This is a genomic window from Kibdelosporangium persicum (assembly GCF_013280595.1).
In the GTDB taxonomy this organism is placed as follows: domain Bacteria; phylum Actinomycetota; class Actinomycetes; order Mycobacteriales; family Pseudonocardiaceae; genus Kibdelosporangium; species Kibdelosporangium persicum.
Map to the genome: position 1 here is coordinate 114,697 of NZ_JAAATY010000005.1, position 56,115 is coordinate 170,811.

The window sequence follows — 56,115 nt, forward strand, 5'->3', positions numbered from 1 at the left end:
GGCTGGCGCCGGACCACTGTGCAGGCCCTCAACGAGCCACAGGATTCTGGTCACGGTCACGTCGATCACCGTGCCCAGCACCGGGTCCCGCGCTGTTCCGAACACCCTGTCGTGCCGCCACAAGCCGAGCACGCCCGCGAGTACGGCGCCTAACGCCGCCACGTCGCTCCCGCCCCGCACTCGCCGAGCCAACGTGGTGGTCACCTCGTCGGACATCGTCGAGATCCCGCACAGCGCCGCGTCGAACAGGATCGCCGCCAGCGCCGGCATCGACGCGTCGGGAATCCGGCGCTGCAACGCCCCGCCCGCCGCCTCGCCCAGCGTCGCGCCGAACGCCGCCGCCTCGATCAACGCACCGACCCGTTCATCGCACGGCGTCAGCTGCCAACGCTCGTCCAGCACGGGATCCGCACCTGACGAGGGACCGGACTGCCGCACGAATCCCGGAATGTGCAGCACCCGCAAGCGGTGCAACACACGGCTGCGCGTCATCTCGGCCGGATCGGTGAGGTCGAGGTGGACCAGGCCCTCGCGGTCGAGCCGCAGCTCCTGAAGCTCTTGCAGCACGGCCGAAACCAGCGGCGGCGCGGGAGTGGCCGGGTGCAGCCTGCCAACCCGGTCACCACTCAGCGCCGCCACCATTTCCACGAGCGCGGGATGTGCGCCCGGCAGCAGCGGGCCACGGCGCGTCCACGGCGGCGGTTGCGTGAGGTCCTCGGACACCAGCGCACTGACCAGACCGTCAAGCACGTCCGTCCGCGCCGGGTGCACGTGACCACGCAGCCGGGCGAGCCCGGCCGACAACGTCCGCGCCGCGATCAGGTCCGCTGTCGACACCGGCTGCTTACGGCGACGCAGCCGGTCCACGACGGACTCGACAAGCCCGTCAGCCGCCTTGGCGAGTCCGTCGGTCCAGACCTGGTGGTAGTACTCGGGCGACGGCATGCCGGACTGGTAGCCGGTGAACGCGTCCAGCCGCTGATGCGAGTACGGCACCAGATAGCTCGCGCCGGACGACCGGGGAATCTCGGGCCAGTCCGTGTCACCGGTCACCGTCATGGCCTTCAGGGCAGGCATGTGGAAGCCACCCGTCACGACGACTGCAGGACGGTCGCCCGCGTGGTGCACCGCGGCGCGGACCCAGCGCGCCATGTACTCCTCGCGGGCTGTGTCGCCCTCGTCGGCCGCCTCCGAGCCGCGCAGCAGGTCGAAGTACTGCGCGAGCCGGTCGGCTATGTCGTCCGGATCTGCTTCGAAAAGGTGGTCCCACAACGTGTCCACGTTGTCCGCCGCGAACTCCCGGCACAGTCGCTCGGTGACCTCGGCGTAGCGCAGCTCGGCGTCGGCGTACCGGTTGCTACGCCCCGCGAACGCGGGATGCCACGCGGGCAGGTCGATGAACCGGACGTCGGCGCCGGTCGCGCGGCCGGTCGTCAGCGCCACCCATTCTGGCGAGTAGTCGCAGAACGGTGTCCACGAGGCGGTGCCGAAATGATCGGCACCGCCGTCGTAGCTGAAGATCGCGATCGGCAGCTCGTGGCCGAGCAGGAGCTCGTCCAGCCGGTCGTTGACGTCCGCGGGTCCCTCGATGAGCACGTACGCGGGTTTCAGCCGCTCGATGGTCTCGGCTACCAGCCGTGCGCACGCCGGGCTGTGGTGGCGGACGCCGATGAACGTCGCCGTCATCAGCCGGGCAGCAGGTGCCGGGCCTGGTGCAGCGCCTGCCATTGCTCCCCCTTGCGGCGGCTCGCGTGTTGTTCCAGGTAGCGCCGCAGCCGGGCGAGATCGTCGGCGTTGTCCTTGGCCGCCGTGCCTGCCAGGCACTCGACCACATCCGCCGGCGTGCCCTCCTCGCCGCGCAGAAACCAGCCACGTAACCCGACCGCGTGCGCGACCGACACCGCCTCGGCTGTGCTCATGACCGTGGACAACCGGTCGCTGCCGTTGCCGTCACGCAGGTCGCGGAACGTGCGGACCAGCACCTCCAGCACATCGCGGCGCGGCGGCAGCCCGACGCCGGACTGCGCGAGCAGCTTGCCCGCCTCCTGCTCGACCAGGCTCAGCTCGGTCTGGAAGTCCGGGATCGGGAACACCGTCTCGAAGTTGAAGCGCCGCTTGAGCGCCGCGCTCATCTCGTTGACACCCCGGTCACGGGTGTTGGCGGTGGCGATGACGTTGAACCCGGCCTTGGCGAACACCATGCCGTCCGGCCCGGTCAGTTCCGGAATCGCCACGACCCGTTCGGACAGCAACGACAGCAGCGAGTCCTGGACCTCCAAGGGACAGCGGGTGATCTCCTCGAACCGCACGATCCTGCCCTCGGCCATGCCGCGCAGCATCGGCGCGGGCACCAGTGATCGGGTGGACGGTCCTTCCGCGACGAGCAGCGCGTAGTTCCACGAGTACTTGATCTGGTCCTCGGTGGTCGCCGCGCCGCCCTGGATGGTCAGCGTCGACTCGCCGCTGACCGCCGCGGCGATCAGCTCGGACAACAGGGACTTCGCCGTGCCCGGCTCCCCGACGAGCATCAGGCCGCGGCTTGTCGCCAGCGTCACCAGCGCTCTGTCCACCAGGGACGGATCGCCGACGAACTTGCGGCTGATGTCGCGAGCCGGATCACCCACGATGAACCGGCGGGCCGCCTGCAGGCTCATCGCCCAGCCCGGCGGTCGCGGGCCGCTGTCGTCCGCGCGCAACCGCTTGAGTTCGTCGGCGAACCGGATCTCCGCGGGCGGCCGCTGGAGGGAGGTGTTGTCACTCACTGGATCACTTCCGGTTTCACAAGGTCAGTCGGTGAGGGAGGCGAACTCGGACAGCAGTTCCGACGCCGTGACGGCGTCGACATCCGGGACTGCGGCGGCGTTCCTCGGCGAGGACCAGTAATCGTGGCCGTCTCCGCCGGGCGAGAACGACAGACCGGCCACCTTCTGCTCGGGAAACTCGTTGACCAGTCCGACCGCGATGCCCGGCTCGAGCCCCACGACGACCGCGCCGCCGGACGGTAACGGCCGGGTGATCCAGCACTCGATGCCCGCGTCCTGTGGTTCCCCACGGACCCAGCCGCGCTTGGTCAGGCCGAGCAGCTTGCCCACCGGGACCACCAGTCCCTCGAACTGCTCGAGCAGTTCGGCGAACGGCCGCTCCGGATCGACCTCGTGCACGGGCCTGCCCAACTGCGGGAATGGTTGCAGGATCTCGTAGTCCGCGAACACCTCGCCCCACGCCGCCAACGTGTCCGCGTCGAGAGTCACCGGGTGGGCGATGCGCACCACCGCGTCGTCCGGCAGCACGAACGTGTCGTCGTCGGCGTTGGCGAACGTGCGGTCTTCGGCCAGGCGGAAGGTCTCGCCCGCGTCGGTGGTCCAGACGAGCCTGCGGACGATGTGCCACAGCAACGGATGCCCGGCCAGCAGGTCACGGAACTCGGTCGCGGTCCAGGTCCGCTGGGTGACCAACGCGGCTTCGAGCCGGTGGATCTGGTCCGACGCGATCGTGCGCACGTCTTTCTTCAACGCGGTGAACCGCTTGTACTCGGCCGCCGCGACCTCCTGGTCGTCACGCGCGCCGGGTTTCGGCAAGTCCTTGCGACGCTTGCCATCCGAGTCGACGACGTACGGCTTGAGCTGCTCGTCGAAACCGACGGTGAACTTGCGCGTGCCGTAGTCGATCGTCAGCGACGCGGTGTCGTCCAGGCCGAGCCGCGGCACCAGCCGGTCGGCCAGCTGCTCACGGCTCAGCCCCAGCTGGGCGGCGATGGCGGCGACCTTCTCCCGCGCGCGTGCCTTGAGCGCCTTGAACTTCACCTTCTCCGCGATGCCGTTGAGGTGCGCGAGCGCCACCTCGGTGCCGATCTCGGCGAGCACGTCCAGGCCCGCGACGGCGCGCTGATGCTGGCTCTCCCCCGGCCATTGGCGGATCAGCGGCGACAGCCTCCGGACCGTCTCGTCGTCACCGAACCAGCCCAGTGCGGTGAACGCCCAACTGTCCTTCGAAGGCGCCCCGGCCTGCTGCCACAGCTCGAACAGCGCCCACCCGAACGACGCCAGCGAAGCCGGATCGCAGACATCTCGTGCGATCGGCAGGCCCGCGTAGACCTCGGCGGGCTTCGACAGGGCGGCGGTCATCAGCAGGTGGTTGATCGCGCTCGACGGCAACGCGTACTGCCCGTCGCGCAGCCGGACCTGGGGCAGCAGGTTGGAATCGACCCACGCGCTCAGCGCAGGCAGCTTCGCGGGCAGGAGTTCGGTCTCGTCGACGTCGACCAATGCGCGTATGCCGTTCTGTGCCTCCTCGCCGTACTCGCCCGCGATGGCGACGAGGTCGTGCCCCCGCGCACCCAGGAAACGCAAAGCGGCCTCAGCGTTCGCCCGCGGGGCGCCTGGCTTGCCCAACGCGGCCGGAACCAGCAAGCGGACCGCGGTTTCACCATGGCGGACAAGCCAGTCCACGGCGTACTTGCGGGCGGACTTCAGGCGCGACAACCAGTCCGCCATCAGCGCGGCGACCTCCGCCGAGGCGTACGGCATCAGCAACACGGCGCCGTTCGGCGCGTTGCCGGCCACCAGACGCACTATGGCGGGCAACGCGTCCAGACCGTACTTCGCGACGACCACCTTGCCCCACTCCTCGGCGTAGTAGACGTACGAAGTCGTCCAGTCGGCGAGCAGCGGGCGGATCATCTCCTCGGGCGCCCGCGCGAAGAACGTCGCCTCGTGGTACCTGTCGGTATTGGTCCGCTGTTTGCTGTGGTACGTCTCCAGGTGCTTCGCCCAGTTGCCGTCGGACCAGTGGTCCCAGTAGCCGCGCACGGCGGCCCACTGCTCCCGCTCGCCGGGCTCCCACAAGATCGACGGCTCAGGCGCCTCGAGTCCCGTGACCACGATCGGCTTCACCTGCTTACGGCTGCGCGTCCACGGCGGGTCAACGAGCAACGGCGGCAGCAGGTCCGCCGGAGCATCAGGCAGCACGTCCGCACTCGTGGTCACCTCGTCCGCGACCGCCCGCACCTGCTCGGGCAACTCCAGATCGGGATGGGACTTCAGGTGCGCGTCGAACAGTGTGCGGGCTTGCTTGTCCTCAAGGGCGCGTTCGGCCAGCAACCGCGCGGCGCGCCGCGGATACGCCTTCATCGCGGCGAGCAGCGCCGGCTGAACCTTGTTCTGCGCCACCCGGTCGAGCAACGCGAGGAAGGCCTCGTCCGTCGGCATCGCCGCCAGCACACTGACGGTCCGCTTGCGGAAATCGGTGTGGTGATGGGTGTCCAGTTCGGCCGCCAGCCTCGGCACGACCGCCGGGCCGACCGCCTCGATGAGGGTGTACAGCACGCCCTTGTCGAACGCGATCCCGTGTGTCCTGCTGAGCGCGGCGAGTTCGTCCGCCGTGCCGACACTGCGCGCGACAAGCAACCACAGCTGGTATTCCACGTGCTCGGCCAGCGCCTCGGCGACCCAGTCGGATCGTGTCGGCATCAGGTACGCCCGCAGCACGTTCGGCATTCCTGGCGCGCCAAGCGGTTCGAGCGCCGCTTCAGCCGCGGCGTAGTCGGCGTCGCTCGCCGCGGCCAAAGCCGTCCTGATCACCTCGGTGCCGACGGTGATGAAGTGGGAGTAGACCGGCAGGTCGTCGGACTGCGGCAGCACCCAGCTCGGCGCGCGCTCGCCGTTGCGCCAGAAATGCCCGGCCGAGTTGTCGACCGCCACGGTCACCTTGGCGCAGTTCAGCACCGCCTCGGCGGCGAAGACGACCCCGTGCTCGGCGACCCAGTAGTGGACGAGCGTGCTCATGTCGTCCCGGTCCTGGTTGTCGAAGGTCGCGGCCATCCGCACCACCGCCGCACCGAACGGGGTCACGTCACCCGCGAGATACGCGCGGCCGGCCTCGGCGAGCGGCTCGGCGGACCGCGGGTCGCCGAAGATCCGTTCCAGGCTGGTGCGCAGCTTGCCGACCAACGCGGCCCCCGCCGCGATCGCCTGCTGGTCCGGCTGGAACTCGGGTTCGCCGCGATCACGGCGTGAGTGCGCGAACCGTCTCCATGCCGACGGCATGACGAACGTGTCCTCGTCCAGTCGCGGCTTGCCCACCTGTGTCCTACCCCCTGCGGTCGATCCGATGTTGCGGTGAACCGTACGGCAGGGGTCCGACAATTCCGGATAACCTCGGCTCAGCCGACCGACGACTGGGGAACGAATGATCACGATCGACGCTCTGGCACAGGCCGACCGCGCCGCGTGGCAACGGCTGTTCGAGGGGTACAACGCCTTCTACGAACACCCGATGCCCGCGGAGTTCTACGACCAGGCCTGGGCACAGTTCCAAGCAGGGGAACGGATGCACGCGCTGGGCGCGAAGCTCGACGGGAAGCTCGTCGGCATCGTGCACTTCCTTGTCCACGCCAACACGACCGCGGCGGACGTCTGCTACCTGCAGGACCTGTTCACCGATCCGGACGCGCGCGGGCAAGGCGTCGCCCGCGCGCTGATCGAGGCGGTCAAGCAGTGGGCCGCGGGCCAGGGGTGTTCCCGGGTCTACTGGCACACCAAGGAGGACAACCACACCGCGCGCCGGTTGTACGACGAGGTGGCGGAGAACCGGGGATTCATCCAGTACGTCATTCCGCTGTAGCGGTGATCAACACGACGTCCGAGCGCCACCGCACGCCGTCGTCCGTCTCGAATGGACGCAACGCTTCGGTCATCGCCGCGTGGATCTCCCCGGTGTCGTCGACTTCCGCCTGCTCCAGGGCGTAACGCACCGGGCCCCACGTGAGGATGAAGTCCGTCGCGTCGACGGCATCCGCTCCGACAATGGACACGGTTTCGTGTGTCTGCACGGTGATCGCGTGGAAACCGGCGGCGGTGAAGATCTCGCGGATGCGGTCCGGATCGGACAGCGCGGCCGGACTCGGGCTGTTGTCGCCGGGTTCGCGGGCCGGGCGCGGGATGAACCGGCTGAGCGTGGTGAACGCCGCCATGCTGTCACTGTCCGGTTTCTGCGCACCGCCCGCGATGAACGCGACACGTCCGGCCGGCCGCAGTGCACGGCGGATGTTGCTGAACGCGGCGACCGGGTCCTCGAAGTACATGATGCCGCCGCGGCTGATGGCGATGTCGAACTCGTGCCGCGGGAACGGATACACCTGCGCGTCGCCTTGGATGAAGGTCACGTTGGCCAGATCGGCCGACGCCGCCCTGGCCTGTTCGAGCATCGGGCCGGACAGGTCGATTCCGGTGGCGTGGCGGGACGACGAGGCGGCGATGCGGGTGGTCTCACCCGCGCCGCAGCCGACGTCGAGGACACGTTCGCCGGCGGTGATCGCGGCGGCGGGGAACAGTTTGGCGTTGAGGTCGGCGAGCATCGCGTCGTAGCGCGTGCGTCGCGCCGCCCAGTGCTCGCCTTCGTAGCCGTTCCACGCCTTGGTCTGATGTTCGTTCGCCATCCGGCACCCTCCGGTCGTATCGCAACTGCCAGTTGCGATAGCCTGGCAGACAACCCGGACGTAACGCAACTGGGAGTTGCTTTGGAGCGAATCGGCCGAGGTGAGAAGGTCAGGGCCGCGGTCATCGCGGCCACGTTGACCGAGCTCACCGAGAAGGGCTACGCGGCGCTGACGATCGACGAGATCGCGCGCCGCACCGGCGTGCACAAGACGACGATCTACCGTCGCTGGCGGGACGTTCCGACGCTGGTGCTCGACGCGGTGACCGTGCACGCCGAAGTGGACATCCCCATCCCGGACAGCGGGGACATCGAGCGGGACCTGACGCGACTGGCCACCTCGTTCATCGGCTGGGCGACCAGCACGACCGGCCGCGCGATCCTGACCGTCCTGCTGTCCGACGCGGCCCGGATCCCGGAGATCGCGGCGATTCGCAGGCAGCTCTTCGAAGACGGCCCGCGCCGGGCGGACACCATGATCACAGCCGCACTCGCCCGGGGTGACCTGCCCGCGGACGTGGACCCGGCCGAACTGCTGAAGGCACTGATCGCGCCGATCTTCTTCGAGATCGTCATCATCGGCGCCACTGTGGACCAGAAAACCGCTGCGCACGCCGTGTCCGTCGCTCTCGCGGCGGCCCGGGCCGGTGTGCTGGGAAGGCAGTGACCTCTGCGCCGCCGATCACCCCTCGTGAGTGTTTATCAGGGTTAGAACACGGACAAACACTCACGAGGGGGAGTGTGCGACCCGCATGCCGGAGGGGGTCGTGCCGCGTACTCGTTTGAAGGCGGCGCTCAGCGCGAACGCGTTGGCGTAACCGACTCGGCGCGCGATGGACGCGACGGTCGCGTCGGTGTCACGCAGCAGGTCCGCGGCCAGCGCGATACGCCAGCTGGTGAGATATGCGATCGGCGGTTGCCCGACCTGGGCGGTGAACCGGCGGGCCAGCGCGGCCCGTGACGTGCCGATCTTGGCGGCGAGGCTCGCGACCGTCCACGGATGCGCCGGGTCGTCGTGCATGATCCGCAACGCGTCACCGACCAGCGGGTCCGATGTCCGGTACCAGACCGGGGCCTCGTTCTGGTCGAACCACGTTCGCAGCGTCTCGACGAGCAACAGGTCCAGCATCCGGTCGAGCACGACCCGCTGTCCCGGCCTGGACCGTGTCATCTCGCCGGCGATCATGTCCAGCATCGCGGTTCCGGACCGCACCACGGCCACCCGCGGCAGCGCGTCGAGCAGCCGTTCACTGATCGAGCCCTGGTAGGCGCCGCTGAACAACAGCGACGGGCCTTCCGGCAGGACGCACTCGTCGATGCAGTAGTCGGTGTCCTTGACGAGGTACTGCGGCGGCGTACGCGGATCGTCGGCGATCGTGTACGCGCCCTTGACGATCGCGATGTCGCCTTCCCGGATGGCGGCTGGCCGATCGTCGCCGATCACCCACGCGTCGCCACGGATCATGGTGGCCAGCGTCAGCTCGACGCCGAGTTCGAAGCGCAGTGACCACGGCGGACGCAGGGCCGTCTGGTTGAACAACGCGCCACGCGCCCGTACGCCGTCCAGCAGGTCCGCGAGCATGTCCACGGACCAAGGTTAGACGCTCACGTATCGCACCGAGCTTTCCGGCCATGGCCCGTCTCACCGTCCGGCGATTGACTGGCGCCATGGATCCGATACTGGTGATCGGCGGGACCGGCAAGTCCGGCAGCCGGGTCGTGGCGCAGCTCAAGCAGCAGGGCAGGGAGGTCCGGATCGGGGCACGGTCCACCGGGTTCGACTGGCTCGACGAGTCCACTTGGGACTCGACGGTGACCGGAGCGGCCGCCGTGTTCGTCGTTCCCCTTGACGGCACGACATTGACGGGCGCCTTCGTCCGCCGGGCGGTCGAACTGGGCGTCCGGCGCGTGGTGTTGTTGTCCGGCAGAGGAGTCGACACTCCCGGGTACGGCAGTGCGGACAACGCCCTGGGTAACACCCATGTCCTCGGCGAGCAGGCCGTGCGGGCACTGGACGTCGACTGGACGATTCTGCGGCCCGGCTGGTTCGCCCAGAACTTCAGCGAGGGGTTCTTCGCCCCGGCCGTGCAGGCGGGTGAGATCCGCGTGCCCGCGGGCGACGGCGCCGCCACCTTCGTCGACGCGGAGGACATCGCCGCCGTGGCGGTCGCGGCGCTCACCGAAGACAAGCACGGAGGCGAAATTTACGAACTGTCCGGGCCGCGCGCGTTGACGATGGCCGAAGCGGCGGCCGAGATCTCGGCGGCGAGCGGCAGGCAGGTGCGCTACGTGCCGCTCACGCCGGAACAGTACGTCGCCGAGGCCGTCGAGCAAGGCATGTCGCCCGAGGAAGCTGCGGCGTTCGGCGAGGTCTACGACGCGCTTCGCCGCGGACTGGACGCGCACGTGTCCGACGGCGTCGAACGCGCGCTCGGCCGCCGGCCCCGCGACTTCAGCGACTTCGCGAAGAGCACGTGGCTTGCCGTCCCGCTCCCTCTACGGGACGACAAGCCTTCCACGTGACCGGGAAACATCCGGCTCGCCGTCCCGCCCCCGACGCGGGACGGCGAACCCGTCAGACCGTCGCGCTGACGTACTGCTTCCCGGTGGTGGTCTCCACGATCACCCCGGCCACATCGGCGGCCGGGATCAGCGCCGAACCGTCCAAAGTGGTGCCGTCGGCCTTCTCCTTGTCCGGCACGACCCAGCTGCCCGCGGACTCGTGCCTGCCGTCCTTGCTGACGATGATCAACCGGCATTGCTCGCCCGCCGGAATCCCGCTGACCGCGGCGTTGACCCGGACCCAGCCCGAGGCCGGGGTGATCCGGGCGACGATCCGGGCGCCGGTCGTGCCGTCGGTCGCGCTGGCGAACCGCACGCCAGGCGGCTGGGTCGCGGCCGTCGTCGGCGTCGCGGACGGTTCCGTGTCCGAAGTGGACTGACCAACCAACACGCCGCCACCGGCCAGCACCGCACCGGCGACTACCGCGGCGGCAACGGTGAGAAACCGGCTCCGGCGGCGCACGGCGGTCGATTCCGCACGCATCCGGCGCAGGGTCCGTTGCAGGACCAGGTCCGCGTCCTCCGGATACCCCTCCAGCAACGCCTCCGGCGGAACCTCGCCGAGGAACTCCCGCATCTCCCGCAACGTGTCCGCCTCCCGCCGGCAGTCCTCGCATCCGGCGATGTGCTGTTCCACCTCAGCGGCCTGGCCCGGCGCCAGCTGACCGGCGACGTAGGCGTCGATGTCCACGTGCTGCTGCTCGGACGTGCTCATCAGGCCACTCCTTCCATGTCGGCGCCGCGCGCGGAGAACAGGTCACGTAGGGCTCGTAGGGCGTAGTAGGACCGCGATTTCACCGTTCCCGGCGGGATGCCGAGTGTTTCCGCGGTCTCGCTGACGCTCTGCCCACGGACGTAGATCTCGACGAGCACCGACCGGTGCACGTCCGGCAGCTGCTCCAAGGCGTCGAGCACCACCAGGGAGTTGACCACCTTGTCGGCGTGGTCGCGTTCCACCGGACCGGTGGTCGGCGACTCGGCGACCTCCTTGGGCCGGGCGTTCTTGGCCCGCACCCCGTCCAGGACGAGGTTGCGCACCACGGTCAGCAACCAGCCACGCACCGACCCTTTGCCGTTGACCAGCGCCTCCGGGTGTTTCCACGCCCGGATCAGCGCTTCCTGCACGACATCCTCGGCCGTGGCCCGGTCGTTGGCCAGCCGCGTCGCGTACGCGAGCATGGCCCGGCCGTGTTCCTCGAACAACCTCCGGACCAACGCCTCGTCGGCGACTTGGCGGTGACGAGCACTCACCCCGCCCATCCGTTCACACCTCCACGGCCTCAAGTTCCCGACCAACACGGCCGCGGACCCGAAACGGCTCACTCGAATTTATGTGATGCGCATCACATCACGCCGTATGCGAATATCAGGCGTGCCGTTACGGACCGCTTTTATGACCGCGCTGTGCACTGCCGCCGCTCTCACGTCCGCCTGCCACAGCGAATCAGGCGATTCGGACTACATCGAGATCGGCCAGGTGCCCGAAGTGCCCGCGCGGCCGAACGTCGGCACCTGGCAGACCACTTGTGGCAACAACGAGAACGGGCACCGCAACGCCGACAACGTGGTGGCCCAGCCGCAACTGCCCAACGGCGCTCATCACGTGCACGAGTACGTCGGAAATCTTTCGACCGACGCGTTCTCGACCAATGACACACTGGCGAACGCGGCGACAACTTGCCAATTCGGTGACAAGTCCACGTATTACTGGCCGGTACTCAGGCTGATCGAAGAACGCGGCCACGACGAGCACGCGCCCGGCGGCGGAATACACGGCAACCACGGCAGAATCCTCGGCCCCGAGTCGGTGCTGATCCAGTTCCGCGGCAACCCGAGGAGCAACGTCGTCGCCATGCCGCGGTTCCTGCGCGCGATCACCGGCAACCCGGTCGCGGTCTCCCAGCAGGGCGAACACGCCGAACGGGTCCAGTGGACGTGTTCCGGCGCCCGCGACCGCGTCACGAACCGGTATCCGCGTTGCCCGGAAGGCCAGCGGGTGGTCCGGGTGTTCGACTTCCCGAGTTGCTGGGACGGCAGGAACACCGACAGCCAGACGCATCGGACGCACCTGGAGTTCCCCGTCGACGACGCCTGCAAGGTCGGCACGTTTCCGGTTCCGCAACTGCACATCGAGGTCGCGTACGCGGTCCCGCCCGGCGCGCGGTACGCCATCGACTCGTTCCCGGAAGAGGGCCGCGAGCCGATCACCGACCACGCCATGTTCATCGGCGTGCTGCCCGAGCAGCTCATGGCGCAGGCCGTCACCTGCGTCAACAGTGGCAGGCAGTGCTGAGGAGAACTCGTTCAAGATTTTTGTGAACCTGACGGCGCCCAGTTCCGTGTCTGCCGCGAACGGGTCGGCCGCAGGCAGCCGTCCCCCGCCCTTCTGGAGGGGATTCCCGTGGCGCGCAGTCAATCCGCTGTCCTCGCCGCCGTAATGGCGGTCGGGCTCACGGCGTGTACTTCGGAACCGGAGCAGCAATCCACGGCTCTGGCTGTCGAGGACAAGGGCGCCGCCGCGTCGTCCGCCTCCGCACCGCTGTTGTTGTACGGCACCGCGCGGCAGTACAACGTGTCGCCGGACAGCACGGACTGGTTGCAGTTGCGGGCATCGCGGGCGGGCAGGCTGAACTCCGTGGTCGTCGACAGCGCCGGGATGACCTTGTACCGCTTCGACAAGGACGCTTCGCAGCCGTCGGCGTCGACCTGCGACGGCGACTGCGCGGCGGCGTGGCCACCGTTGACCGTCGCCCCGAGGGGCCGGATCTTCCTCGACAGGCTGGCGAAGAGCGATATCGGTGTGATCACCCGGAATGACGGCACGCTCCAGGTCACGATCGGCGGCTGGCCGGTCTACCGAAACGCCAAGGACAAGCAGCCCGGCGACACGTTCGGCCAGGCTGTGAGCGGTACGTGGTTCGGCGTCACGCCCAACGGCGAGAAGGCAGGCGCCGCCGGACCGGCGTCTCCGTTGTCGGCGGAGAAGGTGACGCTGTACGACAGCCCGAATCTCGTCGAGCCCGCGCAGGACGTCACCGGTGACGGGTGCCAGAACCTGGACCGGCCGGGCGTGGCTTCCTCGGTCTCGGCGCCCGGCTGGATCACGCTGTGGTCGGAGCGCGACTGCAAGGGCAAGGCGTTGCAGATCAAGGGGAACATCCCGGATCTGGCCAGTGCCCGGTTCGACGACAGGGCGGCTTCGGTGTCTTTCGGCTGAGGCCCGGCTTTCGCCGCTTCGCGTTCGTCACTCAGTTCAGCGTGACCAGGGCGTGGATCGGGAAGTGGTCCGAGGGGATCTGGCCGCCCGCGGCGAACGTGTTGATCGCGGCGAAGGTCGTGCTGGCGCCCCTGGTGAGGATCCAGTCGATCCGGCTGCCGCCCGGCCGGATGCCGCGATAGCCGTGGTAGGTCGAATACAACGGGGACAGGCGTTGGCGGGCCGCGAGCCAGGAGTCCGCGAAACCGCCTTCGGTGACCAGCACGTGGTAGCTGCGCGACCGGGTCGCCGGGTCGTTGAAGTCTCCGATCAGCAGGACCGGCAGTCCGGGCGCGAATTCGGTGACCCGTTCGCGGACCAGGTAGGCACTGCGGACGCTCGCTTCCTCGGAGTGGTTGTCGAAGTGGGTGTTGACCGTGACGAACTCGCGGCCGGTGCGCAGGTCCCGGAACCGGCCCCAGGTCACCATCCGCGGCACGGTGTTGCCCCACGACTTCGAGCCGATCACCTCGGGCGTGTCGGAAAGCCAGAAGTGGTGTGACTCCAGCGCCTTCACTCGCCGGGAGTCGTAGAAGACCGCGGCGAACTCGTCGCGGTCGCCGCCTTCCCGGCCGACGCCGATCCACTCGTAGTACGACGGCAGGTCACGGTCGATGTCCCGCAGTTGCCGGTACAGGCCTTCCTGGGTTCCCAGGATCGTCGGCAGTTCCCGGTTGAGCAGCTCGGCCATCACCGGGCGGCGCTGTGCCCACGAGTTCGGCTTCTGGTCCGAGGCGAACCGGAGGTTGTAGGACATGACGTGCAGCGCGTCGCCTTGCGCCGGACCGATCACCGGTGACGGGTCGGCGTCCGCCGTGCCCATCAACACGGCGAAGCTGATCCCCAAGGTCGCGATCAGCCCGGCGATCCTCCTGGACACTCCCCCACCGCCCCATTCGCCTCAGCCCTGCCGTTTGCATTCCGAGTACAGCCGCTCCGCCACGGCGACGAGCTGCTTGCCGACCGGGCCGATCAGGTCCGGGTCCATCAGATCGACGACACGCTTGCGGACACTGGCCAGATGGGTGGGATAGGCCGACCGCAGCCGTTGCAGACCCGGTGGTGTCAGGACGGCGTTGTACCCCCGGCCGTCCGAGTCGGTGCGGCGCTTCTCCACCAGGCCCCTGGACCGCAGGTTGTCCACCACCCTGGGGATCCGGCTCGCGGACAACGCGGTGGCGGTCGCCAGGTCGGCCATCCGCAGCTGCTGGTTCTCCGCCTCGGACAGGTGCATCAGCACCGAGTAGTCGGTCAGCGACAGCCCGGTGTCGCGTAGCAGGTCGTCGTCGAGGGCACGGGGAAGCGAGACCATCAACCGCGCGAGCGCCCGCCACAGGGCCTCTTCCCGCGCGGTCAACGGCAGATCGGTCATGACGGGAAGTATAGCGGTTATAGCTAAGCGAACGCTTATATTAGCGGCCGGACCTCCTGGCCCACGAACCGAACGAACCCCTCCGGGTCGGGTTCGTCCGAGGTCGGTTGCAGCACAACGGTGTCCGCACCGGCCTCAGCGAGCTGCCGTACGGCAGCCGCGATGTCCTCCGCCGTGCCCGCGACGCCTTCGTTGTCCGCTGCCACTCGTTCCGCCGCGCCCTCGCCGGTCGCCGCCGCGAGATAGACGATCACCTGGTGATCATCGGTTCGCCCGGCCGCCGCGCGGCCTTGGTCAATGAGCTGACGAGCCTGGCGGAGCATGTCGACCGTCGTCGCCGCGGTGAGAAGCGTTCCGTCCGCGACCTCACCGCACAGCTTGAGCGAACGCGGCCCCGTCGCTCCGGCGATCAACGGCGGCACTGTCGCCGGTGGCCAGTCCAGCGCGACGTCGCGAAGCTTCACGTAGCGTCCGTCGGTGGTCACCCGCTTGCCCGCGAGCAACGCCCGCATCGCGGTCACGTACTCGCGCAACAGGGTCACCGGCGAGTCGACGCGTGCGCCGACCTGTCCCATCCAGTCCTGCACGCCATGTCCCAGCGCGAGCAGAGCCCGATCGGGAAACAGCCGGTACAGCGTCGCGGCCTCCATTGTGGTCAGTGCGACGTTCCTGAGCGGGACCGGAAGCAGCCCGACGCCCACCTTCAGCCGCTCGGTCCACGCCAGCGCCGCGGCCGCGGTGGCGATGCCGCTTTCGAAGAAGCAGTCCTCCCACACCCACAACTGGTCGAGTCCGGACTCCTCAGCCGCACGAACCACACCGCGCAGCCGTTCCGGCGGCGCCTGAGGACGGAAAACCGCACCAAGAGTCGTCACACCTTGTTTCATACACCACCGGACGGCCCCCAGGTGACAGGCAGCGAGTGCACACCGAAGATCACCATGTCGTCCCGCACGGGCACCTCCCGCGGGTCGACGGCCAGCCGCAGGTCCGGGAAACGCCGGAACAACCAGGTCGACGTCCGTCAAGGCCGATCGGGCGGTCCCGGGAACCACTGGCAACGCGCACCACGGCAGCAGGCTTCCGGTCGAGGTGATCGCCACCACCCGGCGACCGGGCGAGGACGTCGTCGATCTGCTGGCCAGGGCGTAGGAAGCCGGGATCGGCGACTACCTGTCCGACGGGCCGGGCGTGGACGACCCGGAGGAGCTCGACCCGGTCAGTGCCGCGGCGCTGGTCGGCGCGGTCGCCGGTGCCACCCAGACGACGGCGTTGACCGTGCTGGAACGCGGAGAAGGCCACGAGAAGATGTGGCAGGCGATGCGCCGGGCCATAAACATCGCCCTGCACGGTCTAGGGAAGTAGCGAGTTGCGGCGTAGCACGGACACCGCCCAGACCGTCCGGTAGCCACGCCATTCCAACGCGGCTGCCGGTGAATAGCTGGTGAAGTCGACCGTCCAGCCGCCGTCCTCCTGCTGCTCGCCGGCGAGCCGCGCCAGTTCGGCCGCGATCACCTCGGGCTGGTACAGCCGCCGCGACGGGCTGTCCGGCCACGGCGAGAAGTCCAGCGCCCGCAAGGTCTCGCCCTCTTTGCCGCCGGCGACCGGCACCAGCCCGTCCGCCGGGACGAACCGGGCCAGGTGGTCGAGCAGGGCCGGGGCCTCCGGATACTTCTCGTAGGCGGCGTCCAGCAGTTGGACGCAGAAGCACAGCTCGATCGCGAACGGCCGGGTCTCGATCGCACGGATCGCCGCGAAGCAGTACTCGACCGCGCTCCTCAACCACGGGTGCTCCGCCACGGACGGATCCAGTTCGGCGGCTCGCAGCCCGGCCGTGGTGACGAACGCGGTGCTCTGCAACGCGGACTGCTTCGGATCGGCCTGCGACCAGAACGGCGCGCACCCCGCGGGGTCCGCGACGGGCAGCGCGAACGGCAGTCCGCCGTCGGGCAAGGCGGTCGCGGCCAGCCAGTCGAACAGTTCGGCGGTGCGCGGCGTCGGTCCGGCTTCGGCGAACACCTCGAGCGCGTGCAGCGCACCGCCCGGCTGGCTCTCCGGCGCTCGCAGATCCGGTTCCAGGCCCCAGCCGTATCCACCGTCAGGATTGCGGTACCCGTCGACGGCCGCGAGCACCGCGTTCTTGTCCGTCGTCCCCATGAGCAGTTCGAAACGACGGCGATCAAGCACACGGGCATGAGTGGCCATGAACGACGTGGCCCTCGCGATGTCTACAGTCACGCCTTCACCCTCGCACGCCTGTCTTGAACAGATCGGACATCACTCGACCACCCGGGTGACCGAACGCCACGGGCCGCCTGGGACGAGTCGGCGAAGCACCGGAACGAGGTCGGCAGGCTCGATCCGTTCGGTCGTGCCGAGCAGTTCCCGCCACGACCACCAGCGGCTGTCCACCAAGGTCTCCACCTCGGTCTCCGTGAGCACCGGCCTCGTGGTCACCTGGTCGGCCGAGATGCGGGCGACGAAGAACTGCTCGACGTTGCGGAACCGCCGTCCGCGCCACAGTTGGTCACGGCGCACGGGGATGCTCTCCTCACCGATCTGGACGCCGAGGAAACCCGTCTCCTCGACGAGCTCACGATGAGCCGCCTCCAGGTAGGTCTCGCCGGGCTCCACTCCGCCGCCGGTCGGCTCCCACAGGTAGGCCCCGTTGACCGGGTCGCGCCAGTGCATCAGCAGCACCCGGTCCTCCGGGTCCAGGCACAGCACACGAACGGCCTCGCGGTCGACGACCTCCGGCGACGTCCGATCCATCAGGTCACGATCCAGCCACTCGCCGACCGTCTTCTTCAGATCGGCGGCCGACGTGAACGTGTGCGCTGCCATGCCGATCCGTTCGGCCGCCGCGGTGTGCTCCGGCGAGTCGTCGATCACCAGGCACCTGTCGGCAGGAACACCCGCCAGCCGTGCCCCCGCGGCGAAGATCCGTTCGTCGGGTTTGGTCACTCCCAGGTCGGCCGAGGCGACAGCGTGGTCGAACCGATCCGCGACGCCGAGCGCCGCCAAGTCCGGGTGCAGCCGGTCGGTGGCGTTGCTGATCAGACACACGGTCGCATGTGGACGGACCGCGTCGACGACCGCCATCACCTCGTCGTCGATGTATCCGATCTCGCCGAAGCACTCGCCGACGGCTGCGCTGACGTCTGCTTCGGGGTACTGCCGAAGCAGCTCGAAGGTGATCTCGTTCTCCCATTCCCGCTGACTGATGACACCGGTGGCGGCGGCTGTCAGCAACCGCGGCTGGAACGCGGTCCCGAGCAGACTGCCTTCGGGCAGTCCGGCGTCCCGCTCGCACCGAGCGGCGACGTCCGGGTCACGGTGCCGGAGCACACCGTCGAAGTCGATCAACAGCGCCCGAGTCGTTGCCGTCACGATCCCCCTCATTCACTGGCAGATGTCGTGGTTCCCAGTGTGCCGGAAGGACCCGTCGCGCGACGTGCCCGTGTCACAAGTGACCAAGCCTCGAAGGTCCGCCGCACCATCCCGCTCGCCGTCCACATTGGACCAACCTTGTCATTGCTACGGAATCGCCGGAAAAGCAAGGGATTTGCGGAAGCAAAGACCTATGTGCGACGGGCGCGAAAAACTGGCTAACGTCGGCGGCGATCCGAACCAACCGAAGGATTCCCGTTGAGAATTCTCGTAACCGGCGCCACGGGCACGGTCGGCCGGCACGTCGTCGATCAGCTTCTCACCGCGGGGGCGACGGTCCGCGCGCTCACCCGCGACCCGGCGGCCGCCGCACTGCCGTCCAGGGTCGAACTCGTCCGTGGCGACCTCGACGCACCGGCGCCCGAGCTGTTCGAAGGCGTCGACAGGATGTACCTGCTGGCCCTGGGCGACCCTCAGCACGTCACCGATCTGGCCAAACGGGCGGGTGTTCGCCGGATCGTCACGCTCACGTCCGTGGTGGCGAGCGAAACCCGCGAGCGGACCGAGCGGGCGGTGGAGAACTCCGGCCTGGAATGGACCCACGTCCGCCCCGGCATGTTCGCGGCGAACCTGCTCGACTGGGCCGACGCCATCAAGACCACCGGCGTGGTACGGGAACCGTACGCCGACGCCCGGCAAACCCCGGTCCACGAACAGGACATCGCCGCGGTGGCCGCGACCGCACTGCTCTTCGACGGCCACACTGGACAGACCTATCCACTGTCCGGCCCCGAGTCGCTGACCAAGCGCGAACAGGTGGCGGCCATCGGTGCGGCCGTCGGCCTCGACCTGAGGTTCGAACAACAGTCGCCCGACGAGTGGCGCACCCAGGTACCCGGCTTCGTGGCCGACTTCCTGCTCGACCTCTGGCGACAGGCCACTCGGACACCCGAACCCGTGCTGTCCACGGTCGAGGACCTGCTCGGCAGACCTGCCCGGACCCTCACCGAATGGGCAGCCGACCACGTGGGGGACTTCCGATGACGATCCCGGCCACCGCCGCCACGGATTGCGAGCGGACCCATCCGCCGTAAGGAAACGCGCAGGCCGGCACGACCTCGTCACCGCTGGCCGCCCCGTATCGTGGAGGCATGATCGAGCTGCTTCGTTCCAATGATCCGGTGCTGATGTCGTTCGCGGCGTCCGTCCTGAAGGACGCCGGCATCAACCACAACCTGATCGACGGTCACATGAGCGTGATCGACGGCTCCATCGCCGCCCTCCAGCAACGGATCCTGGTCCCGGAGGACCAGCGGGACGAAGCCGGGCGCCTGCTCACCGAGGCGGGCGTCGAGCTCACTTCATGACCAGCCGTCACCACGAGCCGTGAACCACGGCTGGCGGATGCCCGTGGCCGAGTTGAAGCGGCCCGGGCAACCGGTTGCCTTGCTAACGGACGTCGCGAACGGTGAGGTCGTGGCGGCCGTCCGCAGGCTCGGGGACCGTCGATAACGCCGACTGGGCGCTGTCGAAGACCTCCAGCACCTGGTCGAGCCCGGCCACGGTGAGCACGCGATGCGCGATGGACCCGCCATGGGCCACCCGCAGGGCCCGCTTCTGCCGCCGGGCTTCCTCGTTGGCCTGCAACAGCACGTGCAACGCCGAGGAACCGAGGAATTTGACTCCGGCGAGGTCGACCAGGATCACGGGAGCGGACGTTCCCAGAGCAAGCGCCAACGCCTCGGCGAAGTCGTCCTCGCTGGCCAGATCGATCTCACCGGCGATGTGCAGGACGACCGCGTCGGTGTCTTGCTGGACGTGCCAGTCGAGCAGGCCGTTTTCCGACACCGTGTGAGGTCCCTTCATGGGGGATGTTGCCTCGGCTCGGCTTCCACCCTAGCCCTCCGGCCGCGAACAGTCATCGTCAGAGGCGAGGTAGTCGCTGTGTGTGACCGATCAGGTGCGCCATCGGGTCACCCACCGCATTGAGCCTCTCATGGACTGTTCGGATAGTCCATTGATCGGATTTCAGGCCGGGGTCGTCGAGTTCGTCCCACGTGATCGGCACCGACACCGAAGCGTTCGCTCGTGGGCGGACGCTGAACGGCGCGACAAGCGTCTTGTTGATGGCGTTCTGCGTGTAGTCCAGACGCGCGAGGCCCGACCGCTCGTCGCGGTACCACTGCCAGCTCACCAGGTCGGGCAGCGTCCGGCCGACGGCCTTGGACACCTTCTTCACCCAGTCCCTGGTGTCGTCGAAGGTGTAGCCGGAGGCGACCGGGACCCAGATCTGGATGCCGCGCTGGCCGGTGACCTTCGGCATCCCGTCGACCTTCATGTGGTCCAGCGCGGTCCGGTACAGCCGGGCCAGCGCGAGGACGTCGTCGAACGAGGTGTTCCCGCCGGGATCGATGTCGATCAGCGCCCAGGCCGGCTGCCGCACGTCGGGCAGCCGCGAAGTCCACGGGTGCAGTTCGATCGCGCCGAAATTGGCCATCCAGACCACCGCGGGAACGCTGTCGACCACGGCGTAGCACTGCGTCTCGTCCTCGTCGGCGGACGTGTTGTGCCATTGTCTCAGCCATTCCGGGGCGTGGCCGGGCACTTCTTTCTGCCAGAACCCCGGTTTGTGCACGCCGTCGGGATATCGGTGCGTGTTCACCGGGCGATCGGCGAGATAGGGCAGGATGAAAGGCGCGACGCGCGCGTAATAACGGACCAGGTCTCGTTTGGTGGCAGGCGGATCGGCGTCCGGGAAGAGCACCTTGTCCAGGTTGGTCAGCTTGACCTGGCGGCCGCGCACGGCCCACGTACCCTTCGTCCTCATCGCGTCGAGCTCGGCCAGCTCGTCGTCGGTCACCGGATCCCAGCGCGGCGGCATGTTCTCGTGCCACAACGCGTCGCGAGCCTGAGCCACTTCGTCGTTCGTCCGGCCGGTCTTCACCGACTTGGGCAGGTCCTCGGGGTTCCAGCCGCGTTCGGCGTGGTCGTCGTTTTTGTGGATCAGCAACCAGTTCTCGTCGCCGGTGCGGACGAGCACGAACCGGCCGGCCAGTTTCTCGCCGCGCAGGTCGAAGTGCAGTTCACCGTCGGCCACGGCCTTGACCGGGTCGGCGTCCTTCGCCGGCTGCCAGGTCCCCCAGTCCCACACGATCACGTCGCCGCCGCCGTACTGGCCCTTCGGGATGACCCCTTCGAAGTCGAAGTACTCGACCGGGTGATCCTCCACGTGCACGGCGAGCTGACGTGCCTTCGGGTCGAGCGTCGGCCCACGCGGCACCGCCCAGCTGACCAGCACTCCGGCCATCTCCAGGCGCAGGTCGTAGTGCAGCCGGCGGGCCCGGTGCCGCTGCACGACAAACCGGCCCGATCCGGCGGGAGCGGGACCACCGGCTGGCTCGGCGGTCACCGCGAAATCCCGCTTCCCGCGATACCGGGCCAGCCGGTTGTCCCGTTCGCTCATGTCACTCCCGCACGACGCCGCCCCGGCGTCCGAGCGCGGCGCCGAGCCCGATCATGCCGATCGCCAGCACCAGGTGCAGCCAGTCGTCGGCGTCGTTGACCGGCACGAAGTTCGCGTCGGTGTTCTTGTCGATCAGCAGCCCGTAGAGCCACAGCAGCAGGTAGATCACCCCGCCGCCGATCAGGAAGCCACGGGCGCCGCCGGCCGTCCTGGCCAGCGCCAGTCCGGCGATGCCGAACGCCAGGTGCACCAGGTTGTGCAGGATCGACACCTGGAAGACGCCGAGCAGCAGCGCGTCCGAGTGGTGCCCGGCGAAGGAAAGCGTGTCGTAGTTGGTGGTCAGGCCGGGAATGAAACCGGCGATACCCACCAGGAGGAAGACCGCGCCCACCACCAGCGCGGCCATCTGGACGGGTGTGCGAGCTGTTCGCTGAATCTGAGCCATCACCGTCTCCAGCAGATCGATGTCGGAATTCACATCGGATGTAGTCCGGCTACCCTCCGCGAAAGCGGGCAAACAGGTCACCGCCGGCCGGCTAATGGACGGTCACGGCCGCCGGGAGATCGCGATACCGCTGCGAGTTCACCCGCGCTTTCGGGGCCAGCACGAATCCGCTGCTCACCTTGGCCGGGATACGCCGCAACGAGATGCCCAGATCCTGCTTGGGCACCTCGTAGTCCATTCGGGCGAGCCGGACCGTGAACGCTTGCAGCAACGCCGTCGTGAACGCCTCGCCGGGACAGCGGTGCCCGGTGCGGGGGTCGCCACCGCCCTGCGGGATCAGGTCGAACTCGCCGGGCGAGCGGCCGGCGAACCTTTGTGGATCGAAGCGGTACGGCTCGTCCCACAGCTCCGTGTGGTGGTGCTGGCCGTAGACGTCCAGCAGGACCATCGAGCCCTGCGGGATGGTGTGGCCACGCCAGGTCAGTTCGTGCTGGGCCTTGGCCGCAAGGAAAGGAGCGAACGGGTAGAACCGGCGCAGCTCGTGCGTGAACGCCTCCACGAACACGCCGCCGCCCGCGGCGAGCGGGGCGCGGTACCGCGGCCACCGGTGCAGAGCGTGGGCGGCGAACATGACGTACCAGCTGACCGCCACGGTCGGCCGGATGACGTTCAGCAGTTCCACCGCCGCCGTGTGCGGTTCGAGGGACTTGAACGCGTCGAGCGTCAAACGCTTGCCGAACCAGGCTTCCCGGCGGCTGCGGGCCCGGCGGGCCCGCCAGTGCCGCGGCCCGGCGGTGGCGAAGCCGTCGACCATCGCGACCAGGTCCGCGGCCAACGAGTCCACTTCAGACTCGCGAAGCGGTACGCCCGCCCATTCGCAGACGCCCTTCGTCAGCACGCGGCTCGCCTCGTCGAACAGCACCACGCGGTGTCCGTCGGCCCACGAGCCCGCCGCGGCGTCCCACGCTTTCATGGTGCTGTTGACGAGGTCGACCACGCTGTCCGGACTCACCAGTTCCATGAACATGGCTTTGCGGGCACGGTGTTGCTCGCCGTTGAGCGTGTGGACGGCACCACGCCCGAACAGGGTGTCCTGCACGGGCATGGGGATGTCACGCTCGAAGTTGGCTTCGTCGTAGAAGAAACGGGTGGCCTCCGGTCCGCACACCGCCACCATCCGCTTGCCCGGCAGTCGGATGTGGACGACGTCGTCGCCGGACCGCCGCCGTCGGTTGGGGAGCCACCCATAACCCTCTGTGAACATGTCAGACGGATGCCCAGGCGACGGCCTGGCAAAACCCTACTGCCGGCCCAGGATGACCAGCATCTGCTGGATCTGCCCGGTCCGGGACTTCACGATCCGGTCGGCCAGGTCCTTCACCGGCTGACTGGCGCCTTCCTTGATCTCCCGCCGCGCCATCTCCACGGCGGCGCCCTGGTGGCCGGTGAACAGGGTGAGGAACTTGGTCTCGAACTCGGCGCCGGACGACTTCGCCAGGTCGGCGATCACCTCCGCGTTGGTCGCGGGCAACCCGCCGTGGTTGACGTGCGCGTCGGCGTTCGGGTCGGCGGTGGCCGGCTTGCCCCACTGGGTCAGCCACGCCGTCATGTTCCTGGCCTCGTCGGCCTGGGTGACCTCGATGGCGCCGACCAGGTCCCTGATCTCCGGCCGGGCCGCCTGCTTGCCTGCCAGCCGCACCATTTCCATGCCCTGCTCGTGGTGCGGGATCATCATCTGCAGGAACATCACGTCGACGTCGTTGAAACCACCGGCGGGTGCGGCCTTCGGCGCGGCCTCGGCGGCCTGCCGCGCGGAGGGGGCGGCCGGGGACGCGGTGCCCGGCTCGGTCGAACCGCAGGCGGCCAGGCCGATCAGGCTCGCCGCCGCGATGAGGAGGTGGAAGCGCTTCACGTTCGTGGTTCTCCAGGTCAGGGCCCGCGCCGGGCTCTGCGGCGCGGGCCGGCAAGGTCCGGTCAGAGCTTCTGCCAGAGCGCGGGCGTGGCGGGCGGCTCCCAGCCCGCGAGCGAGGTGTGGCGCTGGATGATGCGGTAGCGCGCCCCCTGGAACGTCACCTCGGCACCGGCCGGGTACGCCGTGTTCGGCTGCCACTCGGCTCCCGTCGTGGGCGGTTTCTGGGTGGTGCTCGTCGGCTTGGGCGTGGTGCTGGTCGGTTTCGGCGTGGTGGGCTGGCTCGTCGGCGGCTGGCTGGCGGGCGGCTGGGTGGTCGGCGGTGTCGTACCGCCGCCGCCACCGATCTGGAGGTCGACGCACGAGTAGAAGGCCATCGGCGTGTCGGCGATGTTCCACACTGCCAACAGCTTCTGCCGCCCGCTGGCCCCGGCGAGGTCAACCGAGTGCGTGACGGTGGGCGCGGGCTGCCTGCCGCCGCCGTCGAACTCGGCGATCCGCTGCCCGTTGAGGAAGTACTCGTAGTTCTTGGTGGCGTGCCGGGCGGTGAAGGTCCAGGTGAAGTCGACCGAACTGCCGACGGACGTCACCCGCCACGGCTTGCTGTCGTCGTTCAGCTCGGCGAACTGGCTCAGGCCGCCGTCGCAGCTGGTCAGTCCCTTCGGGCCCTCGACGCTCTGCGGCTCGAACTGGATCGAGCCACAGGGAACCGCGCGCTGCGCGCACTGCGCCTGACGGCTGCTCGGGGACGAGACATATCCGTGTGCGCTCGCCTGGCCCGCCGGGACGACGACCAGCAGCACGGGCGCGAGCCCGGCCGCGGCCGCGGTCACGGACAACTTTCGCTTCAGGGACATGGAAAGGAACTCCTCGCATGGTGGCGGCGGAACAGCTCGCGCCCGCTGTTCCCCACGACAAGATCACAAAGTGGTCCAGACCATATAAACCATTGCGGGACACGTCAAGCGGCGCATCACGGCGTCTATTGTGGACACTTTCGTCCGGACAGTCCTCGCCTTACCCGGGTATACGGACAAGGTGGCGGTCCGGTTCACCTTCGGCCGATCATGCACGGAGCGAATATCCGGCCCCAGGGGGCACCGGCCGGGACGGACGCCGGCCGGGCATAACCGGGCGCTGGGTGAATCCGTTATGCACCGTACCGGGGAATGGGATTGGTCGTGTCGTCGGATCATAACCCTGAATACGCGGAGAAAATCTCCGAAATTCGCGGACGAGCAAAGTATTGCTCCATCCGTCGGCTTTCGCTCCGGAGCGAGAGGGCTACCCTGCGTGCAGGGCCCGCTACCGGAATGGTTTGCATTCGAAAGGTGCCTCAATGATCACTACGTTGCTCGCCCTCGGTGTGGCGTTATCCGTCACCGCGCCCACGGTGACGGCCGCGGACGACGTCCCGGACGGGCGGGTCACAGTGCACGTCGTGACCGCCAACGGCTCCGGCTGCCCGGCCGGATCGACCGAAGTGGCCGTCGCGGACGACAATTCCGAGTTCACCGTCATCCACCGCAGTTACGTCGCGAGGGTCGGCGCCGGTGCGGATCCGACCGACTCCAGGAAGAACTGCCAGCTCAGTCTGGACGTGCGCGTTCCCGCCGGATTCACCTTCGGGATCGTGCGCGCCGACTACTCCGGCCGGATCAGCCTGGCCGCGGGTGCCCAGGCCTGGCAGAGCGCGTACTACTACTTCCAGGGCGACTCGAGCACCGACCGCCGTGTCCACCCGTTCACCGGGCCGATGCGCGATCGCTGGGCCACCACCGACACCACCAACCCGGGCTCGGTGGTCTTCCTGCCCTGCGGCGACAGCCGTTACCTCAACGTCAACACCGCGTTGCAGGTGAGCTCGGGCTCGTCCAACCCGGAGGCCACGTCGAGCTGGATCTCGATGGACTCACCCGACCGCAATCCCACCGGCCGCTACCGTTTCCTCTGGAAGCGCTGCTGACCCACGGGCATGAGCCGGGCCTCTCGTGAGTGGTTATCGGGGTTCTAACCCTGATAACCACTCACGAGGGGAACGCCGGGGGTTGGACGGCTGGAGGACGGGTACTCCCCTGCTGAGAATCCCTTGGCAGCAGGAAACACTGGGAGGACCGTTGTCCCAAACAGCCAGCCCGCAATCGGTCACCGGCGCCCGGGTATGCACCATCATCTCGTTCGTGCTGTCCGCGGTCGCGGTGTTCTTCTACCCCATCATCTTCGGCCTGCTGGCGATCGTGCTCTCCATCGTCGGCTTCAGCATGGGTGACAGAAGCCTCGGCAAGTGGGCGATAGCCGTGTCCGTCCTGGCGACGGTGCTCGGGTTCGTCCTGGGTTATCTCGCCGTGAGTTGACGCCGGCCGCGTGTGCACCCCCTTTCCGCTTGCGGGAAGGGGGTTTCGCGCTCGTTCAGCCGGTCAGTCCCCTTCGGAAGGCGTACGTGACCGCTTGGGCCCGGTCCCGCACGCCGATCTTGGCGAAGAGGTTGTTGATGTGGGTCTTCACGGTCGCTTCGGTGATCACCAGATTCGCGGCGATCTCGGTGTTCGACCGGCCTTCGGCGATCAGGCGCAACACGTCCGCTTCGCGCGGCGTCAGGCCGTCCGGCAAGGCGTGCGCCGGCACCGGCCTGCTGGTCACGGTCTCGGCCAGACGCCGTTGGATGGCCGGGTCGAACTGGGCTTCGCCACGCCGGACCGCGGCGATCGCCTCGGCGATCTCGCCTGCCCGCGCGTCCTTGGTGAGGTAACCACGGGCACCGGCGCGTAGTGCCGCGAAGACGGACTCGTCGTCGGAGTACGTGGTGAGCACGACCACCTGGGTGCCGGGATGTTCGGCACGAACCCGCCTTGTCGCCTCCACACCGTCCATTTTGGGCATTCGCAGGTCCATCAGCACGACGTCCGGCCGTTCGGCGGCGACCATCCGCAGCGCCTCCGCACCATTGGCCGCGGCGCCGACGACTTCGATGTCCGGCAACAGCCGCAACAACAGGACGAGGCCTTCACGGACGACAGTCTGGTCGTCCACCACGATCACCCGCGTCATGCCGGCACCCGCAGCCGGACCCGAAACCCTTCGGGCACCGGACCGGCGTCGAGTGTGCCGCCGATCAGCTCGGCTCGTTCCCGCATCCCCACCAACCCGTAGCCGTTCCCTGTGGAGGTGACCGTGTGCCCGCCGGTGTCGCGGACTTCCAGCTCACACCAGTCCCGCGCGCACCGCAAGTCCATCATGACCTCGGCCTCGGGGGCGTGCTTGTGGGCGTTCGTCAACGCTTCCTGCGCCGTACGGACCACAGCGAGCCACGCCTCCGGAGCCAGCCGACCGGCGTCACCGGTCACTGAGACCTCACACGACCGTCCTGTCGCCGACCGGAACTGGTCCGCCAGCAGTTCCAACTGTTCCACCAACGGCGTCTGGTCACCGCGCAGCGCCGAGACCGCTCGTCTGGAGTCCGCCAACCCGGCTCGGGCGAGGTCGCCGGCCCGGACGACCCGGTCGAGGATCACCTCGCGGTCCCCGCCTTGTTCCAGCAACAGCCGGGCGCCTTCGAGGTGCACGACCTGAGCGGACAACGAGTGCGCCAGGATGTCGTGGATCTCGCGCGCCAGCCGTTGCCGCTCGCCCAGCACCGCCGTGCGCGCCTGAGCCTCAGCCACAGCCTTGGTCTGGTTACGGGTGACCACAAGCTGATTGAGCACGGCGGCGAGGAATCCCGCCCAGCCGAGGGCGAATCCGATCCCGAAGATGGATTGCTGCGGCAAGGACATCACCAGCGACGTGCCGACGAACCCCGCTGTCGTGACCGCGGTGAGCACCATCGCGTGCCAGAGCCGGACCCGGAACGGCGCGAGCCAGACCGCGAGGAAGAACAGGCTCGTCCCGGAGAACTCGGTGTGCAGATGCAGGATCAGACCGAACGCGACGGTCGTCGCGAGCAACCAGATGCCGACGATCTCCCAACGGTAGACGGCGTAACCGGACGCCAGCGCCGCGACATAGAGCACGCCGTCGAGAACCGCCCCGGCCCAGCCGTGTTCTGATGCCGAAGCGATCACGGTCCACAGCAGGGTCGAGCCCAGGTAAAGCACGGCCAAGGCCCATACGCCGTAACGCCATCTACCCACGCCGGTCACGGTACCTCCGTTCCCAGACCGGCACCTCCACCCGTGGCTGGAGCTGTCTCCACCCCGGCAAGACCCAGCCGCGGGCCGATGACCTGGGCATTCGTCTGCGGCAAGGTTCACAACCGTGATAACAGTGGAGAAGCTGAGCAAGCGGTTCGGCGACGTCCTCGCCGTGCGGGACCTGTCGTTCACGGTGGCGCCGGGTGCCGTCACCGGTTTCCTGGGACCGAACGGTGCGGGCAAGACGACGACCTTGCGGATGATCCTTGGCCTGGTCAGCCCGACCTCGGGCACGGCGACCATCGACGGCAGTCAGTACGTGGACCTGCCCGAGCCCGTGAGATCGGTCGGTGCCGTCCTTGAGTCGACCGCGTTCCATCCAGGCCATACCGCCCGCACCCATCTGCGGGTGCTGGCGACGGCCGCCGGGATCGCACGGGATCGCGTGCACGAGGTGCTGGCTCTGGTGGACCTGGACCACGCGGCGGCACGCCGGATCGGTGGTTTCTCGCTGGGGATGCGGCAGCGGCTGGCCATCGCGTCGGCTCTGCTGGGTGATCCGGACGTGCTGATCCTCGACGAGCCCGCCAACGGCCTCGATCCCGAAGGCATCCACTGGCTGCGCGGGTTCCTGCGCGCCCTCGCGGTGGACGGTCGCACGGTCCTGGTGTCGAGCCATGTCCTGACCGAGATGGCCAAGACCGCCGACCACGTGGTCATCATCAACCACGGCAGGCTGCTCGCGTCCGGCCCGACGGCCGAGTTCGGCAGCCTGGAGGACTCCTACCTGGAGCTGGTGCGGTCATGACAAATCTGATCAGGGCCGAACTGTTGCGGGTCACCAGGTCCATGTGGCTGGTCGCGGCGATCGCGGTGGTGGCGTGCGTCGGGTGGGGTGTGCTGCAGGTTGTCGTGTTCATGACGCCGGAGACCGTGAACGAACGCTCGGTCAACTCCGCTTACAGCATGGCGCAACAGGGTTACGTGTTCGCGATGATCCTCGGCATCATCGTGGTGACCGGCGAGTACCGGCACCACACGATCACGTGGGCGTTCCTCGTCACGCCCCGGCGCGGTCACGTCATCACCGCGAAACTTCTGGCCAGCGGCGTGATCGGCCTTGCCCTGGGGGTGGCCGCGGCCTTGGTGACGTCACCGGTCGCCGCCGCGCTGCTGTCCTTTTACGACTATCCGGTGTGGACTCCGGACGTACCCTTCGTGCTGCTGGGTTCCGTGGTCAGCACAGTCCTGTGGTGCCTGTTCGGTGCGGCGCTGGGGGCGTTGGTCCGCAACATGGTCGCCGCGATCACGGCCGCGTTCGTGTGGTTCTTCTACCTGGAATGGGCATTGGTCATGCTGGTCCCGGCAGTCGGCCGATGGACTCCGACCGGTGCGGGCAAGGCCGTCAGTGGATGGACCAGGGACGCGCTGTCGTCCGGCCCGTTCGCGGCCGGAGACCTGTTGCCGATGTGGGCAGGCGGGCTGCTCATGATCTCCTACGCCGTCACCGCGGCCGTCGCGGCAAGGCTGATCAATGTGCGCAGGGATGTGACGTGAAAGGAGGGCCTGCGCGGCAGGCCCTCCTTGCTAGGCGGGAATCAGCTGGTTCAACCGGTCCCTGGTGAACACCTCGGAACCGTCCGGCAGACCTTCCGGCCGGTCGAGCCCGACGAACACAACCGGCTCGGTCAGCTTGAGGCCCGGTTCCCACATGGTCACCGATCCTGCCTTGGCCGTCAGCATGTCGACCAAGTAGGACATGGTCAGGTAGTCGCGTTCGTACAGACCACGCGCCAGAATGGCGGTACTGACCCTGTTGCCCTCCACCACGTTGAAGTTCACCCTTCCTGACAGGTAGAGGTGCATCCACGTCGCGGACCACTGCCCGTCGCCGTCCCGGGCGAACATGACCGGCAGCGCGACCCGTCCCGAGCCTCGCATGTCCGAACGCGTCCGCACGGTCCGCGCCTCGAACGGGGCGCCCCGCTGGTCACGCTCCCGCGTCATCCAGCCGAACATCGACTCCTCGACCTGGTCGAACCCCTCTCCGCTGTAGATGTTCACCTGTGGCACGACAAACGCGGCTTCCACCTTGTCCAGCGTGATGTCGATGAACTCCGTCGCGCCCTTGGCCGCGCCGGTGACGTCACCGGAGTAGACCACGCCCTCGGTGCCGTACTTCGTCCACGACACGTGGCCGGCGTACCGGAAGTCCTCGTCGAGCAACAGCGCCGACAAGTCGTAGTCTGTCCGTTGCTGACGCTGACGCCAGTACGTGAAGAACCGCAGCACGTCACCGTCCACCCGAGTCCGGGTGCCGCGCGGCAGCACGGCGAAACCGTCCTCTGTGGCCTTGCCCGACAGCGGCAGCGCCACATCGAGCACGGCGGGGTCCACCACGAGCCGCTCGTACGTGGGCACACGCGCCAGCAGTTCGAGGTCCAGCATGGAGGTCACACGGTGAATCACCTTGCGAGGCAACCGCTTCCTGTTGTCCGTGGCCACCCACGAACGGCGACCGCGCGTCGTGAACACCCGTGCCGGGTCCGGCGTGCCACGGTTGGCGAAGTGCTCACGCAGCGAGCACAACACGCGACCTGAGACCGACCCGAGCGCGCTCTCGGCACCCGCGAGGATCACCTCCACGTCGTCCGCGTTGGCCTCGCGCAGCAACCGGTCCAACGACCGCACCAACAGACCCGGCGCGTTCGCCAGAACCGTCGCGGCCCGCACGGCTCCGTCCGTCATGAACGCCAGCTCGGCACGGCCCGCGAGCGACCGGACCTTCCGCTCGCCACGCGCCACCGCGAAGACGTCCTGCGCGTTCGGGAACCGCGGGTACTCGTGCGGGTGCAGCAACTCGCCCAGCCGCTTCCACGGCCCGGCGAACCGTGCCACATCCCCGAGCTTCCCGCTGTTGCCCGCGACGACCGCGTCCAGCGCCGCCAGCATGACACGCCGCTCACGCCGCTTGAAGCTGCGGAACTTGGTCCGCTCCCGCAACGTGACGTCGCCACCGCTGGCCTGGCACGCCACCCGAAGCACGTCGGTGACCGTGTCCACGGACACCAACGGCAGTCCGGCCCGCATCCTGACCGCGTTGACCACGGCCCGGTTCTCCCGTACCGGAATGACTTCCGGCTGCGTGCCCGCCAGGCACGTCTCGGCCAGGTCCGCCAGCACCTGGAGGTCGGCCTCGCCCAGCGGCGTCACGCTGCCCGCGAGGCCGAGGTATGCCCGGCTGGCCTCTTCCTGGACGGTGCCACCCAGGTGCAGGACGGTCACGCGGTCCTTCACCGAGGGGATCAGCTCGTCGTGCGCGGCCAGCAGTTCCTCGTACGTGTGCTGGTAGCGGCCGTACCGCGGCAGCTTGAGCAGGTCGACCCATCCGCCCGTGAGGACGTCGACCAGGTCGGCGTCCCTCGGGAACCACTTGCGGCGAGCCGGAACCAACGCGTCACGCAGGCACTGCACCCAGAACTCCACGGTGTCCGGGACGCCGTCGGGGAAGTTGATGAAGTACGCGTTGTGCGGGACGTTGTCGCCGACCAGCCCCCGGACCGCGCCGATCACGTCGATGGCGAGGTCCATCGCCGCGCCGGGTTCGAGGGTGGCGACGTACTCGAGCAACTCGCGGCTCGCCTTGAAGCCGACACCGGCCAGCGCGGCGTCCATCTGCCGCGCCACACCGGCGCCGTCACCGCGCGGGCCCTCGCTTCGCGGGACCCGTAACGTCTTGCTGATGAGAACCTTCGGATCGGTCATAGGATCCCCCTTTTACATGCGCGGAGGGCGCGCGATTCGAACGCGCGCCGGCATCACACCGGACGACGTTCGGCAACCGCTGCCTTGCCCGACTCGGCTAGCCTTCCAAAGTGGACAGTCTTGGTACCCCTGGCAGGAGTCGAACCTGCACGCCCTGACGGGCCCGCGAGTTTGAGTCGCGTGCGTCTTCCGTTCCGCCACAGGGGCCTGTCTGCTCGCTGCCCGTCGAGGGGTCGAACCTCGGTCTCCGGAGTCAGAGTCCGGCGTCCATGCCTGCTGGACCAACGGGCACTGCGTGTGAGCGGCGGGACTCGAACCCGCATCGTGTGCATGGCGAGCACACATCCTGGCCTTGGGAAGACGCCCACAGTGTTTTCCACTCGGAACGGCCGACGGGAATCGAACCCGTTTCTCCAGGGTGGAAGCCTGGCGTGTTCACCGCGTACACCACGACCGCATTGTGTTTTTCGAAATGACCCCGGACCACGGTTTCCGGAGGCTGCGCCGCTTCCGTAAGATCACCGGCCCGATTTGCTCCGCACAGCAAAAACCGCCCTGATCGGATGGTGTCCGATGGGCGGCTCCCGTGGCGTGACAAGGACTTATGTCACGGCGGGGAGCTCGCACCACTGCGCCGGCCCCCACCTAGCAAGGCGAGCGCGCACGACTGGGCGAGGTGTCCCCGCTGTCGCGTGTTCGCCATGACTGCTCTCCTTGCTCGGTGTGTGGTCAAATCATGCCTGGTGATTCGCGGCGGGTCAACCCATATTCACGGTGACCATCCAACCGGGATGATCGATGGCGCCTGCCATATCGAACTTCGTGCCGCTGACAATGGCGGGATCGGCACTGGCGAAGATATGGTGCGACGCGCCGTCGCCCGTGCGGTAGAAGCCGCTGGGATTGCAGCCCTGGACGTTCGGCGAACCCCGGTAGCGCATGTTCATGCCCCCGGCGACGACCGTCGGCCGGATACCCGGCCTCCGCGCAGGCCCCGGCCACAGTGGACGTTCGTGGGCCTGCGGCGGTTCCGGAAGACCCGGCCGGGCGGGCAGCCCCAAACCGTGGCGACAGCGAGGAAAGGGAAGGAACTACTGGTTTCGATCACAAGTCGATGAGCAGGAAGTTCCCTCATGGCCTCGCAGGCGCACGACGAGGAGGGCGACTGGACTACGGGGAATTTCGACCCGAAGGCGCGAAAGCAGAAGGAAGTCCGGTCATGGCCTCGCCTGCGAGGAGAGCGAGGAGGCTACACCGATCGCCTTGCGGCAGGACTCGGTCCCTTGGCAGGAAGCTTCCTCATTGCCTCGCGTGATCACGCTACCGCCCCGCGCGCTATGAACTCAACTGATTTGAACGGCCCGGCGCAGGCGTCGTTTGTGGACAGCAGGCGGCCGGGCCCCGACGAGCGACGCGACTGGGCGAACGACCGTTAGGGTGGACACATGATTCGCTCGGTACGCGTCCCTGACGTCGAAGATCTGGCCAAGGCGTGGCAGCGGGTGCCGGAGGTGCTGCCGCCGACACCGCTGGACACGACCGGCGACATCTGGCTGAAGCTGGAGACCCTGCAGCCCAGCGGGTCCTTCAAGATCCGTGGCGCGATCTCGGCCATGCGGGAGCTTCCGTCCCACGTCGAAGTGGTGACCGCGTCCGCCGGGAATCACGGGCTGGGCGTCGCGACGGCGGCGAGGCTGCTCGGCACCCGGGCCACGGTTGTGGTCCCCGGCAACGCTTCTCCCGCCAAGGTGGCGAAACTGAAGGCGTTCGAGAGCGTCACGCTCGTCCAGGTCGGCACCTCGTACGACGAGGCCGAGCAGCACGCCTTGGGCCTCACGCACGGCGTCTACGTGTCGCCGTACAACGATCCGGGCATCATCGCGGGCCAGGCGACGATCGGCTACGAACTCGACAGCCAGGTCGACGGGCCCATGACCGTGGTGTGTGCCGTCGGCGGTGGCGGACTCGCCTCGGGACTGGGGTTGTGGGCGTCCCAGCGGCCGGACGTCCGGATCGTCGGAGTCGAATCGGCCGAGTCCGTGGCGGTGTCGGAAACCGTCAAAGCGGGCCACGACGTGGAGATCTCCGTCGGCGAGACCGTCGCCGACGGCATCACCGGCAACCTCGAACCCGGTTCGGTGACCGTCGGGCTGATCCGCGACCACGTGCACTCGCTGGTACGGGTCACCGAACCTGAGCTCTGGCACGCGATGCGGTACCTCGCCACGAACCACGGCGTCATCGCGGAGGGCGCCGGGGCGGTCGCGGTGGCGGCTCTGCTCGCCGGGAAGGTGGACGTGACCGGCCGGGCGGTCGCGGTGATCTCCGGCCGCAACATCGCACTGCCCACTCTCGTCAAGATCCTCACCGCGTAAGGTGCGGCCGGGGACACGACGAGGAACTGGGATTCTGACTTTCCATGGCTGAGTTCACCAAGGGCCACATGGCCACGCTCATGACCGCGAACTTCATCGGCATCGGTTTCGGCCTGGGGTGGTGGTTCTACGGCGTGACCTCGGTCCCGGATGTGGCGACCGCGCTGCGTGTCGCCGGCATCGTCGCCTTGCTCGGTCTCGTGGTGTGGACGTTGCGGATCGGGCGGCGCGCCGGCGACCTGCCCGCGGCCAGCGGGAAGAGCCCGTTCGGCAGGGCGTACGGGATCGCGGTGCTGGTGATGCTCGTGGCGATCTTCGCGGGCTCCCGGGTGCTGAGCGCCGTGCTGGACAAGCCCGAGGCGGTCGCGACCTGGGTCCTGTTCGTCGTCGGCGCGCACTTCGTCCCGTTCGTGAAGATCTTCGGCTCGCAGCGGTACATGACCATGGCGCTGCTGCTGTGCGGCGTGGCCGTGCTCGCGGCCGTACTCGGCCTCTCCGGACTGTCGTGGGCGTGGGCCGCGGTGACAGGTTTCGGTGGCGCGATTGTCATGTGGGGCACAGTTATCGCGGCTCTCGCCGACGGCGCGAAGAAGATCACCCGACAGATGAGTGGTTCACCCCTCTGAACGCTGCGTCACGGGCGATCAACCGATAGTCTCTTCGGCCGAAGGGAGACTGCCCCGAGATGAGCAATTCCTCCAGCTGTGGCTCGTGCGGCCACCCCCACGGTCCGTGGGCGACCGACCGGCTGACCATGCTGCTGGACAGGTGGGGCTGGGACGCGGAGGCTCCACGCCTGCTCGCGTCCTGCTCGACGACCGCTCTGGTCGTGATCGATCTCGACAACTTCAAGCACGTCAACGACAAGCACGGACACGTGGCCGGCGACGCGGTGCTCCGCGCCGTGGCAGACGCACTGCGGCAGAACACAAGAAAGGGTGACCTGCTCGGTCGCTACGGCGGCCACGGCGGCGACGAGTTCCTCATCCTGCTCCCCGAGACCGTGCTCGACGAGGCTCTGGCCGTCACCGAGCGAGTCCGCCAGGCGATCCGCGCTCTGGTCGTCCCGGCGCCGGTCCAGGGCGGCACGGTGACGATCGACTCGATCACCGCGTCGTTCGGAGTCGCGATCGGCGGGCCGGACAGCAGCCTCGAAGCCCTGATCGTCGAGGCGGACACCGCACTGCGCACCGCCAAGAAGTCCCGCCGTGGCCGGGTGCGGACGCCGGCACGGCGATCGTGCCGGGTGCCGTTGGCGATCGTCGGTGCCGCATGCGCCGCGGGCATCGCCGTGCTGTCGGTCGTCTCGGACGCCCCGTCGGCCGAGCCGGGCCACGCGGCTCCACCCCCGCCTCCCCTGCCGACAGTCACACTGCCTGCGGTCACGGTGCCGACCACCGTGACGATGACCGCGACCGTCCAGCCCTCCCGGCCCGCCGCACCACCGGTCCCGAAACCGAAGCGCCCGTCTTCGTCCTCCGCTCCGGCGGCGGCTGCGTCCAGTCAGGACCCTTCCGCTCGCCGTGCCGAGAAGCCGCCGGCCGGCAGCCAGCGCCCGTGTGTGTTGTGCGACATGGTCGACGACGCCGTCCAGGACTTCCGTTCCCTCATGCCCCGGTAAGGCGGTCAGGAATCGAGAAGCGCGGATTCGTGCCGCCGCAATAGCGTCACAGCATGTGCAGGAACCGCCCTCCGACTCTTGAGGAGATCACCATGCCGCTGCAGGCGAACGTCATCATGCTGGGCGTCCAGGACGTGGACCGCGCCAAGAAGTTCTACGCCGAAGGCATGGGGTGCCGGGTCAAACAGGAGTTCCCCGGGTTCGTCCGGTTCGAACTCGGCGACGGCTCGTCGGATCTGGCGCTCTACGGATGGGACACGGTCGCGCGGGACGCCGGTGTCTCCGCCGAGGGCTCCGGATTCCGCGGCATCTCCCTGCACTTCCTGGTCGACTCCAGGGAAGCGGTGGACGAGGTGATGCGGACCGCCGTGGCGTCGGGCGCGACCGCGGTCAAGGAGGCGGCCGCCGCGCAGTGGGGCGGGTACGACGGCCACTTCAGCGACCCGGACGGCTACCTCTGGAAGGTCGTCACCGCCTCGTAACCACGCACTCCGTGCCGGTCTTTCCGGCCCCCAAGGGAATTTCGGGGTGCCGGAACGGTGGACACGCGGGTCAGGCGGGACGGATGCCCAGCGCGTGGGTGAACACGTCACGTGGGTCGTACTTCGCCTTGACGCGTTGCAGGCGTGGATAGTTGTCCTTGTAGTACAACGTGTACCAAGGCACGCCTGAGGTGTTCTGCGACGGGTCGGCCAGATCCACGTCCGGGTAGTTGATGTACGACCCGTCGCTGACCTCGTTCGGGACCGGCACACCGCCGGTCTCCTTGTACACCGCCCGGTAGAACTGCCGAACCCAGTCGATGTGCTGCTGGTCCTTGGCGGGGTCCTGCCATGAGGTGATGTAGATGGCCTTGAGCATGGAATCCCGTTGCGGGGAAGCCGTTGCGGCCGGGTCGACCTCGTTGACCTTGCCGCCGTACGAGACCAGCCACAGCATCCGGGTGTCCAACTGGCTCTGCTCCGCCGTCAGCGTGTCGTAGATGGTGTCCGCCTGGCTGTCGGTGAACCGGCGCCGCAGGTACGCCGCCTTGTTCTTCTGCCGGTCGATCTCGCCGACGCCCTCGACGTTCCCTCGCACCGTGGTGTGCCATGGTGTTGGTTGCGGTGAGATCGACGGTTCCCCGCCGACGCCCTCGGCCACGGCGGCGAAGAAGTCACGCAACTGCTGTTCCGCTCCTGGTGCGTACGCGTCGACCTGCGCGAGGAGGATCAAGTCGCCGGGCAGGCCCATCGGCGACAATCCCTTGCCGCCGATCATGAACACGCCGTAGACGCCCCCGCCGGGCGCGCCGGGCACGCTGGTGCGCTCGTGCCAGGCGCCGTGGTTGGCCAGCAGCCGCCGGAACTTCTCCTTGCCGAGATCGTCCCATTTCCAGAAGGCCGCGCCGCTGAGCAGGCCGCGAGGCGGCTTGGGCAGCAGCTTCGTGGGATCGTTGCCCCGCGCGCCCGGGGTACGCAGCCAGTACCGCGTGACGACACCGAAGTTCCCGCCGCCGCCCCCGGTGTGCGCCCACCACAGGTCGTGGTCCGGGTCGCGCGGATCGCGGGAGGCCACGACCGCACGGGCCCGGCCGTTCCGGTCCACCACAACGACTTCCACGGCTTCCAGGTAGTCCACAACGGACCCGAGCGTCCGCGACAGCGGCCCGTAGCCGCCGCCCTGGATCTGCCCGCCGACCGCCACGGTGCCGCACTGGCCGGCCGGGATCGTGACGCCCCAGCCGTAGTACAGCGTCTCGTAGACGTCCGAAAGCAACGCGCCCGATTCGACGGCGAACGCGCGCCGCCGTGCGTCGAAGTACACCCGGTTCATCTCGATCATGTCGATGATCACGCCCGGCGCCGGCTCGCCGACGAAGTTCTCGTAACAGTGCCCGCCGCTGCGGACCGTGATCCGCTTGCCCGCGCGTGCGGCCTCGTCGACCACCCGGACCACCTGGTCTGTCGTGCCGACGATCCGGAAGGACTCCGGCCGCGTGACGAACCTGTCGTTTTTCGTCCGCACCGCCAGGTCCTCGTACCGGGGATCGTCCGGCCCGATCGTCACCGGCCCCACCGCGAACTGCTCTGCCTGCGCGACCGCCTCGCCCGGCAGTGCCACGGCGGCGCCCAAGGTGGCCGTGGTCGCCAGGAAACCCCTCCGATTCACCATACGGCGCACGCTAACCACCGGGACTGGACGCAGACCGGATTCTTGACGTGTCACCAACACGTAGGATGTCGGGGTGACCCGGCAGGTGGGGGTACTCGGCCCGCTCACGATCCATGTCGCCGGCCAGGAGGTACGCCTGCCGGCGGCCAAACAACGCTGCCTGCTCGGTCTGCTCGCGCTCACCGCGGGCGAGGTCGTGGGCCGCGACGAGATCATCGACGTGCTGTGGCCGCGCAAAACCCCGCGCAGCTGCTCGGAACTGGTCACCGGATATGTGTCGCGCCTACGGCGAGCGGGCATGATGATCGACCTGGTCGGCACCGGCTATCGGCTCGTCGCCGACACGGACCTGCGTGCGTTCGAGACTCTCGCCGCTCAGGACTCGCTGGCCGAGGCCCTGGCGTGCTGGCGCGGCCCGGTCCTGGCCGACCTGCCGGACGAACTACGCGACCACCCGCGTGCGATCGCGGCGGCTCAGCGACGCCTGGAGGTCGTGCTCGAGTTCGCCGACCGGGCCATCCAGGCGGGACGGCACGCGGACGCCGTCGCCCGGCTGCGACAGCTTGACGAGCCCCTGCACGAAGGCTTGCACGCCAAGCTCGGACTGGCGTTGGCGGGCAGCGGTGAACAAGCCGCCGCACTGCGGTTGTTCACCGACATCCGCCGCCGCCTGGCCGACGAACTGGGCATCGAGCCGTCCGCCGAACTGCGGGCCGCCCACCACCAGGTGCTCCGCCAGGACATTCCCCGTCCCGCGGCCAGGCCCGCCCAGCTCACCGCGGACATCACCGGCTTCACCGGCCGCGCGGAGTATCTGTCCCAACTGGACGATCTCAGCACCGCTCCCGCGGTGGTCATCGCCGGGATGCCCGGCGTCGGCAAGACCGCGCTGGCCGTCCATTGGGGACACCGGGTTCGTGACCAGTTCCCGGACGGCCAGTTGCAGGCCGATCTGCGCGGGCAGAACGTGCTCGGCCGGTTCCTGCGGATGCTCGGGGTGCCGCCGCGGGGTGTGCCCGCCGACCCGGACGAAGCGGCCGCGCTGTACCGGACCTTGCTGAGCGGCAAACGGATGCTCATCCTGCTGGACAACGCCACCGGCGCGAGCCAGATCCGGCCGCTGCTGCCGGGCACGCCGGGAAGCCTCGTGCTGATCACGAGTCGCAACCGGATGGACGGACTGGTCGCCAGGGACGGCGCCCGGCACCTGATCCTCACCACGTTGCCGGTCGCCGAAGCGCACGAACTGCTGGCCAATCTGGGCGTTCCGAACGACGGAATCGCGGAACTGGCCGAGCTGTGCGCACACCTGCCGCTGGCCCTGCGGATCACCGCGGCCGACCTCGCCGCCCACCCGCAGAGGCCACTGGAAGAGCACATCGCCTTGCTGCGTAACGGAAACAGGCTCGCCGCGCTCGAAGTGCACGGTGACGAGCAGTCCGCGGTACGAGCCGCGTTCGCCACGTCCTACCAGGCCTTGGACCGTCAAGCGGCCGAACTGTTCCGGCTGCTGGCGTGGATTCCGGGCCCCGACTTCGGCGTGGACGTGGCGTCGTACCTGCTCGGCGCACCAGCCGAGCGCTTGCTCGACACGTTGGCCACCGCCCACCTGGTCCAGCCGACCACGCACGGCCGGTACACCTACCACGACCTGCTTCGGCTGTACGGCCGGGAACTGGGTCCCAGCCCGATCGACCGGTTCCACGACTGGTGCCTCGGGAACCTGCGCTCGGCCACAGATCTGTTGTACGCGGCCGAATTTCCCGCTGTCACCGGACACCCTGGCACACCGGTCCCGTTCACCGGACCGCACGACGCGCTGGCGTGGCTGGACGCCGAACGAGCCACCCTGGTGGCCACGATCACCGAGGCACCGGACGTGCTGGCCTGGCAGATGGCCGCTTTGCTGCGGGGGTACTTCTCCATCCATCCGCACGTGATCGACTGGGAGATCATCGCGACCAGGGCGTTGCGGGCCGCGCAGGCGACCAGGGACATCCGCGGTGAGATCGTCAGCCTGAACAGCCTGGCGGAGCTACGGATGCGCCAGTGCAGGCCGGCCGAAGCGCTCACGCACGCCGCCCGCGCCTTGGCGATGAGCAGGGACATCGACTGGGACGTCGGTGAGACCACCGCGTTGACGCAACTGGCCTTCGGTCACGCCGCGGTCGGCGACTTCGACGACGCCTCGGCCCACGCGAACGCGCTGGCCGGCAGGAACGAAGTCGGCCGCATGCTGGGCATGATGGTCCTGGGTCTGGTGGCTTCCTGGCGTGGCGACCTGCCGACGGCGATCGACTGCTACAGCACCACACTGCGGTTGAGTGAGACGTTCGGCGAAGCCAACTGCGCGGTCGCGTCGCTGGCGGCCCTGGCCGACATCCACCGCGAACTCGGCGACATCGAGCAGGCGCGGCGCCTGCTCGCCGAAGCCGAGCGGTTCTCCGACGTCCCGCTCAAACGCCCGGTCCAGTCGAACCTGTTGTGCGCGCACGCCCAACTGCACAGCGAACTCGGCGAGCACGACACCGCGCTGTCGTACGCGCACTCCGCGATCACGGTCGCCGCGACCCTCGGCGACCCGAGCTTCGAAAGCGGCACGCTGGAAACCCTGGGCTCGGTCTGTCATCGGCGAGGTGACCACCGCGAGGCCATCAGGCACTACTTCCGCGCGCTCGACCTGGCGGTGCGCGGCGGCCAGAAGCACACCGAAGCCCGTGTCCACCTGGGTCTCGCCGCCGCACTGACCAGCTTGAACGACGACGTGCAGGCCGCGTCGCACGTCGAGCGGGCCACCCGGATCGCCCGCGCGGCGGGCTTCGAGAACCTGCCGGCCCGACGCTGATGCAGCAGAATGGCCGGGTGAGAGTGGTCGTACTGGCTGACACGCACTCGCCCCGGCGCTGGAAGGCGTGCCCGCCGCGGGTGGCTACGCACCTGCGCGATGCCGACGTGATCCTGCACGCCGGTGACGTGTGCACCAAGGACGTCCTCGACGAGCTGGCCGAGTTCGCGCCCGTGCACGTGGTGATGGGCAACAACGACGGCCCGGATGTGGCCGCGTGGGGCGCACCCGAGACGCTGGAGCTCGACCTGGCCGGCCTGAAGGTCGCGATGATCCACGACAGCGGGCAGGCGACCGGCCGGACCAGACGGATGCGCAACCGGTTCCCGGACGCGGACCTGGTGGTGTTCGGGCATTCGCACATCCCGATGGACCAGACCGGCGACGGCGTGCGGATCTTCAACCCCGGCTCCCCGACCGACCGCCGCCGTCAGCCGCACGGCACGATCGGGCTCCTGGACATCGCGGACGGCGAACTCGCCGGCGCCCGGATCGTCCCGGTGACGGACTGACATGCGGCCATTGCCCGCCGGCACGTGCACCGCGTTGCTCCGGACCGACTTCTCCGACGACGGCGTGTGGCAGGAGATCCTCACGGCCGTCGGAACACCGACCGCGGAAGGGTTCCTGCCGGACCTCACGCCGATCGACGACATCGCCTACCTGGGCGCGACCAAAGCCGACATCCTCGACGCCACCGGCGCCGGCTACCGGCATCCGGTCGTTCTCGTGGTGGACGAGGTGACCGTCCGGCACCCCGAACACGCGATCCTGGTCATCTCGCTGCGCCGGGATCGTGGCCGGGAGTTCCGTGCCATTCCCGAAGTCGCGTGGTCGGTGGAGAACAACCTTTCGCAGGCGAACATGGACTTCCACGAGTTCGTCGACGCCGCCCACCAGGACGGCGTCTACCGCGGGTTCTAGCGGGTTCTAGGCTGTGCGGGGCCGCAGTTTCCGTTGCATGCCACGGGCAACGGGCTCGACGACACGTGCGGCGACCGGACCGAGCACGGCCATCAGCAGCACGTAAGCCGTTGCCAGCGCGGCAAGTTGCTCGTCCACCGCGTTCGCGGTCACCGCGAGGCCCGCGATGACGATGGAGAACTCACCACGGGCCACCAGGGCCGCGCCTGCCCGGGCCCGGCCCATCCGGCCGATTCCCTGCTGGCGCGCGGCGAACCAGCCCGTCGCCACCTTCGTCAGCGTGGTCACGAAAGCCAGGGCGACGGCGTAGCCGAGCACCGGCGGGATCGTCGTCGGGTTGGTGTTCAGGCCGAAGACCACGAAGAACATCGCGGCGAACAGGTCACGCAACGGCTCCAGCAGCTTCGTCGCGTTCTCGGCCGTCGACCCGGAGATCGCGATGCCCAGCAGGAACGCGCCCACCGCCGCCGAGACCTGCAGCTGCGACGCGATTCCGGCGACCAGCAGTGCCGCGCCGAGCACGCGCAGGAGGAACACCTCGGGCTCGGGGCTGTCCACCATCATCGAGACGTACCGGCCGAACTTCAGCGCGACGATCAGCACGACCGTGATCACGATCAGCGAGATCCCGACCGCGGTCAGCCCGCCCACCAGGGTCGCGCCGGCCAGCAGAGCCGTCAGGATCGGCAGGTACACGGCCATCGCCAGGTCCTCGAAAACCAGGATCGACAGCACCACCGGTGTCTCCCGGTTGCCCAGCCTGCCGAGGTCGCCGAGCACTTTCGCGATGATCCCGGACGACGAGATGTACGTGACGCCCGCCATCACGATCGCCCCGACCGGGCCCCAGCCCAGCAGCAACGCCACGGCCGCGCCCGGCAGGGCGTTGAGCACCACGTCGACCAGCCCGGCCACCCACGACCGGCGCATGCCGGTGACCAGTTCGCTGGCCGAGTACTCCAGGCCCAGCAGCAGCAACAGCAGGATCACGCCGATTTCCGCGGCGAGGGTGGCGAACTCCTCGATGCCGTGCAGCGGGATCAGCCCGCCCGCACCGAACGCGAGGCCGCCGATCAGGTACAGCGGGATCGGCGAGATGCCGATCCGCCACGCCAGTCGTCCGAGCAGGCCCAGGCCGAAGAAGACCGCTCCCAGTTCGATCAGGGAGATGGCGGTGTCGTGCACTTGTCCCCTTGCTTGTCAGGCCGGCCGGTCAGCCGGTCTCAAGAACCTCGACGGCCTTGCTCAGCCCTTCGGCCGTGCCGACCGTGATGAGCAGGTCGCCGGCGACGAGCCGGAAGTCCGGCCGTGGTGAGGGGTGCACGGTGCCGTTGCGCACCACTGCGACCACCGAAACCGCTGTCCTGGTGCGCAGTGCCGTGTCACCGAGGGTCCTGCCGTCGTACGGCGACGCGGGCGCGAGCGGCAACTGCCGTGTGGTGATCCCGGCGAAGTCCTTGTGCTGGTCCTCCAGTTGCGTGACCAGCTGGGGCGCGCCGAGCAGGGCGGCGAGCGTCGCACCTTCCTCGACGGTCAGCGGGATGGAGGCGACGCACGAGTCGGTGTCGTCCTGTTTGGAGACGATCATCTCCATCCGGCCGTCGCGATAGGTGATCACCCCGATCCTGCGGCCGCCACGGGAGACGAAGTCCTGGCGTGTTCCCAAGCCCGGCAGGGGGGTCACCTCGACGTTCACACCTAAGACTCTAACCCGGCGGCCTGATCGGCACTCTGATCGGCACTGTGATTGGCACGGGGGCCAGGCGTTCCCCCCGGGGTTCCACCCTCGATCAAAGTTAGGTTAGGCTAACCGACAGAACCTGGGAGGAACGCGCATGACCGTGAAGAACCAGCAGCGGCCGATGTTCGTGACCGTCACGGCGGTCCGGCGGTTGTCCGAGCAGATGGCCCGGATCACGTTGGCCGGTGACGAGGTCGCCAACTTCGCCTACGCCGGCCCGGACCACCTGGCCAGGGTCTTCTTCCCGGTCGCCGAGGACTTCCGGCTGCCGGTGACCGAGGACTGGTGGCCCGAGCTGCAGGCCATGCCCGCCGAGCACCGCCCGGTGATGCGCAACTACACGGTCCGCCGGATCGACCACGAAAGTGGCGAACTGGACATCGACTTCGTGCTGCACGGCGACAGCGGCCCAGCCTCCGCGTGGGCGTGCGCCGCCACCCCCGGCGATCGCATCGGCGTGCTGTCCGACCGTTCCGAATACCAGCCCGCCGACGCGGACTGGCAACTGCTCGTCGGTGACGAGACGGCTGTGCCCGCGGTCGCCGGAATCCTGGAAAGTCTCGCACCGGGCACACAAGCGACGGTGTTGCTCGAGGTCGCCGAGTCCTTCGCCCGGATCGAGCTGACGATTCCCGCCGGTGCCGAGGTCTCGTGGCTCAACCGCGGCACGGCACGCGGCGGCGCGGTGATCGAAGCCTTGCGGTCGTCGACGTTCCCCGAGGGCAAGCCGTACGCCTGGGTGGCGGGCGAGTCGTCGCTGGCGACGTCGATCCGGCGCTACCTGGTCAACGAGCGGGGCATCGACAAGAAGCACATCTACTTCTGCGGCTACTGGCGCGCCAACCGGCCCGCCTACGACTGACTCGCGCGGGGCGTCACGCCCGTCCTGTTCGGACAACGGCGTGAACTCAATGAACGCAACCTCTGCGCCCTCTGGGCATTGTGTCTACCGTCACCCCAGCGCGACGGAGCGCAGCTCGCGGAGGACACATGCAGACTGTTTCACTCATCGCCGCCCTCCTCATGGGACTGGCACCAGCCCCCGCGCCGGCGGACCACTTGCCGACCGTGGCGTGCCCGACCACGTTACCGGCCGAAACCACGTGCTACGGCGGCCAGGACAGCAACGGCGCCTACTACTCGGTCGCCATCCCCCGCGGCTGGAACGGCACACTCGTGCTGCACACCCACGGCGGACCCGATCTCGGCGCCCCCACACAGGACCGTAGCGTCGACGATCTGACCCGGTGGTCGGTCATGGTGCGCGAGGGTTACGCGTGGGCCGGTTCGTCCTACCGCCGCGGCGGATACGGCACCCAGATGGCAGTTCTGGACACCGAGAACCTCCGTGCGATGTTCACCCGCAGCTTCGGCAAGCCCAGGACGACCCTGCTGCACGGCCAGTCGTGGGGCGGCAACATCGCCGCGAAGGCGGCGGAAACGTACAAGTACGACGGAGTCCTGCTGACCAACGGCGTGCTCGCCGGCGGCAGCCGTGGCTACAACTACCGGGTGGACCTGCGCGTGGTCTACCAGTACTACTGCGGAAACCACCCGAGGCCGACCGAACCGGACTATCCACTGTGGATGGGTCTGCGGCCGGACTCGGCCATGACCGGCAGCGGCCTGCGGGCCAGGCTGCAGGAGTGCACCGGCATCGAGTCCAGGCCTGAGGAGCGCACCGCCCAGCAGGCCAGCAACCTCAAGGACATCCTTGGCGTGACACGGCTTCCGGAGCGCACACTGGCGTCCCATCTGAACTTCGCGACGTTCACGTTCCGCGACATCGTGCACAACCGGCTCGGTGGCCGTAATCCGTTCGGCAACATGGGTGTCCGGTACACCGGTTCGCACGACGACGTGGCGTTGAACAAAGGCGTGCAACGGTTCTCCGCCGACCCGTCGGCGGTCCGCGACCTGTCCTACGACAGCGACCTCACCGGTTCGATCAAGGTGCCGGTGCTGACGATGCACGCGATCGACGACCCGACCGCGTTCGTCGAGCACGAGTCGGCCTACCGGGCCTCGGTGGGCAACGCCGGCAACGCCCGGCACCTGGTGCAGATTTTCACCCAGGAGAGCGAGCACAGTGCCCTCAGTGACTCTGGGTACGCCGCGGCCATCTCGGCCCTGTCGACCTGGGTGCACACCGGCCGGAAACCCACGCCCGCCTCGGTGGCCGCCGCGTGCCCGGCGTTCGACGCCAAGTACCACGAGGGCTGCTTCGTCGACCCGGCGTTCAGCCCGAAGAGCTACGAGTCCAGGGTGTATCCACGGCCGGGCGGCGCGCACTGGCCCGCGTTGACCGAGTTCCAGGCGAAGGTCTGGAAGCGGTTCTACCCGAACGTCGGTATCGCCCCGTAAGCCCCGTGGGCGTCGAGCCACCCCGAACGACCCGGCGTCCGCGGAACCACGCCACGCCCCCTGCCCGCCGGGCAGGGGGCGTGCCCTGTGCTGCTTCAGACGGCAGACATCAGGGCCGCTTCGCGGTGCGGTGGCGGTGCCGGGCTCAGCACGCGCGAGGCGTCGGCCAGTGCGGCGGCCGCGGCATCGGCGAGACCTGCCTCCAGTCGCCCGATGGCCAGGCGGACCGACTCGGCGGCTCTCGCGATCATGGCCGTCTCGCCGATCGCGGCCGTGTAGGCCAGCGCGCCACGGAGGTTGTCCAGTACCGCCCGGACGTCACCCGCTTGCGAAAGGTCATGCAGCGCGACGCCCACTTCGGTGCGCAGACGCAGGCCCGGTGTCAGGGTGACGGCCGGTTTCGGGCGCTCGACGTGGGCGGCCGGCAGGTGGCCCCGGTGCAATGTGCTCATGCCACTTCCCTTGCGACGGCGGACCTCGTTGTCCGCGGAGATCATCTTCCCGCGGCGACGGCTCCGCAAACGACGCTCCCCTGAACGTGACGGTGGACTCAGTGTGGTCACAGCCGGTGATTCCCGCCGGTGCCGCCGAACGGAGGAGTAGATCTCCGCCAGAACGGGTAGCCCACAGTCGGACTTGTCAGCGAGCCGAAGGTGTTGGCGACGATGCGAAAGAAGGCTGCGGGGTCACATCGGGCGATGGCGCTGGCGGACTGGGGCGCGTCGCTGCCGGAGGTGGCCTCGAGGGTGGTCGCCGACGCCGACATCGGCCAGCCGCACGTCTACCTGCGGTTCTCGGCCGATCCGGGTAAGCTCGGGACGGCGCGGCGGGAGATCACCCGGTGGGCGGGCGAACTGGGGATGGGCCGGGAGCTGATCCAGGACATCGTGCTCGCCCTGGACGAGGCGACGACCAACGCGGTCGAGCACGCGTACCTCAACCGCAGCGGCCCGGTGACGCTGTTCGCCGGATGCGACCGGTCGGGCCATTGCGCGTGGACGGTGGTGTCGGACTGCGGGAAGTGGCGTCAGCCGAAGCCGAGGACCGAGCCGAGCACACGAGGCCGTGGCCTGTTACTGATGGCCGCGCTGGCCGACGAGTTCGACGTGACGTCGACCGTCTCGGGGACAACCGTCGTCCTTGGCTGGCCGCTCACGGACTACCGCCAGGCCGGCGGCGACAGGTACGGCTTCGCCCAGGTCTCTTAGCGGCCCTCGCCGCTGCGGACCTGGGTTTCACCCGGGTGCCGTGGGCACCCGGGCTGAGCACCGCGACGTCCTACAACTCCTCGCCGCCGCCCTCGTCCTCGCCGAAGCCGTCGAGCATTTCGCCGATCATCATGCCGCCGACGACACCGGCCGCGGCGCCCGCGACCATGCCGCCCATGCCGCCGCCTCGGTGGCCGCCGTGACCGTGGTGGCCGCCGCCGTGCCCGCCGAACATGCCGCCGCGCCTGCTGGCCACGCGCTCGAGCCACTCGTGGAACATCCGGGCCCAGTCGAGCTCGACGGCCTCCCGGTGCGACGCCTCGAACCGGCCGATGACGTCCTGGCCGCCGCCGAAGCCGCCGCGCTTGTCCGCTTCCAGCACGACGACGATGCCCTCGGGCGACGCGACCAGGGTCAGCTCGACCTCGTTGATCCGGCCGGCGAACTGCTGCGGCGGGTAGAACTCGATCTCCTGGAAGAACGGCAGCTCCTGGCGGATGCCGTAGATCCGGCCCGCTTCCAGGTCGGCCGACTTGAAGTGGAAGCCCAGCTGCCCGAACGCCTCCAGCACCGCGTCCTGCGACTCCAGCGGCAGCACGTACACCGGGTCGAGGTCACCCTTGTCGACCGCCTTGGCGATGGACAGCTCGGTGCGCAGGCCCAGGTCCATCCGCGGCAGGCGCTGACCGCCGACCTCGGTGATCGGCGTCTCCCACGGCACCGGGATGCTGAACGGGATGGTGCGCTCCTGCTTCGGCGCCAGCTTCGTCGGACCGGCGACGACGACCCGGTGGAACTCCACCAGGCCCTGCCCGTGGTCCCCGCGCTCGACCCGGGTGACCAGTGACAACGCGATGTGCTCGATCTCGGCCTCGGCTTCGCCGCCGGCGATCCGCACCTCGCCGGTCAGCGTCCCGCCGGGCGTGACCCTGGGGTCGGCCAGCACGGTGTCGACGGACGGGCCGCCAACCCCGAGCTTCTGCAGCATCTTCTTGAACACCATCCGGTGGTCTTCTCCTTCGATTCACGGCAGGGCGGACATAATGCCAACGCAACTCTAGGGTCCTGAAGTTCCGGACAAAACGCCCACCCGACTGACACCCTGTCGTGTCCACCGTTCCGACACGCCGTGTCCACCAGTGCGACACCCCGAAACACACTTTCCGGCACCCCGAGTTCGCACATGCGCCCTCGCACGGGCGACTCACCGTGCCGGAACGGCGAAGTCACCGTGCCGGAACGGCGAAATCGGGGTGCTGGAATGGTGGACACGGGGTGCTGGAATGGTGGACACGGGCGGGTCAGACCACTGCCCCGGAGCCTGTCCGGGCTCGGGGCCTGGCCTGCCTGGGCGAACGCTGTGCCCCTGGATAACGCCGGTGCAGCAGGATGGCCACGGGTCCGGCGGTGGCTACTGTGGACACCGTGCCGGCGACCAGGCCGAGCAGGAGCGCCAGGGCGAAGTCCGCGAGGGAACCATCGCCGAGGACGAGCAGCGCACCGAGGACAAAGAGGACACCGACACCGGTGTTCACCGTACGCGGCAACGTCTGCAGGACGGCGGCACCGACCGCCCTGGCGAACGGGTCCTTCGGCCGCCGTCCCCGGATCTCCCGGACTCTGTCGAACACGACCACGGAGTCGTTGACGGAATAGCCGATCACCGTCAGCAGGGCGGCCAGGAACACGCCGTCCATCGTTTTGCCCAGCCACGCGAAGATGCCCAGGATGATCAGCACGTCCTGGGCAAGCGCGACGACCGTGGCCACGCCGAGCCGCCAGTCGAACCGTACGGCCAGGTAGATCAGCTGCGCGGCGATCGCCAGCCCCAGCGCGATCAGTGCCTGGTTGCGCAGTTCGGCGCCGAGACTCGGGCCGATCTGCTCGTCGCGGATCTGGTCGGCCTGCCCGGTGACCGATGCGACGGCGGCACGGATGCGGTCCGACCCGGCCTGGTCGACCGGCTCGGTACGAATCGAAACGGCGTTGTCGCCGGACGACTGCACGACGGCACGCGGGAAACCGGCCTCGGACACTGCGTCACGAATCTGGTTGACGTCGGCCGACGTGCTGTACTCCAGCACCCGGCCCCCGGTGAACTCGATGCCCGGCTTCGGGCCCGCGAACACCATGCCCGCCACCGCGATCAGCACCGCGGCGGCGGCCGGGACCAGCCACCACCGTGGCCTGGCAAGGAAGTCCGGATTCCGCCGGTTCACCCAGCGGCGGACGCGCCCGTCCCTGGTCAGCCCGGAGATCTTCGGTGACCGGACGGTGTAGTGCGTCAGCACACGGGTCAGCACCAGCGTGGTGAACATCGCCGCCAGCACACCGATCGTCAGCGTCACGCCGAAGCCGCGCACCGGGCCGGACGCCAGCAGGAACAGCAGTCCGGCGGCGAGCAGAGTGGTCACGTTGGAGTCGACGATCGCCGACAACGCGCCCCTGAATCCCTTGTCGACCGCCTTGGGCAGCGGACTGTCCCGTTCTTCACGGGCACGTTCGAACACCAGAACCGTCGCGTCGACGGCCATTCCGATCGCCAGGACAAAACCCGCCAGCCCCGGCAACGTCAGCGTGGCGCCGATCGCGAGCAGTGCCGCGTAGGAAACCAAGGCATAGCAGAGCAATGCGAACACCGCCACGAAGCCCGCGAACCAGTACACCACCATCAGGAACGCCGCCGTGAGCGCGAGCCCGATGACGGCGGCCCTGGCGCTGTCCTCGATCGCGGCCGCGCCCAGGGTCGGCCCGACCGTCCGCTGCTCGATGATCTCCACCGGGACCGGCAAGGCGCCCGCGTTGATCAGCAGCGCCAGGTCCTTGGCCTCGGCCTGGCCGAACTGGCCGGTGATCCGGATCCGGTCGCCGATCATGCCGACCTGGCACTGGGCCTGGACGTCGACCTCCGGCGCGGAGATCACCTCGTCGTCCAGCACGATCGCCACCCGGCGTTTCGGGTCGCCCGGCGGCGAGCACGCGGCCTGCCCGGTGAGCTCCTCCCATTTCCTGGTCGCGTCACTGGCGAAGTCGACGCTGACGAACCAGCTCGGGCCTTCCTGCGGGTTCGTCTCGGCCCGTGCCTCCTCGACCCCTTCGCCGGTCAGCGCCACCGGCCCGAGTTGCTGGGGTGCGGCGGTGATCGGGTGGAACGTCAGCTGGGCCGTGCGGCCGATCGTCTCCACGGCCTGCTTGGGGTCCTGCAGGCCCGGCAGCTCGATGACGATCCGGTCGTCGCCGGACCGGGCCAGCATCGGTTCGGCCACGCCGAGTGCGTCGACCCTGCGCCGCAACACTTCCAGGGTTCGCTCGGTGGCCTCGTCGTCGGCCTCGGCCTTGGTCTCCAGAACGACTTGCGTACCGCCACGCAAGTCCAGCCCCAGCCGGGGCGCCGTGGTCAGCAACAGATAAACGGACGCGGCAAGGACGACCAGGCACGTGATCACGCGACCGGTCATGCCTCGCCGCGCGGGAGCGTGCGACAAGGTAAGTCTCCTATGGGTTTGTCCGGACAGGGCTCAACGCGATGCCTGCCGGACAGGAGGAGCACGTCCATCGCTCACCGGAAGTGCTGCGGCACGGGAGAACCGCGGCACGTCCGCATCCTGGTCACCCAGCCCGATCACCACAGGTTCGGTGCTGATCGTCTCGGTGACGCCGCGGACCTTGAGCAGGCCGGGGTCGGCGGCGAGCCGCCCGGCGTCCCGCACCGGCGGGACCGCGGTCACCACGGTCCGCGCGACAACGTTCTCGTCCTCGGCCTTCGCGGGGGCGGATTCACCGCCCAGCCAAGAACCCAGGCACAGCAGGACAGCAGCGACCAGCACGAGGGCAAGCCGCCGCGCCACAACGCGCGACAAGGAAAGGCTCCTGGGAATCGTCCGGACAGGGTGCTACAGAACTGCCTGCCGGACAGGAGGTCCACGGTCGCCGGAGACCGGAAGCGCCACCACACGGGAGACCAGCGGCACGTCCTCGTCCTGCTCGCCCAGCCGCACCAGCACGGGCTCGGCCCCGGCCACCTCGGTGACACTCTGGACCTTCAGCAGGCCGGGATCGGCGGCGAGCCTGCCGATCTCACGCATCGGCGGGGTCGCGTCGACCAGGGACTGGTCGATCGCCACGGTCTCGGTCTCGGTCCCGGGCTGGGGGTGCGCGGGCGCCTCGCGCGCCACGAACCCGAGGGACATCAGGACAGCGGCGACCACCAGCAGAAGCAGTCGCCGGGCCGTCACCCGCCCAACAGTACTCACTTGCCCGGATCTCAGCCACTACCACGGGTAGGGTGAGATGGTGCGGTCCGCGCCAGGTTCAGCCTCGCTGAAAGCCGACCTCCTGCTCACCAACGCCAACGTGGTCACGGTGGACGGGCCGGACGTGACGTCTGTGGCGATCCTCGGCGACCGGATCGTCGCTCTGGCGGATGTCCCGGCCCGGCAGGTGATCGACCTCGACGGCGCCACCGTCACGCCGGGTTTCCACGACGCGCACAACCACATGGCGTGGTACGGCCTCACCCTGTCCGAAGTAGATGTCCGGGTGGACAGCCTCGACGCGTTGTACGACGCGATCGCCGCCGCCCCGGACGGCGAGTGGATCATCGCCTCGGGCTACGACCAGAACAAGTGCGGCGGGCATCCCACGCGGGACGGGCTGGACCGCGCGGGGCGTGGCCGCAAGGTGCTGGTGAAGCACACGTCCGGGCACATGTGCGTGGTCAACTCGCCGGTCCTGCGGGAGCTCGGCCTCGCGGAGCACGCCGTCGAGGTCGACGGCGGTCTGGTGGTCGCCGACTCGGCGGGACGGCCGACCGGGCTGCTCCAGGAAACGGCCCAGCAGCTGGTGAACCCGCTGATCCTGCCGTACCCGGTGGACAGCCTGGCCGGCGCGATCGACCGGGCCGGACAGCGGTACCTGCGGGAAGGCATCACCAGCTGTACCGAGGCCGGGATCGGCGGCGGCTGGATCGGCAAGAGCCCGGTGGAGCTCGAGGCGTATCACCGTGCCCGTGAGCAGGGCAAGCTGCACGTGCGGGTCGAGCTGATGGTCGCGTCGGACGTGCTGCATCCGGTCACCGAGCTCGGAGTCGGCCTCGACCTGGGAATCCGGACCGGCTTCGGTGACGACTGGCTGAGCATCGGACCGGTCAAGGTCTTCGCGGACGGCTCGTTGATCGGCCACACCGCCGCGATGTACCACGACTTCTCCGACTCCCCCGGCGAACGCGGCTACCTGCAAGCAGACCCGGAGGCGTTGACAGCGACGATCCTCGACGCGCACAAGGCGGGCTGGCGCGTGGCCACGCACGCGATCGGCGACGCGGCGATCGACCTCGTGCTGGACGCCTACGAAGCAGCAGGCGATCCCACCCGGCGGCACCGGATCGAGCACTTCGGCGTGGCCCGGCCGGACCAGGTCCGGCGCGCGGCCGAACTCGGTGTCATCCCCGTGCCCCAGGGCCGCTTCGCCAACGAGATCGGCGACGGCATGCTCAGCGCGCTCGGCCCGGAACGCTCGCGCTGGGCGTACCGGCAAAGGTCGCTGCTGGACGCCGGGATCGTCGTGCCCGGCAGTTCCGACCGGCCGGTGGTCACGGGCGCTCCCCTGCTCGGCATGCACGACATGGTCAACCAACAGACCGCTTCCGGCGTGCCGTTCAATCCGGCGGAGGCCGTGACCGGGTTGGACGCGTTGCGCGCCTTCACTTACGGCTCGGCGTACGCATCCGGGCAGGAACACCGCAAAGGCACGATCACCGTGGGCAAACTGGCGGATCTCGTGGTGCTGTCGGACAACCCGGCGACCGTGGAACCGGGCCGGATCAAGGACATCGAGGTGTTGCGGACCATGGTCGGCGGGGTGTTCCGGTAAACTCGCCCCTTGTTGCCACAGTTTTGCATTAAGATCCCGTCATGCGGATCTCCGGCGTGACAGCCACGCAACTCGACGACCTGCGCACGCCGTTACATGCGATGTACCGCCAGTGTTTCGCGGATCCACCGTGGAACGAACCGCCCGAGATGCTCGACGACTACGCCAACGTCCTCAGCAGACACCTCGGCCAACCAGGCTTGTACGGGTCCGTCGCGTGGTCCGGCAAAGACCTGCTGGGGGTGGCTTACGGCCACCCGATGCCGCCCGACCTGCCCGACGACCCGTTCCACCACGCCGTCGCCGAGGTGGTTTCCCCGTCGTCGTTGGTCGCCCCGGCGGTGACCTTGATCGAGCTGATGGTCAGTCCCGCCGCTCGCGGACGTGGCGTGGGCCGGGGGCTGATCGACCACTTCGTCCGTGACCACGATCAGGCCTGGCTGGTCACCCACCCCGAAGCGCCGGCGTGCCGGTTGTACGAATCCGCGGGGTGGACCAGGTCGGCGCCGTTCGCCAACCCGCACGGCGGTCCTCGCGTGGCCTACCTGCACACGAAGTAGTCAGCAGGCTCTCGACGCCGAGCGGCCGAAGTGGACGGTCCGCTCCGGGGCGAGCGGCGACAAGTCCACTGAGGACCAGTCGGCGCCCGCCGGTCGAGGAACCCGTTGACCACCAAGTTGGTGACGAGTCGCTGCACAGTGGACGCGGGCAGGCCGGTAGACTGCTGGATCTCGCGGAGCGTCAGGTCAGGCCGCTGCAGCGTGAAGGCGTTGAGGATCTCCGTGATCTTGCCGAGCACGAGCAGCGGCGTGTGCCCGGCTCCGTTGGCGGCCTTCTCGTCCTGGCTGCTCATACCGTGAAAATACGACAGGAGCGGGTGTTGTCCGCAGAACACCCCGTCGCGGCGGACGTCGTCGCGGCGGCGAGCCGGTTCACCGGAGTCATCGATCCCAGCCCGTTGCAGCGCAACGAGCGGCTGTCCCGTCGTCACGACCTGGACGTATGGCTCAAAAGGGAGGATCTGCACACGGTTCGCTCCTACAAGGGCCGCGGCGCGTACAACCTGCTCAGCAACCTGTCCGCCGAAGAGCGTGACCGCGGCGTGGTGTGCGCCAGCGCCGGCAACCACGGTCAGGGCGTCGCCTTCGCGTGCGCGTCGCTCGGCATCGAGGCGCGCGTGTACCTGCCCCGGACCACTCCCCGGCAGAAGCGCGAGCGGGTCGCGAGCCTCGGTGGCAAGTACGTGCAGATCGTCGTCGAAGGCGAGACGTACGACGACGCGGCGGCAGCGGCCTTGGTCCACGCGCAGGCCACCGGGATGACGCTGGTCCCGGCGTTCGACGATCCCCGCACCATCGCCGGTCAGGGCACGGTGGTCAAGGAAGTGATCGAGCAGCTGGGGCACGCTCCCGACGCGGTGATCGTCCCGGTCGGCGGCGGTGGGCTGCTCGCCGGAACGCTTGTGTGGCTGCGGGAGCACCATCCGGAGGTGACGGTCATCGGCGCGGAGCCGCTGGGCGCGCCCAGCATGGCCGACGCGATCGCCCACGGCGGCCCGGTCGATCTCGACCACGTCGACCCGTTCGTCGACGGTGCCGCCGTCCGGCGGGTCGGGCGGCACACGTTCGCGGTGGTCGACGAGGCGAGGCCGAAGCTGGTCGCGGTACCGGAAGGCCAGATCTGCGTGGAGATGCTGGACCTCTACCAGAACGACGGCATCATCGCCGAGCCCGCGGGTGCGCTCGCGTCGACCGCGTTGGCGCTGGACCTCGGCCTGCGTGCGGGCGCGACGGTGGTGTGCATCCTGTCCGGCGGCAACAACGACGTCAGCAGGTACGCCGAGATCGTCGAGCGGGCGCTGGTGTTCGAAGGCCGCAAGCACTACTTCCTCGTGGAGTTCCCGCAGGAACCGGGCGCGCTGCGGCGTTTCCTCGACGACGTGCTCGGTCCGGACGACGACATCACGTTGTTCGAGTACGTCAAACGCAACAACCGGGAGTTCGGTCCCGCGCTGGTGGGCATCGAGCTCGGCGCGCCGGAGAACCTCGAAGGCATACTGAAGCGGATGAACGCCGTCCCGCACCGGATCGAACGCGTTCCGCCGGACAGCCCACTTTTCTCGTTCGTGGTCTGACGCTCGCCATCCCTCAATAGGGTGACGCGCATGAACGCAACGCCCAGCCGCAGGTCGATTCTGAAAGGGGCGGCGCTCACCGCCGCCGCGATGGCCGGTTCCATCCGCGTTTTCGACTTCGAGGCCGCCGCCGCGCCCGCGTCCGACGGGATTTTCGGGTACGGCGTGGCCAGTGGCGATCCTCTGGGGGACGCCGTGGTGATCTGGACACGAGCGACACCGCCGTGCGAAGGCAGGCAGGTCGCCACGCCAGGCAGCGGTCTCGGCCGTCCGATGCTCGTGCGCTGGGAAGTGGCGCGCGACGAGACCTTCCGGCGTGTGGTCAAGCGCGGCACGGTGCTGACGTCCGCGGCTTCCGACCACACGGTGAAGGTGGACGTGACCGGCCTGCGGCCGTACACGCGCTACTTCTACCGATTCCACGCCGAGGGCGAGACCAGCCCGGTCGGCCGCACGCAGACCGCGCCGGACGACGGCGACCGTCTGCACGCGCTGCGGTTCGCCCTCGTGTCGTGCAGCAACTACACCGGCGGCTACTTCGCCGCGTACCGCGCTCTGGGGCAACGCACCGACCTGGACTTCGTCCTGCACGTCGGTGACTACTTCTACGAGTACGGCAACGGCGCGGACCGTTCCGGCCCGCCCGAGCTGATCGGTGTGCGGGACGGCATCCCGGAGACCGAGACCATCGACCTGACCGGGTACCGGCTGCGGCACGCCCTGCACAAGGCCGATCCCGATCTGGCGCTGGGGCACCGGCAGCACCCGTGGATCACGATCTTCGACGACCACGAGGTCGCCGACAACGCGTGGGAGGACGGCGCGTCCAACCACTCGCCCGACACCGAAGGCGCTTTCCTCAGCCGCCGCCGTGCGGCGTACCAGGCGTACCTGGAGTGGATGCCGTTCCGGCTGCCCGAGCAGCGGCGAGTACCGCACCAGGGCACGCGGTTCTTCCGCGACTTCAGCTTCGGTCCCCTCGGCAACCTGTCCGTGCTGGAGACCCGGCAGAACCGCACTGCGCAGGTGAACGTGCCGCCGTTCAGCACGAGTGGCGGCGGGTTCATCCCGATCGGCGCGCCCGAAGTCGAGGCACAGCTGAACGACCCGGCCAGGCAGTTGCTCGAACCGGAGCAGATGACGTGGCTGAAG

57 protein-coding genes, 5 tRNA genes and 1 pseudogene (2 of these 63 cut by a window edge) are annotated in these 56,115 nt (G+C 68.8%); 26 read left to right on the top strand and 37 right to left on the bottom strand.

Annotation, left to right across the window (positions count from 1 at the left end):
• The 3 genes in view from GC106_RS11420 to GC106_RS49265 are tightly spaced (at most 24 nt apart) and all read right to left on the bottom strand, a layout consistent with a single transcriptional unit that may run on beyond the window.
• On the bottom strand, positions 1-1,728 hold the 5' portion of the coding sequence (locus tag GC106_RS11420; RefSeq protein ID WP_217280380.1) for a DUF5682 family protein. It extends 549 nt beyond the left edge of the window; only the first 1,728 of its 2,277 coding nucleotides appear in the window; its start codon is at positions 1,726-1,728; its stop codon lies beyond the left edge, outside the window.
• The gene (locus tag GC106_RS11425) at positions 1,686-2,762 is read right to left on the bottom strand and encodes an ATP-binding protein (RefSeq protein ID WP_173128130.1); all 1,077 of its coding nucleotides are present in this window, start codon (positions 2,760-2,762) and stop codon (positions 1,686-1,688) included. The genes GC106_RS11420 and GC106_RS11425 overlap by 43 nt, the downstream gene beginning before the upstream one ends.
• Positions 2,763-2,786: 24 nt before the next feature.
• Positions 2,787-6,080 carry a DUF4132 domain-containing protein gene (locus GC106_RS49265; RefSeq protein WP_173128133.1) on the bottom strand — a complete coding sequence of 1,098 codons (3,294 nt, stop codon included), beginning with the start codon at positions 6,078-6,080 and terminating at the stop codon, positions 2,787-2,789.
• Positions 6,081-6,186: 106 nt separating this feature from the next.
• On the opposite strand from GC106_RS49265, the gene GC106_RS11435 reads away from it, so the two are divergent.
• Complete coding sequence (locus GC106_RS11435; RefSeq protein WP_173128136.1) at positions 6,187-6,621, top strand: GNAT family N-acetyltransferase; 435 nt, start codon at positions 6,187-6,189, stop codon at positions 6,619-6,621.
• Here GC106_RS11435 and GC106_RS11440 read toward each other — a convergent pair.
• A complete protein-coding gene (locus tag GC106_RS11440; RefSeq protein WP_173128139.1) occupies positions 6,608-7,435 on the bottom strand; it encodes a class I SAM-dependent methyltransferase in 828 nt (275 codons plus the stop codon). The two genes, GC106_RS11435 and GC106_RS11440, sit on opposite strands and share 14 nt — an antisense overlap.
• Before the next feature lie 81 nt (positions 7,436-7,516).
• Here GC106_RS11440 and GC106_RS11445 point away from each other — a divergent pair, with 81 nt between their 5' ends.
• Positions 7,517-8,101 (top strand): TetR/AcrR family transcriptional regulator, encoded by a 585-nt coding sequence (locus GC106_RS11445; protein ID WP_217280381.1) that lies wholly within the window; start codon positions 7,517-7,519, stop codon positions 8,099-8,101.
• 60 nt (positions 8,102-8,161) lie between these two features.
• Here GC106_RS11445 and GC106_RS11450 read toward each other — a convergent pair whose 3' ends face one another.
• Entirely contained in the window at positions 8,162-9,022 is an 861-nt protein-coding gene (locus GC106_RS11450; RefSeq protein WP_173128145.1) for an AraC family transcriptional regulator, read from the bottom strand.
• Positions 9,023-9,102: 80 nt separating this feature from the next.
• Between GC106_RS11450 and GC106_RS11455 the strand changes: the two genes are divergently transcribed.
• Positions 9,103-9,957 (top strand): NAD(P)H-binding protein, encoded by an 855-nt coding sequence (locus GC106_RS11455; RefSeq protein ID WP_217280382.1) that lies wholly within the window; start codon positions 9,103-9,105, stop codon positions 9,955-9,957.
• 52 nt (positions 9,958-10,009) lie between these two features.
• On the opposite strand, the gene GC106_RS11460 is transcribed toward GC106_RS11455, so the two are convergent.
• Positions 10,010-10,711, bottom strand: coding sequence for an anti-sigma factor family protein (locus GC106_RS11460; protein WP_173128150.1), 702 nt, complete (start codon positions 10,709-10,711; stop codon positions 10,010-10,012).
• Positions 10,711-11,256: a sigma-70 family RNA polymerase sigma factor gene (locus tag GC106_RS11465; RefSeq protein WP_173128152.1), complete on the bottom strand. Its 546-nt coding sequence runs from the start codon at positions 11,254-11,256 to the stop codon at positions 10,711-10,713. Before GC106_RS11465 ends, GC106_RS11460 begins: the two co-directional genes overlap by 1 nt.
• A gap of 133 nt (positions 11,257-11,389) precedes the next feature.
• Here GC106_RS11465 and GC106_RS11470 point away from each other — a divergent pair, with 133 nt between their 5' ends.
• Both GC106_RS11470 and GC106_RS11475 read left to right on the top strand, forming a co-directional pair.
• Positions 11,390-12,289, top strand: a complete 900-nt coding sequence (locus GC106_RS11470) for a DUF1996 domain-containing protein (protein WP_246365495.1) — start codon at positions 11,390-11,392, stop codon at positions 12,287-12,289.
• Positions 12,290-12,397: 108 nt separating this feature from the next.
• Positions 12,398-13,213, top strand: a complete 816-nt coding sequence (locus GC106_RS11475; protein ID WP_312872598.1) for a hypothetical protein — start codon at positions 12,398-12,400, stop codon at positions 13,211-13,213.
• A gap of 31 nt (positions 13,214-13,244) precedes the next feature.
• Here GC106_RS11475 and GC106_RS11480 read toward each other — a convergent pair whose 3' ends face one another.
• The 4 genes from GC106_RS11480 to GC106_RS48735 are packed head-to-tail and all read right to left on the bottom strand — an operon-like array spanning position 13,245 to position 15,633.
• Positions 13,245-14,132: an endonuclease/exonuclease/phosphatase family protein gene (locus GC106_RS11480; RefSeq protein WP_312872599.1), complete on the bottom strand. Its 888-nt coding sequence runs from the start codon at positions 14,130-14,132 to the stop codon at positions 13,245-13,247.
• Positions 14,133-14,153: 21 nt separating this feature from the next.
• Entirely contained in the window at positions 14,154-14,624 is a 471-nt protein-coding gene (locus GC106_RS11485; RefSeq protein ID WP_173128156.1) for a MarR family winged helix-turn-helix transcriptional regulator, read from the bottom strand.
• A 35-nt stretch (positions 14,625-14,659) separates the two neighbouring features.
• A complete protein-coding gene (locus GC106_RS11490) occupies positions 14,660-15,499 on the bottom strand; it encodes an LLM class flavin-dependent oxidoreductase (protein ID WP_173128158.1) in 840 nt (279 codons plus the stop codon).
• 8 nt (positions 15,500-15,507) lie between these two features.
• A complete protein-coding gene (locus GC106_RS48735; protein WP_281368447.1) occupies positions 15,508-15,633 on the bottom strand; it encodes a hypothetical protein in 126 nt (41 codons plus the stop codon).
• 182 nt (positions 15,634-15,815) lie between these two features.
• Between GC106_RS48735 and GC106_RS11495 the strand changes: the two genes are divergently transcribed.
• Positions 15,816-15,989 (top strand): hypothetical protein, encoded by a 174-nt coding sequence (locus tag GC106_RS11495; protein ID WP_173128160.1) that lies wholly within the window; start codon positions 15,816-15,818, stop codon positions 15,987-15,989.
• Here GC106_RS11495 and GC106_RS11500 read toward each other — a convergent pair.
• Entirely contained in the window at positions 15,978-16,862 is an 885-nt protein-coding gene (locus GC106_RS11500) for a hypothetical protein (protein ID WP_173128163.1), read from the bottom strand. The genes GC106_RS11495 and GC106_RS11500 overlap by 12 nt on opposite strands.
• Positions 16,863-16,901: 39 nt before the next feature.
• Positions 16,902-18,014, bottom strand: coding sequence for an HAD-IA family hydrolase (locus GC106_RS11505; RefSeq protein ID WP_173128166.1), 1,113 nt, complete (start codon positions 18,012-18,014; stop codon positions 16,902-16,904).
• A 258-nt stretch (positions 18,015-18,272) separates the two neighbouring features.
• On the opposite strand from GC106_RS11505, the gene GC106_RS11510 reads away from it, so the two are divergent.
• Together GC106_RS11510 and GC106_RS11515 are read left to right on the top strand one after the other, a co-directional pair.
• Positions 18,273-19,058, top strand: coding sequence for an SDR family oxidoreductase (locus GC106_RS11510; protein WP_173128169.1), 786 nt, complete (start codon positions 18,273-18,275; stop codon positions 19,056-19,058).
• Positions 19,059-19,165: 107 nt separating this feature from the next.
• Positions 19,166-19,381 (top strand): putative signal transducing protein, encoded by a 216-nt coding sequence (locus GC106_RS11515; RefSeq protein ID WP_173128172.1) that lies wholly within the window; start codon positions 19,166-19,168, stop codon positions 19,379-19,381.
• 82 nt (positions 19,382-19,463) lie between these two features.
• Here GC106_RS11515 and GC106_RS11520 read toward each other — a convergent pair whose 3' ends face one another.
• The 6 genes from GC106_RS11520 to GC106_RS11545 form a co-directional block, all read right to left on the bottom strand.
• Positions 19,464-19,862, bottom strand: a complete 399-nt coding sequence (locus GC106_RS11520; RefSeq protein ID WP_173128175.1) for an STAS domain-containing protein — start codon at positions 19,860-19,862, stop codon at positions 19,464-19,466.
• Between the two features lie 76 nt (positions 19,863-19,938).
• On the bottom strand, positions 19,939-21,477 hold the full coding sequence (ligD, locus tag GC106_RS11525) for a non-homologous end-joining DNA ligase (RefSeq protein ID WP_173128178.1): 1,539 nt from the start codon (positions 21,475-21,477) through the stop codon (positions 19,939-19,941).
• 1 nt (position 21,478) lies between these two features.
• Positions 21,479-21,922, bottom strand: coding sequence for a DUF4383 domain-containing protein (locus GC106_RS11530; RefSeq protein ID WP_173128181.1), 444 nt, complete (start codon positions 21,920-21,922; stop codon positions 21,479-21,481).
• A 91-nt stretch (positions 21,923-22,013) separates the two neighbouring features.
• Positions 22,014-23,186: a cytochrome P450 gene (locus GC106_RS11535; RefSeq protein ID WP_173128184.1), complete on the bottom strand. Its 1,173-nt coding sequence runs from the start codon at positions 23,184-23,186 to the stop codon at positions 22,014-22,016.
• Between the two features lie 36 nt (positions 23,187-23,222).
• Positions 23,223-23,834: a DUF305 domain-containing protein gene (locus GC106_RS11540; RefSeq protein WP_173128187.1), complete on the bottom strand. Its 612-nt coding sequence runs from the start codon at positions 23,832-23,834 to the stop codon at positions 23,223-23,225.
• A gap of 62 nt (positions 23,835-23,896) precedes the next feature.
• Positions 23,897-24,688, bottom strand: a complete 792-nt coding sequence (locus tag GC106_RS11545; protein WP_173128190.1) for a lytic polysaccharide monooxygenase — start codon at positions 24,686-24,688, stop codon at positions 23,897-23,899.
• 482 nt (positions 24,689-25,170) lie between these two features.
• On the opposite strand from GC106_RS11545, the gene GC106_RS11550 reads away from it, so the two are divergent.
• Positions 25,171-25,797: a DUF4360 domain-containing protein gene (locus tag GC106_RS11550; protein ID WP_173128193.1), complete on the top strand. Its 627-nt coding sequence runs from the start codon at positions 25,171-25,173 to the stop codon at positions 25,795-25,797.
• Positions 25,798-25,948: 151 nt separating this feature from the next.
• Positions 25,949-26,185, top strand: coding sequence for a hypothetical protein (locus GC106_RS11555; protein WP_217280384.1), 237 nt, complete (start codon positions 25,949-25,951; stop codon positions 26,183-26,185).
• A 55-nt stretch (positions 26,186-26,240) separates the two neighbouring features.
• On the opposite strand, the gene GC106_RS11560 is transcribed toward GC106_RS11555, so the two are convergent.
• Together GC106_RS11560 and GC106_RS11565 are read right to left on the bottom strand one after the other, a co-directional pair.
• Positions 26,241-26,879, bottom strand: a complete 639-nt coding sequence (locus GC106_RS11560; RefSeq protein WP_173128196.1) for a response regulator — start codon at positions 26,877-26,879, stop codon at positions 26,241-26,243.
• Entirely contained in the window at positions 26,876-27,961 is a 1,086-nt protein-coding gene (locus GC106_RS11565) for a sensor histidine kinase (RefSeq protein ID WP_173128199.1), read from the bottom strand. The genes GC106_RS11560 and GC106_RS11565 overlap by 4 nt, the downstream gene beginning before the upstream one ends.
• Positions 27,962-28,085: 124 nt before the next feature.
• Here GC106_RS11565 and GC106_RS11570 point away from each other — a divergent pair.
• Positions 28,086-28,715 (top strand): annotated as a pseudogene (locus GC106_RS11570) (ABC transporter ATP-binding protein); the annotation flags it as partial.
• A 50-nt stretch (positions 28,716-28,765) separates the two neighbouring features.
• On the top strand, positions 28,766-29,518 hold the full coding sequence (locus GC106_RS11575; protein WP_173128204.1) for an ABC-2 transporter permease: 753 nt from the start codon (positions 28,766-28,768) through the stop codon (positions 29,516-29,518).
• A 30-nt stretch (positions 29,519-29,548) separates the two neighbouring features.
• Here the strand turns inward: GC106_RS11575 and GC106_RS11580 are convergent, their stop codons facing one another.
• The 7 genes from GC106_RS11580 to GC106_RS11610 all read right to left on the bottom strand — a co-directional run bounded on the left by GC106_RS11580 (position 29,549) and on the right by GC106_RS11610 (position 32,673).
• A complete protein-coding gene (locus tag GC106_RS11580; protein WP_173128207.1) occupies positions 29,549-31,726 on the bottom strand; it encodes a TerD family protein in 2,178 nt (725 codons plus the stop codon).
• Between the two features lie 21 nt (positions 31,727-31,747).
• A tRNA-Gly gene (locus tag GC106_RS11585) sits at positions 31,748-31,833 on the bottom strand.
• A gap of 14 nt (positions 31,834-31,847) precedes the next feature.
• Positions 31,848-31,933, bottom strand: a tRNA-Leu gene (locus GC106_RS11590).
• 11 nt (positions 31,934-31,944) lie between these two features.
• Positions 31,945-32,017: transfer RNA gene (locus tag GC106_RS11595), tRNA-Gln, on the bottom strand.
• Positions 32,018-32,022: 5 nt separating this feature from the next.
• Positions 32,023-32,094: transfer RNA gene (locus GC106_RS11600), tRNA-Gly, on the bottom strand.
• A 16-nt stretch (positions 32,095-32,110) separates the two neighbouring features.
• Positions 32,111-32,183, bottom strand: a tRNA-Gly gene (locus GC106_RS11605).
• Positions 32,184-32,484: 301 nt separating this feature from the next.
• Entirely contained in the window at positions 32,485-32,673 is a 189-nt protein-coding gene (locus GC106_RS11610; protein ID WP_173128210.1) for a hypothetical protein, read from the bottom strand.
• Positions 32,674-33,171: 498 nt separating this feature from the next.
• On the opposite strand from GC106_RS11610, the gene GC106_RS11615 reads away from it, so the two are divergent.
• The 4 genes from GC106_RS11615 to GC106_RS11630 are packed head-to-tail and all read left to right on the top strand — an operon-like array spanning position 33,172 to position 36,204.
• Complete coding sequence (locus GC106_RS11615; RefSeq protein WP_173128213.1) at positions 33,172-34,101, top strand: threonine ammonia-lyase; 930 nt, start codon at positions 33,172-33,174, stop codon at positions 34,099-34,101.
• 44 nt (positions 34,102-34,145) lie between these two features.
• Positions 34,146-34,727 (top strand): DUF7010 family protein, encoded by a 582-nt coding sequence (locus GC106_RS11620; protein WP_173128216.1) that lies wholly within the window; start codon positions 34,146-34,148, stop codon positions 34,725-34,727.
• A gap of 59 nt (positions 34,728-34,786) precedes the next feature.
• Entirely contained in the window at positions 34,787-35,722 is a 936-nt protein-coding gene (locus GC106_RS11625) for a GGDEF domain-containing protein (protein WP_173128219.1), read from the top strand.
• A gap of 53 nt (positions 35,723-35,775) precedes the next feature.
• On the top strand, positions 35,776-36,204 hold the full coding sequence (locus tag GC106_RS11630) for a VOC family protein (protein WP_217280385.1): 429 nt from the start codon (positions 35,776-35,778) through the stop codon (positions 36,202-36,204).
• A 70-nt stretch (positions 36,205-36,274) separates the two neighbouring features.
• Here GC106_RS11630 and GC106_RS11635 read toward each other — a convergent pair whose 3' ends face one another.
• The gene (locus GC106_RS11635; RefSeq protein WP_173128223.1) at positions 36,275-37,876 is read right to left on the bottom strand and encodes an FAD-binding oxidoreductase; all 1,602 of its coding nucleotides are present in this window, start codon (positions 37,874-37,876) and stop codon (positions 36,275-36,277) included.
• 73 nt (positions 37,877-37,949) lie between these two features.
• On the opposite strand from GC106_RS11635, the gene GC106_RS11640 reads away from it, so the two are divergent.
• Genes GC106_RS11640 through GC106_RS11650 form a run of 3 tightly spaced genes read left to right on the top strand, consistent with a single transcriptional unit; the run spans position 37,950 to position 41,645 of the window.
• Positions 37,950-40,721, top strand: a complete 2,772-nt coding sequence (locus GC106_RS11640) for an AfsR/SARP family transcriptional regulator (protein ID WP_173128226.1) — start codon at positions 37,950-37,952, stop codon at positions 40,719-40,721.
• 17 nt (positions 40,722-40,738) lie between these two features.
• Complete coding sequence (locus GC106_RS11645) at positions 40,739-41,233, top strand: metallophosphoesterase family protein (RefSeq protein ID WP_173128229.1); 495 nt, start codon at positions 40,739-40,741, stop codon at positions 41,231-41,233.
• 1 nt (position 41,234) lies between these two features.
• Positions 41,235-41,645, top strand: coding sequence for a DUF6924 domain-containing protein (locus GC106_RS11650; RefSeq protein WP_173128232.1), 411 nt, complete (start codon positions 41,235-41,237; stop codon positions 41,643-41,645).
• 6 nt (positions 41,646-41,651) lie between these two features.
• Here the strand turns inward: GC106_RS11650 and GC106_RS11655 are convergent, their stop codons facing one another.
• Both GC106_RS11655 and GC106_RS11660 read right to left on the bottom strand, forming a co-directional pair.
• Entirely contained in the window at positions 41,652-42,830 is a 1,179-nt protein-coding gene (locus GC106_RS11655) for a cation:proton antiporter (RefSeq protein ID WP_173128234.1), read from the bottom strand.
• A 28-nt stretch (positions 42,831-42,858) separates the two neighbouring features.
• Positions 42,859-43,341, bottom strand: a complete 483-nt coding sequence (locus GC106_RS11660; protein WP_173128236.1) for a cation:proton antiporter regulatory subunit — start codon at positions 43,339-43,341, stop codon at positions 42,859-42,861.
• 139 nt (positions 43,342-43,480) lie between these two features.
• On the opposite strand from GC106_RS11660, the gene GC106_RS11665 reads away from it, so the two are divergent.
• The gene (locus tag GC106_RS11665; protein WP_173128237.1) at positions 43,481-44,248 is read left to right on the top strand and encodes a siderophore-interacting protein; all 768 of its coding nucleotides are present in this window, start codon (positions 43,481-43,483) and stop codon (positions 44,246-44,248) included.
• A 128-nt stretch (positions 44,249-44,376) separates the two neighbouring features.
• Positions 44,377-45,750, top strand: a complete 1,374-nt coding sequence (locus tag GC106_RS11670) for a hypothetical protein (protein WP_217280387.1) — start codon at positions 44,377-44,379, stop codon at positions 45,748-45,750.
• 95 nt (positions 45,751-45,845) lie between these two features.
• Here GC106_RS11670 and GC106_RS11675 read toward each other — a convergent pair whose 3' ends face one another.
• The gene (locus tag GC106_RS11675) at positions 45,846-46,202 is read right to left on the bottom strand and encodes a hypothetical protein (RefSeq protein WP_173128239.1); all 357 of its coding nucleotides are present in this window, start codon (positions 46,200-46,202) and stop codon (positions 45,846-45,848) included.
• 213 nt (positions 46,203-46,415) lie between these two features.
• On the opposite strand from GC106_RS11675, the gene GC106_RS11680 reads away from it, so the two are divergent.
• Positions 46,416-46,958 (top strand): ATP-binding protein, encoded by a 543-nt coding sequence (locus tag GC106_RS11680; protein WP_173128241.1) that lies wholly within the window; start codon positions 46,416-46,418, stop codon positions 46,956-46,958.
• A gap of 70 nt (positions 46,959-47,028) precedes the next feature.
• On the opposite strand, the gene GC106_RS11685 is transcribed toward GC106_RS11680, so the two are convergent.
• The 4 genes from GC106_RS11685 to GC106_RS11700 all read right to left on the bottom strand — a co-directional run bounded on the left by GC106_RS11685 (position 47,029) and on the right by GC106_RS11700 (position 51,193).
• Entirely contained in the window at positions 47,029-47,961 is a 933-nt protein-coding gene (locus GC106_RS11685) for a sporulation protein (protein ID WP_173128243.1), read from the bottom strand.
• Between the two features lie 298 nt (positions 47,962-48,259).
• A complete protein-coding gene (secD, locus tag GC106_RS11690; RefSeq protein WP_173128245.1) occupies positions 48,260-50,416 on the bottom strand; it encodes a protein translocase subunit SecD in 2,157 nt (718 codons plus the stop codon).
• A gap of 60 nt (positions 50,417-50,476) precedes the next feature.
• Complete coding sequence (locus tag GC106_RS11695) at positions 50,477-50,818, bottom strand: hypothetical protein (protein ID WP_173128247.1); 342 nt, start codon at positions 50,816-50,818, stop codon at positions 50,477-50,479.
• A gap of 33 nt (positions 50,819-50,851) precedes the next feature.
• Positions 50,852-51,193 (bottom strand): hypothetical protein, encoded by a 342-nt coding sequence (locus GC106_RS11700; RefSeq protein ID WP_173128250.1) that lies wholly within the window; start codon positions 51,191-51,193, stop codon positions 50,852-50,854.
• A 58-nt stretch (positions 51,194-51,251) separates the two neighbouring features.
• On the opposite strand from GC106_RS11700, the gene GC106_RS11705 reads away from it, so the two are divergent.
• Both GC106_RS11705 and GC106_RS11710 read left to right on the top strand, forming a co-directional pair.
• Positions 51,252-52,829: an amidohydrolase gene (locus GC106_RS11705; RefSeq protein ID WP_312872600.1), complete on the top strand. Its 1,578-nt coding sequence runs from the start codon at positions 51,252-51,254 to the stop codon at positions 52,827-52,829.
• A 41-nt stretch (positions 52,830-52,870) separates the two neighbouring features.
• A complete protein-coding gene (locus GC106_RS11710; RefSeq protein ID WP_173128253.1) occupies positions 52,871-53,389 on the top strand; it encodes a GNAT family N-acetyltransferase in 519 nt (172 codons plus the stop codon).
• On the opposite strand, the gene GC106_RS11715 is transcribed toward GC106_RS11710, so the two are convergent.
• A complete protein-coding gene (locus GC106_RS11715; protein WP_246365497.1) occupies positions 53,371-53,682 on the bottom strand; it encodes a helix-turn-helix domain-containing protein in 312 nt (103 codons plus the stop codon). The genes GC106_RS11710 and GC106_RS11715 overlap by 19 nt on opposite strands.
• A 27-nt stretch (positions 53,683-53,709) precedes the next feature.
• Between GC106_RS11715 and ilvA the strand changes: the two genes are divergently transcribed.
• Both ilvA and GC106_RS11725 read left to right on the top strand, forming a co-directional pair.
• Positions 53,710-54,963 (top strand): threonine ammonia-lyase IlvA, encoded by a 1,254-nt coding sequence (gene ilvA / locus GC106_RS11720; RefSeq protein WP_217280388.1) that lies wholly within the window; start codon positions 53,710-53,712, stop codon positions 54,961-54,963.
• A 30-nt stretch (positions 54,964-54,993) separates the two neighbouring features.
• Positions 54,994-56,115, top strand: the 5' portion of a protein-coding gene (locus GC106_RS11725; RefSeq protein ID WP_173128256.1) for an alkaline phosphatase D family protein. The gene runs 639 nt beyond the window's last position; 1,122 of the gene's 1,761 nt are visible here — the first part of the coding sequence; the start codon lies at positions 54,994-54,996; the stop codon falls past the right edge of the window.

Bases quoted from the DNA above. Each gene is read 5' to 3' on its own strand.
- GC106_RS11435 (WP_173128136.1), top strand. From the start codon at position 6,187: ATGATCACGATCGACGCTCTGGCACAGGCCGACCGCGCCGCGTGGCAA.
- GC106_RS11440 (WP_173128139.1), bottom strand. From the start codon at position 7,435: ATGGCGAACGAACATCAGACCAAGGCGTGGAACGGCTACGAAGGCGAG.
- GC106_RS11455 (WP_217280382.1), top strand. From the start codon at position 9,103: ATGGATCCGATACTGGTGATCGGCGGGACCGGCAAGTCCGGCAGCCGG.
- GC106_RS11460 (WP_173128150.1), bottom strand. From the start codon at position 10,711: ATGAGCACGTCCGAGCAGCAGCACGTGGACATCGACGCCTACGTCGCC.
- GC106_RS11465 (WP_173128152.1), bottom strand. From the start codon at position 11,256: ATGGGCGGGGTGAGTGCTCGTCACCGCCAAGTCGCCGACGAGGCGTTG.
- GC106_RS11470 (WP_246365495.1), top strand. From the start codon at position 11,390: ATGACCGCGCTGTGCACTGCCGCCGCTCTCACGTCCGCCTGCCACAGC.
- GC106_RS11485 (WP_173128156.1), bottom strand. From the start codon at position 14,624: ATGACCGATCTGCCGTTGACCGCGCGGGAAGAGGCCCTGTGGCGGGCG.
- GC106_RS11515 (WP_173128172.1), top strand. From the start codon at position 19,166: ATGATCGAGCTGCTTCGTTCCAATGATCCGGTGCTGATGTCGTTCGCG.
- ligD (WP_173128178.1), bottom strand. From the start codon at position 21,477: ATGAGCGAACGGGACAACCGGCTGGCCCGGTATCGCGGGAAGCGGGAT.
- GC106_RS11530 (WP_173128181.1), bottom strand. From the start codon at position 21,922: ATGGCTCAGATTCAGCGAACAGCTCGCACACCCGTCCAGATGGCCGCG.
- GC106_RS11535 (WP_173128184.1), bottom strand. From the start codon at position 23,186: ATGTTCACAGAGGGTTATGGGTGGCTCCCCAACCGACGGCGGCGGTCC.
- GC106_RS11545 (WP_173128190.1), bottom strand. From the start codon at position 24,688: ATGTCCCTGAAGCGAAAGTTGTCCGTGACCGCGGCCGCGGCCGGGCTC.
- GC106_RS11550 (WP_173128193.1), top strand. From the start codon at position 25,171: ATGATCACTACGTTGCTCGCCCTCGGTGTGGCGTTATCCGTCACCGCG.
- GC106_RS11560 (WP_173128196.1), bottom strand. From the start codon at position 26,879: ATGACGCGGGTGATCGTGGTGGACGACCAGACTGTCGTCCGTGAAGGC.
- GC106_RS11575 (WP_173128204.1), top strand. From the start codon at position 28,766: ATGACAAATCTGATCAGGGCCGAACTGTTGCGGGTCACCAGGTCCATG.
- GC106_RS11580 (WP_173128207.1), bottom strand. From the start codon at position 31,726: ATGACCGATCCGAAGGTTCTCATCAGCAAGACGTTACGGGTCCCGCGA.
- GC106_RS11610 (WP_173128210.1), bottom strand. From the start codon at position 32,673: ATGAACATGCGCTACCGGGGTTCGCCGAACGTCCAGGGCTGCAATCCC.
- GC106_RS11615 (WP_173128213.1), top strand. From the start codon at position 33,172: ATGATTCGCTCGGTACGCGTCCCTGACGTCGAAGATCTGGCCAAGGCG.
- GC106_RS11620 (WP_173128216.1), top strand. From the start codon at position 34,146: ATGGCTGAGTTCACCAAGGGCCACATGGCCACGCTCATGACCGCGAAC.
- GC106_RS11625 (WP_173128219.1), top strand. From the start codon at position 34,787: ATGAGCAATTCCTCCAGCTGTGGCTCGTGCGGCCACCCCCACGGTCCG.
- GC106_RS11630 (WP_217280385.1), top strand. From the start codon at position 35,776: ATGTGCAGGAACCGCCCTCCGACTCTTGAGGAGATCACCATGCCGCTG.
- GC106_RS11635 (WP_173128223.1), bottom strand. From the start codon at position 37,876: ATGGTGAATCGGAGGGGTTTCCTGGCGACCACGGCCACCTTGGGCGCC.
- GC106_RS11650 (WP_173128232.1), top strand. From the start codon at position 41,235: ATGCGGCCATTGCCCGCCGGCACGTGCACCGCGTTGCTCCGGACCGAC.
- GC106_RS11665 (WP_173128237.1), top strand. From the start codon at position 43,481: ATGACCGTGAAGAACCAGCAGCGGCCGATGTTCGTGACCGTCACGGCG.
- GC106_RS11670 (WP_217280387.1), top strand. From the start codon at position 44,377: ATGCAGACTGTTTCACTCATCGCCGCCCTCCTCATGGGACTGGCACCA.
- GC106_RS11675 (WP_173128239.1), bottom strand. From the start codon at position 46,202: ATGAGCACATTGCACCGGGGCCACCTGCCGGCCGCCCACGTCGAGCGC.
- GC106_RS11680 (WP_173128241.1), top strand. From the start codon at position 46,416: ATGCGAAAGAAGGCTGCGGGGTCACATCGGGCGATGGCGCTGGCGGAC.
- GC106_RS11685 (WP_173128243.1), bottom strand. From the start codon at position 47,961: ATGGTGTTCAAGAAGATGCTGCAGAAGCTCGGGGTTGGCGGCCCGTCC.
- secD (WP_173128245.1), bottom strand. From the start codon at position 50,416: ATGACCGGTCGCGTGATCACGTGCCTGGTCGTCCTTGCCGCGTCCGTT.
- GC106_RS11710 (WP_173128253.1), top strand. From the start codon at position 52,871: ATGCGGATCTCCGGCGTGACAGCCACGCAACTCGACGACCTGCGCACG.
- GC106_RS11715 (WP_246365497.1), bottom strand. From the start codon at position 53,682: ATGAGCAGCCAGGACGAGAAGGCCGCCAACGGAGCCGGGCACACGCCG.